Annotated in this window: 55 protein-coding genes and 1 riboswitch (2 of these 56 cut by a window edge); of the genes, 35 read left to right on the top strand and 20 right to left on the bottom strand. The window is 46.3% G+C overall.

The features are described from left to right. On the top strand, positions 1 to 394 hold the 3' portion of the coding sequence (gene folE2 / locus FCL48_RS18415) for a GTP cyclohydrolase FolE2 (RefSeq protein WP_136874347.1). Its footprint begins 344 nt before the window's first position; only the last 394 of its 738 coding nucleotides appear in the window; the start codon falls outside the window, past its left edge; the stop codon is at positions 392 to 394. A 60-nt stretch (positions 395 to 454) separates the two neighbouring features. Here folE2 and FCL48_RS18410 read toward each other — a convergent pair whose 3' ends face one another. The 4 genes from FCL48_RS18410 to gpmI form a co-directional block, all read right to left on the bottom strand. After that, positions 455 to 679 (bottom strand): hypothetical protein, encoded by a 225-nt coding sequence (locus tag FCL48_RS18410; RefSeq protein WP_136874345.1) that lies wholly within the window; start codon positions 677 to 679, stop codon positions 455 to 457. Positions 680 to 687: 8 nt separating this feature from the next. Beyond that, positions 688 to 2,625, bottom strand: a complete 1,938-nt coding sequence (locus FCL48_RS18405) for a diguanylate cyclase (RefSeq protein WP_136874343.1) — start codon at positions 2,623 to 2,625, stop codon at positions 688 to 690. A 342-nt stretch (positions 2,626 to 2,967) separates the two neighbouring features. After that, complete coding sequence (locus FCL48_RS18400) at positions 2,968 to 3,519, bottom strand: DUF615 domain-containing protein (protein ID WP_136874341.1); 552 nt, start codon at positions 3,517 to 3,519, stop codon at positions 2,968 to 2,970. Between the two features lie 11 nt (positions 3,520 to 3,530). Next, the gene (gpmI, locus tag FCL48_RS18395) at positions 3,531 to 5,165 is read right to left on the bottom strand and encodes a 2,3-bisphosphoglycerate-independent phosphoglycerate mutase (RefSeq protein WP_136874339.1); all 1,635 of its coding nucleotides are present in this window, start codon (positions 5,163 to 5,165) and stop codon (positions 3,531 to 3,533) included. A 274-nt stretch (positions 5,166 to 5,439) separates the two neighbouring features. On the opposite strand from gpmI, the gene FCL48_RS18390 reads away from it, so the two are divergent. The 13 genes from FCL48_RS18390 (at position 5,440) to FCL48_RS18335 (ending at position 18,374) form a co-directional block, all read left to right on the top strand. Then, positions 5,440 to 5,940, top strand: a complete 501-nt coding sequence (locus FCL48_RS18390) for a hypothetical protein (RefSeq protein ID WP_136874337.1) — start codon at positions 5,440 to 5,442, stop codon at positions 5,938 to 5,940. Continuing rightward, the gene (glp, locus tag FCL48_RS18385; RefSeq protein ID WP_136874335.1) at positions 5,933 to 7,204 is read left to right on the top strand and encodes a gephyrin-like molybdotransferase Glp; all 1,272 of its coding nucleotides are present in this window, start codon (positions 5,933 to 5,935) and stop codon (positions 7,202 to 7,204) included. Before FCL48_RS18390 ends, glp begins: the two co-directional genes overlap by 8 nt. Continuing rightward, positions 7,201 to 9,126 (top strand): molybdopterin biosynthesis protein, encoded by a 1,926-nt coding sequence (locus tag FCL48_RS18380; RefSeq protein WP_136874333.1) that lies wholly within the window; start codon positions 7,201 to 7,203, stop codon positions 9,124 to 9,126. Before glp ends, FCL48_RS18380 begins: the two co-directional genes overlap by 4 nt. Before the next feature lie 169 nt (positions 9,127 to 9,295). Next, positions 9,296 to 11,023: an aldehyde ferredoxin oxidoreductase C-terminal domain-containing protein gene (locus tag FCL48_RS18375; protein WP_136874331.1), complete on the top strand. Its 1,728-nt coding sequence runs from the start codon at positions 9,296 to 9,298 to the stop codon at positions 11,021 to 11,023. A gap of 15 nt (positions 11,024 to 11,038) precedes the next feature. Further along, positions 11,039 to 11,263 carry a MoaD/ThiS family protein gene (locus FCL48_RS18370; protein ID WP_136874329.1) on the top strand — a complete coding sequence of 75 codons (225 nt, stop codon included), beginning with the start codon at positions 11,039 to 11,041 and terminating at the stop codon, positions 11,261 to 11,263. A gap of 301 nt (positions 11,264 to 11,564) precedes the next feature. Continuing rightward, on the top strand, positions 11,565 to 11,987 hold the full coding sequence (locus FCL48_RS18365; RefSeq protein WP_136874327.1) for a pyridoxamine 5'-phosphate oxidase family protein: 423 nt from the start codon (positions 11,565 to 11,567) through the stop codon (positions 11,985 to 11,987). Between the two features lie 224 nt (positions 11,988 to 12,211). Continuing rightward, complete coding sequence (gene ychF, locus FCL48_RS18360; RefSeq protein ID WP_136874325.1) at positions 12,212 to 13,309, top strand: redox-regulated ATPase YchF; 1,098 nt, start codon at positions 12,212 to 12,214, stop codon at positions 13,307 to 13,309. A 205-nt stretch (positions 13,310 to 13,514) separates the two neighbouring features. Beyond that, positions 13,515 to 13,673 carry a hypothetical protein gene (locus FCL48_RS25035; RefSeq protein ID WP_169309276.1) on the top strand — a complete coding sequence of 53 codons (159 nt, stop codon included), beginning with the start codon at positions 13,515 to 13,517 and terminating at the stop codon, positions 13,671 to 13,673. 23 nt (positions 13,674 to 13,696) lie between these two features. Continuing rightward, a complete protein-coding gene (locus FCL48_RS18355) occupies positions 13,697 to 13,882 on the top strand; it encodes a hypothetical protein (protein WP_136874323.1) in 186 nt (61 codons plus the stop codon). Between the two features lie 198 nt (positions 13,883 to 14,080). After that, positions 14,081 to 15,559, top strand: a complete 1,479-nt coding sequence (locus tag FCL48_RS18350) for an ATP-dependent RecD-like DNA helicase (protein ID WP_136874321.1) — start codon at positions 14,081 to 14,083, stop codon at positions 15,557 to 15,559. A gap of 63 nt (positions 15,560 to 15,622) precedes the next feature. Beyond that, on the top strand, positions 15,623 to 15,904 hold the full coding sequence (locus FCL48_RS18345) for a hypothetical protein (protein ID WP_136874319.1): 282 nt from the start codon (positions 15,623 to 15,625) through the stop codon (positions 15,902 to 15,904). Positions 15,905 to 16,312: 408 nt separating this feature from the next. Then, a complete protein-coding gene (locus FCL48_RS18340; protein WP_136874317.1) occupies positions 16,313 to 16,672 on the top strand; it encodes a hypothetical protein in 360 nt (119 codons plus the stop codon). 193 nt (positions 16,673 to 16,865) lie between these two features. After that, the gene (locus FCL48_RS18335) at positions 16,866 to 18,374 is read left to right on the top strand and encodes a fumarate hydratase (RefSeq protein ID WP_136874315.1); all 1,509 of its coding nucleotides are present in this window, start codon (positions 16,866 to 16,868) and stop codon (positions 18,372 to 18,374) included. Positions 18,375 to 19,253: 879 nt separating this feature from the next. Here FCL48_RS18335 and FCL48_RS25945 read toward each other — a convergent pair. Together FCL48_RS25945 and FCL48_RS18325 are read right to left on the bottom strand one after the other, a co-directional pair. After that, positions 19,254 to 19,367: a hypothetical protein gene (locus tag FCL48_RS25945; protein WP_371418684.1), complete on the bottom strand. Its 114-nt coding sequence runs from the start codon at positions 19,365 to 19,367 to the stop codon at positions 19,254 to 19,256. Positions 19,368 to 19,748: 381 nt separating this feature from the next. Beyond that, positions 19,749 to 20,681: a helix-turn-helix domain-containing protein gene (locus FCL48_RS18325; RefSeq protein ID WP_136874314.1), complete on the bottom strand. Its 933-nt coding sequence runs from the start codon at positions 20,679 to 20,681 to the stop codon at positions 19,749 to 19,751. Positions 20,682 to 20,931: 250 nt separating this feature from the next. Here FCL48_RS18325 and FCL48_RS18320 point away from each other — a divergent pair, with 250 nt between their 5' ends. The 3 genes from FCL48_RS18320 to pcp are packed head-to-tail and all read left to right on the top strand — an operon-like array spanning position 20,932 to position 23,179. Further along, complete coding sequence (locus tag FCL48_RS18320; protein WP_136874312.1) at positions 20,932 to 21,621, top strand: DUF969 domain-containing protein; 690 nt, start codon at positions 20,932 to 20,934, stop codon at positions 21,619 to 21,621. Between the two features lie 3 nt (positions 21,622 to 21,624). Further along, positions 21,625 to 22,530: a DUF979 domain-containing protein gene (locus FCL48_RS18315; RefSeq protein WP_136874310.1), complete on the top strand. Its 906-nt coding sequence runs from the start codon at positions 21,625 to 21,627 to the stop codon at positions 22,528 to 22,530. A 10-nt stretch (positions 22,531 to 22,540) separates the two neighbouring features. Next, entirely contained in the window at positions 22,541 to 23,179 is a 639-nt protein-coding gene (gene pcp / locus FCL48_RS18310) for a pyroglutamyl-peptidase I (RefSeq protein WP_136874308.1), read from the top strand. Positions 23,180 to 23,261: 82 nt separating this feature from the next. Here the strand turns inward: pcp and FCL48_RS18305 are convergent, their stop codons facing one another. Further along, positions 23,262 to 23,447 (bottom strand): HAMP domain-containing histidine kinase, encoded by a 186-nt coding sequence (locus FCL48_RS18305; protein WP_136874306.1) that lies wholly within the window; start codon positions 23,445 to 23,447, stop codon positions 23,262 to 23,264. Positions 23,448 to 23,887: 440 nt separating this feature from the next. Between FCL48_RS18305 and FCL48_RS18300 the strand changes: the two genes are divergently transcribed. Further along, positions 23,888 to 24,196, top strand: a complete 309-nt coding sequence (locus FCL48_RS18300) for a hypothetical protein (protein ID WP_136874304.1) — start codon at positions 23,888 to 23,890, stop codon at positions 24,194 to 24,196. A 215-nt stretch (positions 24,197 to 24,411) separates the two neighbouring features. On the opposite strand, the gene glmS is transcribed toward FCL48_RS18300, so the two are convergent. Continuing rightward, positions 24,412 to 26,253, bottom strand: coding sequence for a glutamine--fructose-6-phosphate transaminase (isomerizing) (gene glmS / locus FCL48_RS18295; protein ID WP_136874302.1), 1,842 nt, complete (start codon positions 26,251 to 26,253; stop codon positions 24,412 to 24,414). Between the two features lie 251 nt (positions 26,254 to 26,504). On the opposite strand from glmS, the gene pyrE reads away from it, so the two are divergent. The 3 genes from pyrE (at position 26,505) to FCL48_RS18285 (ending at position 27,920) form a co-directional block, all read left to right on the top strand. Next, positions 26,505 to 27,056, top strand: coding sequence for an orotate phosphoribosyltransferase (gene pyrE / locus FCL48_RS18290; RefSeq protein WP_136874300.1), 552 nt, complete (start codon positions 26,505 to 26,507; stop codon positions 27,054 to 27,056). 4 nt (positions 27,057 to 27,060) lie between these two features. After that, positions 27,061 to 27,231 carry a dual CXXC motif small (seleno)protein gene (locus FCL48_RS25790; RefSeq protein WP_371418683.1) on the top strand — a complete coding sequence of 57 codons (171 nt, stop codon included), beginning with the start codon at positions 27,061 to 27,063 and terminating at the stop codon, positions 27,229 to 27,231. Between the two features lie 209 nt (positions 27,232 to 27,440). After that, positions 27,441 to 27,920 (top strand): PilZ domain-containing protein, encoded by a 480-nt coding sequence (locus tag FCL48_RS18285; protein WP_136874298.1) that lies wholly within the window; start codon positions 27,441 to 27,443, stop codon positions 27,918 to 27,920. Here FCL48_RS18285 and hflX read toward each other — a convergent pair. The 5 genes from hflX to lon form a co-directional block, all read right to left on the bottom strand. Beyond that, a complete protein-coding gene (hflX, locus tag FCL48_RS18280; RefSeq protein ID WP_240744884.1) occupies positions 27,912 to 29,447 on the bottom strand; it encodes a GTPase HflX in 1,536 nt (511 codons plus the stop codon). The two genes, FCL48_RS18285 and hflX, sit on opposite strands and share 9 nt — an antisense overlap. Positions 29,448 to 29,580: 133 nt before the next feature. Beyond that, complete coding sequence (locus FCL48_RS18275; RefSeq protein ID WP_136874294.1) at positions 29,581 to 31,377, bottom strand: amino acid ABC transporter substrate-binding protein; 1,797 nt, start codon at positions 31,375 to 31,377, stop codon at positions 29,581 to 29,583. A gap of 75 nt (positions 31,378 to 31,452) precedes the next feature. Further along, a complete protein-coding gene (locus FCL48_RS18270) occupies positions 31,453 to 33,099 on the bottom strand; it encodes an NAD+ synthase (RefSeq protein ID WP_136874292.1) in 1,647 nt (548 codons plus the stop codon). A 54-nt stretch (positions 33,100 to 33,153) separates the two neighbouring features. Continuing rightward, the gene (gene mltG, locus FCL48_RS18265; RefSeq protein ID WP_136874290.1) at positions 33,154 to 34,212 is read right to left on the bottom strand and encodes an endolytic transglycosylase MltG; all 1,059 of its coding nucleotides are present in this window, start codon (positions 34,210 to 34,212) and stop codon (positions 33,154 to 33,156) included. Positions 34,213 to 34,220: 8 nt separating this feature from the next. Continuing rightward, positions 34,221 to 36,632, bottom strand: coding sequence for an endopeptidase La (gene lon, locus FCL48_RS18260; protein ID WP_136874288.1), 2,412 nt, complete (start codon positions 36,630 to 36,632; stop codon positions 34,221 to 34,223). A gap of 289 nt (positions 36,633 to 36,921) precedes the next feature. Here lon and FCL48_RS18255 point away from each other — a divergent pair, with 289 nt between their 5' ends. Beyond that, a complete protein-coding gene (locus tag FCL48_RS18255; RefSeq protein ID WP_136874286.1) occupies positions 36,922 to 37,722 on the top strand; it encodes a hypothetical protein in 801 nt (266 codons plus the stop codon). 169 nt (positions 37,723 to 37,891) lie between these two features. On the opposite strand, the gene cobI is transcribed toward FCL48_RS18255, so the two are convergent. Beyond that, the gene (gene cobI / locus FCL48_RS18250) at positions 37,892 to 38,614 is read right to left on the bottom strand and encodes a precorrin-2 C(20)-methyltransferase (RefSeq protein WP_136874284.1); all 723 of its coding nucleotides are present in this window, start codon (positions 38,612 to 38,614) and stop codon (positions 37,892 to 37,894) included. 199 nt (positions 38,615 to 38,813) lie between these two features. Next, a riboswitch (cobalamin riboswitch) is annotated at positions 38,814 to 39,001 on the bottom strand. Between the two features lie 212 nt (positions 39,002 to 39,213). Here cobI and FCL48_RS18245 point away from each other — a divergent pair. Genes FCL48_RS18245 through cobJ form a run of 11 tightly spaced genes read left to right on the top strand, consistent with a single transcriptional unit; the run spans position 39,214 to position 49,746 of the window. Continuing rightward, positions 39,214 to 40,167 carry a hypothetical protein gene (locus FCL48_RS18245; protein ID WP_240744883.1) on the top strand — a complete coding sequence of 318 codons (954 nt, stop codon included), beginning with the start codon at positions 39,214 to 39,216 and terminating at the stop codon, positions 40,165 to 40,167. 17 nt (positions 40,168 to 40,184) lie between these two features. Further along, positions 40,185 to 41,225 (top strand): iron ABC transporter permease, encoded by a 1,041-nt coding sequence (locus FCL48_RS18240; protein ID WP_136874281.1) that lies wholly within the window; start codon positions 40,185 to 40,187, stop codon positions 41,223 to 41,225. Then, positions 41,218 to 42,018: an ABC transporter ATP-binding protein gene (locus FCL48_RS18235; RefSeq protein WP_136874279.1), complete on the top strand. Its 801-nt coding sequence runs from the start codon at positions 41,218 to 41,220 to the stop codon at positions 42,016 to 42,018. The genes FCL48_RS18240 and FCL48_RS18235 overlap by 8 nt, the downstream gene beginning before the upstream one ends. 2 nt (positions 42,019 to 42,020) lie before the next feature. After that, complete coding sequence (locus FCL48_RS18230) at positions 42,021 to 42,992, top strand: ABC transporter substrate-binding protein (RefSeq protein WP_136874277.1); 972 nt, start codon at positions 42,021 to 42,023, stop codon at positions 42,990 to 42,992. Continuing rightward, complete coding sequence (locus FCL48_RS18225) at positions 42,989 to 44,329, top strand: cobyrinate a,c-diamide synthase (protein ID WP_240744882.1); 1,341 nt, start codon at positions 42,989 to 42,991, stop codon at positions 44,327 to 44,329. Before FCL48_RS18230 ends, FCL48_RS18225 begins: the two co-directional genes overlap by 4 nt. Before the next feature lie 4 nt (positions 44,330 to 44,333). Beyond that, positions 44,334 to 44,963 (top strand): precorrin-8X methylmutase, encoded by a 630-nt coding sequence (locus tag FCL48_RS18220; protein ID WP_136874275.1) that lies wholly within the window; start codon positions 44,334 to 44,336, stop codon positions 44,961 to 44,963. Next, positions 44,964 to 46,040 (top strand): cobalt-precorrin-5B (C(1))-methyltransferase, encoded by a 1,077-nt coding sequence (locus FCL48_RS18215; RefSeq protein WP_136874273.1) that lies wholly within the window; start codon positions 44,964 to 44,966, stop codon positions 46,038 to 46,040. It abuts the gene before it with no gap. Then, a complete protein-coding gene (cbiE, locus tag FCL48_RS18210; protein ID WP_136874271.1) occupies positions 46,033 to 47,244 on the top strand; it encodes a precorrin-6y C5,15-methyltransferase (decarboxylating) subunit CbiE in 1,212 nt (403 codons plus the stop codon). Before FCL48_RS18215 ends, cbiE begins: the two co-directional genes overlap by 8 nt. Next, complete coding sequence (cobM, locus tag FCL48_RS18205) at positions 47,241 to 48,047, top strand: precorrin-4 C(11)-methyltransferase (protein ID WP_240744881.1); 807 nt, start codon at positions 47,241 to 47,243, stop codon at positions 48,045 to 48,047. Before cbiE ends, cobM begins: the two co-directional genes overlap by 4 nt. Further along, complete coding sequence (locus FCL48_RS18200; protein WP_136874269.1) at positions 48,044 to 49,024, top strand: cobalt-precorrin 5A hydrolase; 981 nt, start codon at positions 48,044 to 48,046, stop codon at positions 49,022 to 49,024. Before cobM ends, FCL48_RS18200 begins: the two co-directional genes overlap by 4 nt. Continuing rightward, positions 48,976 to 49,746, top strand: coding sequence for a precorrin-3B C(17)-methyltransferase (gene cobJ, locus FCL48_RS18195; RefSeq protein WP_136874267.1), 771 nt, complete (start codon positions 48,976 to 48,978; stop codon positions 49,744 to 49,746). The genes FCL48_RS18200 and cobJ overlap by 49 nt, the downstream gene beginning before the upstream one ends. 40 nt (positions 49,747 to 49,786) lie before the next feature. Here the strand turns inward: cobJ and FCL48_RS18190 are convergent, their stop codons facing one another. From FCL48_RS18190 to FCL48_RS18165, 6 genes are all read right to left on the bottom strand, one after another. Continuing rightward, a complete protein-coding gene (locus FCL48_RS18190; protein ID WP_136874352.1) occupies positions 49,787 to 50,917 on the bottom strand; it encodes an HD-GYP domain-containing protein in 1,131 nt (376 codons plus the stop codon). Positions 50,918 to 51,047: 130 nt separating this feature from the next. Continuing rightward, positions 51,048 to 51,491 carry a DUF2721 domain-containing protein gene (locus tag FCL48_RS18185; protein ID WP_136874265.1) on the bottom strand — a complete coding sequence of 148 codons (444 nt, stop codon included), beginning with the start codon at positions 51,489 to 51,491 and terminating at the stop codon, positions 51,048 to 51,050. Positions 51,492 to 51,522: 31 nt separating this feature from the next. Beyond that, positions 51,523 to 51,756, bottom strand: coding sequence for a thioredoxin family protein (locus tag FCL48_RS18180; RefSeq protein ID WP_136874263.1), 234 nt, complete (start codon positions 51,754 to 51,756; stop codon positions 51,523 to 51,525). Positions 51,757 to 51,789: 33 nt separating this feature from the next. Further along, positions 51,790 to 52,176, bottom strand: coding sequence for a putative zinc-binding protein (locus FCL48_RS18175; RefSeq protein ID WP_136874261.1), 387 nt, complete (start codon positions 52,174 to 52,176; stop codon positions 51,790 to 51,792). A 214-nt stretch (positions 52,177 to 52,390) separates the two neighbouring features. Beyond that, complete coding sequence (locus tag FCL48_RS18170; RefSeq protein WP_205747755.1) at positions 52,391 to 53,521, bottom strand: 6-phosphofructokinase; 1,131 nt, start codon at positions 53,519 to 53,521, stop codon at positions 52,391 to 52,393. A 408-nt stretch (positions 53,522 to 53,929) separates the two neighbouring features. Next, entirely contained in the window at positions 53,930 to 55,123 is a 1,194-nt protein-coding gene (locus FCL48_RS18165) for an SO_0444 family Cu/Zn efflux transporter (RefSeq protein WP_169309275.1), read from the bottom strand. A 210-nt stretch (positions 55,124 to 55,333) separates the two neighbouring features. Between FCL48_RS18165 and rsmI the strand changes: the two genes are divergently transcribed. Both rsmI and FCL48_RS18155 read left to right on the top strand, forming a co-directional pair. Next, positions 55,334 to 56,188 carry a 16S rRNA (cytidine(1402)-2'-O)-methyltransferase gene (gene rsmI, locus FCL48_RS18160; protein WP_136874258.1) on the top strand — a complete coding sequence of 285 codons (855 nt, stop codon included), beginning with the start codon at positions 55,334 to 55,336 and terminating at the stop codon, positions 56,186 to 56,188. Further along, positions 56,188 to 57,671 carry the 5' portion of a hypothetical protein gene (locus FCL48_RS18155; RefSeq protein ID WP_136874256.1) on the top strand. Its footprint extends 136 nt past the window's final position, so 1,484 of the gene's 1,620 nt are visible here — the first part of the coding sequence; it begins with the start codon at positions 56,188 to 56,190; the stop codon falls past the right edge of the window. The genes rsmI and FCL48_RS18155 overlap by 1 nt, the downstream gene beginning before the upstream one ends.

Here is a 57,671-nt window from a genome sequence, read left to right as displayed (position 1 = left end):
TGACAATGACGGTTTTATACTGTCAGTCCGTGTACCGGTAACCACTCTCTGCCCCTGCTCAAAGGAGATCAGTTCAGGCGGGGCTCACAATCAGCGGGGTGAAGTAACTCTTAATGTCACTTTCCATAATTTCATCTGGGTTGAAGACCTCATAGAACTCGTGGAACAATCGGCATCCTGCGAGGTTTACGCGCTCTTAAAACGTCCTGATGAAAAATATGTCACAGAAAAAGCCTATAATAATCCAATGTTTGTTGAAGACGTTGTACGGAAGGTCGCCGTTCTTGCCCTAGAACATCCCGATATCAATTGGTTTTCTGCAAGTGTTGAAAGTTTTGAGTCCATCCACAAACACAGTGCCTACGCCTACGTGGACAGTGATGAAGTGCGTTAAACAGGGAGCTGCAGAGCTTTCTTTCGATCACCAGAAGCAGACTCCGTCAAAAGATGTACCCTATTTTTTGGTTCGCCCAAAACCTTCAAATTTTTGACGGAATTTCCCGGATTCCTTTTCCCCATCCAACATTCTCCGAAGCATGTCCCGCTCTTTCAGGGCAAGCTTCAGTTCTCCTGAGAGCTCTAAAAGTTCAGCAGTGGAACTCTCTGCCATTTTTTTCTCTAACTGATCCACATTCTGCTGAGCTGCATAGAGGTCTTTTGCCATTAAACGGATCGACATTTCTTACCTTAACCTTCTGTTTCATTTTTATCTGACCCAAACCTGCGAAGAACAACACAGTTTCTTCCTTCATTTTTCGCGGCATAGAGTGCCTCGTCTGCACCTTTGTACACCTGATCAACCGTCACTCCCGGAAGAGGGCCAATAACAACCACCCCTATTGAGACTGTCACAACACCTGATACAGAACTCCATTTATGTTCAATGGCCACCTCCTCCACCGCCCGGCGAATAGAATCCACAAAGTCAAACGTTCTCTCGTTGTCCTTTTCGGTAAAAAGAAGACCAAACTCCTCTCCCCCGAGTCTGAAGCAGTAGTCACTGCCTCTGGTGAGTTTTGAACTGATAGCAGCCGACACCTGTTTCAGGACGACATCTCCCTGCTGATGACCATAATTATCGTTATATTGTTTAAAAAAATCCAGGTCCATCATGGCAAAGACAATGACACCTTTGTCCCGCTGTGCCTGGCTCAGTTCTTTACTGATGACCGCATTAAAAAAACGACGGTTATACAGGCCGGTCAACTCGTCCCGTACAGAAAGCTCTTCAATTCGCTTCTTATCGGTAATATCCTGATAAATTAATGAATAACCAACCAAAATTCCGTCTTCGTTTTTTTTCGGTAAAACTACGGTATCCGCCCAGTAACACTCACCATTACCCTTTGCATGCTGTAATTCCCCGGACCAGCTTCCGTCACGTTCTACGGCCTCCCAAACCCTGTCGTAATATCCTTTTGGCTGCAATGTACAGTACAATTGACTATATTGAACGCCGACAAAACTCGCCTTAGAACCGCCCAGACTCGTCGCCAGGGCACTGCTGACTTCCTGAAAATTTCTCTGCAGATCCAGACTCGCTCTGTGAATATTCTTGTCAATCAGTTCAATGGATTCGGTCAATTTTCTATTCTGGCTGGAAATTTTCTTATGGAGCCGGGCCGGTCCTCTTGAGATAAGCACCGCCAGAGGTATAGAAAGCAGAACAATGATTGCCACAATAAATACCGCTGCTTTCTGTCTTTCTTCTCGCATGATGTTTACAGTACCCTCGTCTGCAACCATCAATAAAACAGCACCATCCTTGCTCAACAGGTCACCGAAAGAGCCTGTAAAAATATTGCCGATTTTCTTCAGTCCACCGTCCCCACTATAGTGGAGAATCTTATTTGCCTGCTCTGGATAGACGTTTCCGATCTGATATCCCGTTTCACGGTATCTCGACCAGGATTTCTCCTCATCATGGCTTATGAGAAAATATCCATCTTTATCTATCAGGCTAAGATGAAAAACCCCATTATTGAGAAATCTGTTCAGAAATTCTTTCATCCGCACATTCACAATTACGATACCCCGAAACTGTTGATTGATGTAGACAGGAGAAGCGATTCTAAGAACGGGTTTTTCAGGGATTTCAATTGTGCCCCGTTCCACATTAAGGTCAAGATTTGAATACCAGTAATGAAAGGGAGGAACCTGAGACGACTCTTGAAAATAATAGCGGTTACTTTTGTCCTGCAGAAGGTCCTGCTCAATCAGATGAGCCCGTTTATCTCCCACCATCCAGTCAACCCTGACCCGTTCCAATCCATTTTCATCAAGATAACGAACCTGCATCAGAGACAGGTGGCTATTGGCTATGGTGAGTATACAGGCAGCAAGACTGTCATAATTTGCAGGTGATGGGTCTACTAAGTAGTTATAGAGAAAAGAACTGTCACGAAGCGACCCGACAATTTCCTCCAGCCCAGCATTAAAATTATCAAATTCCTTAATCTTAAGATCAAAAACCACTTCTGCATTTTGACTGAGCTTGGCGTCGAGAGAAACGAGTTCTACACGATAATTCAGAAATGCCGTACACAAGGCAATGGCCAGACCAAAGAGAGCAAAAAGGCTGACATAATACAGTCTGCTCTCACTTTTGAAACGACGTAAACCCATATTTCACCAGAAATTGTTTTGTAGATGAATACCCTCAGGCCAACTTCCATAGTTTAGCACATTTTAAGGGAAAACACCTATTTCCAATATTTAATTGAAAAAATCAATGAGCAGATGAAAAGGTGATGTGCGTTAGCGAACACCGCAATAAACAGCTTAAAAGAAAGGAGTCTCACCACTAAAAACAGGTTGTTTCTCGTTTTTCATTCACTTTCGGAACACCTCAGGAAAACCTGAAGCGCTTCAGGCAGTTTGCTCCATTACCTACAAGAGGAATGGAGCAAAAAAATTGTTACTGCATGTTACCCTCATGGCGCAACTGCAATACCTCAACCCCACAAATTATTGAAGTTCACTGTCTGAGAGCAACTGATCTTTTTCCAACGCCGCCTTTACAATACGAAATACTTCCTTGTAGAGATTATGAAATCTGGTCTTTACATACTGGTGAACAGTTCGCCGCAGATCACCACTATCGATTGAATATCTCTCAACCAATGCGTCAATCAGTTCTCCATCCCAGTCCGGCTCCCATGGCAGGTTCGCCTGCAGACAGAGTTGCTGCTGCTCAATCGCCTCTGTAATTATTGCGTCCCGTAGACGTTCTGCTTCATGATGGAGCTTATTATCTTTGAGTTTAGAGCCTTTTCTTGCGGCAAGAAAATCCAGGATATCATCTACGGATTCTTCCCGCATCAGCTTGGCCATATACTTTACCTGACGCTTCCTGGACCCGCCTTTTACCGTGCGACATTGAAGAATTTCTTTTTTCAGATCTTCACTCACTTCCAGCTTTTTCAGATCTTTATCGGAAAGAAGAGCGAGCTCCATGGCCGCCTCCTCCTCCTGCTTGAAACGTCTCTTCATTTCAGACTTACTTATTCTTTCAGACATTTATCTCCAGTTTATTTAGATTTTTGCAGTTGCAAAAGAGATGGTTCATAATCTTCAGGTGGCTCAAAGCCAAGCAGGGTACAAAGTGTTGCCGCTACATTGGCAAGTCCTGGGGTTTCCACAGTATTATTGATTGTAAAGCTGTTCGCTCCACTATAATCCTTCACTATAAAAGGCACAGGATTGAGGGTATGTGCCACCATCGGGTTTTTGGTTCCATTTTTTTCGTTCCACATACAGTCTGCATTGCCATGATCCGCCGTAACAACAAAAATACCGCCTGCTTTTTTCACTGCAGACTCAATACGTTTCAGGCAGATATCCACGGTTTCAACGGCAACCCGAACCGACGCCTCAACTCCAGTATGCCCCACCATATCACCATTGGCAAGGTTGAGGCGAATAAACTTGAAGTCACCGCCATTTATGGCATCAACGACCTTATCTGTAACCTCCCCGGCCTTCATCCATGGTTTCAGATCAAAGGCTATCCTGTCTGACAGGATCTCTTCATATTTCTCAAGTTCCTCATCGATATAGCCGCTTTTGTTACCATTCCAGAAATATGTCACATGGCCAAATTTCTGGGTCTCGGCAATCGCATAGGAGCGGACCTTGCTCGCACATAAATACTCGCCCAGTGTATTATCAATGGCCGGTGGTTGTACCAGATATTGTTTTGGAATGAGTGCGTCTCCATCATATTGCATCATCCCAGCGTAAAAAACATCTGGCTTTCTCACTCGATCAAATGCATCGAAATCATCTTCCTCAAAGGCCCTGGAGATTTCGATTGCCCGATCACCACGAAAGTTGAAAAGGACGACACCATCGCCATCTTCTACAGTGCCGACAGGCCCATTGTCACCCTCGATTACAAAACTTTCCATGTACTGGTCGGTCATCTCCGGATCTTCGCTGTAATAGGTCTGTACCGCTTCAGCCGCCGATGAAAATTTCCGACCAACCCCTAATACGTGGGCCTTCCAGCCTCTTTCCACCACACTCCAGTTGGCGTTATACCGATCCATGGTCGTTATCATTCGTCCACCACCGGAAGCAATTTTGTAATCGCATGCTGCTCCAAATCCTGCAATTTTTTCCTCAAGAGCCTTTATATAAATCAGCGCGCTTTTCTGCTCTACATCTCGGCCATCAAGGAGGACATGGAGACGGACCTTCGGTAGATTTTCTTTGGCACATTGCTCGAGCAGCAAAAATAACTGGGCAATATTGCTGTGTACATTGCCATCGGACAGCAAGCCAATGAAATGAAGCGTCCCCCCTTCCAGCCCTCGTCTTTTCAGTTCCTCCCAAACCGGTGTCTGAAAAACAGCCCCCGAAGCAAGGGCATCATTGACCAGCTGGGCACCTTGGGCAAAAACTCTACCAGCACCAAGAGCGTTGTGTCCGACTTCAGAATTCCCCATATCACCATCGGACGGTAGCCCGACTGCGGTGCCATGGGCTTTCAGTTTTACCATCAGCGGTTCTGTTAATAGTCGGTCCAGCACCGGGGTGTAGGCCATGAACACTCCATCCCGCTCATCCATTGAGCCCAAGCCCACACCATCCATCACAACAGCTACAACCGGCCCATTAAACTGTTGATATCCTATACTTACCTTCAGTGGTCCAAGTGTCATTATTTGTTCCTCTAGGGTATTTTAAGTAAAAATATTGCATTTTTTTATATCGTTAAGATGCAATTCGTTGTAGATATATTGGCATAACATTTGACTAAGAATCTGGCTTTGAGGCAATATACTCAGCAGCCAGACCGCAGAAATGACATTTACATGATAAGCTTTCAAAATGAAAGAGCAACACCCTCTAAAAAGTGTCACCTTGACTGTTCAGCCAGACTCGCTTCATCTTTTCACAACTGTATTACAAGCAGGTGTAGAGATAAAGACTCCCATGAATACAGAGATAGGCTTTTTCCTTTGTCAGCTTCCAGGTTTCAGTCCTGAATACATTCAGGCTACCATCGAAACCATTTTTCTCAACGGAACCCCTGTAGATGACCTGAACTTGCACATAACCGGAGAACATCCGGTCCTCGCTCTTTCGGCCGCTATGCCTGGCCTTGCCGGAGCAATTTTCAGAAAAAACAGTATCCACGCTGCTCTGCGTACCCGAACAGCAGTACAGCCTCAAACCGACCGTGAAGAGAACACCCTGACAGTTACCCTCAAACTTTTCAACTCCATAGCCAAAGAACGTGGAGAGGATCTTTTACAAACCGGTATAGAACTGAGCACCCCAAAGCTTTTGACTTTTCTCTCAAAGCGCTCTGGACTTTGTGAAAATATTACTGATATTGAGATAGATAAAAACACCGTTCCTCTTACAAACCTCTCTGACAGTCTTGCTGGCTGTCAGACAATAAATCTCAAAATCATCACATCAAATGACTGATATCACACAAACAAAGGATATGCTCGGTCGCAGCATTCTCTGTACCGTGGCCAAAGCTCAGCAGATACTGGAGAACCAGCTGGCAGTAATTAGCATCCAGACAGAAGATCTTCCTCTTTGCGAAGCCTTTGATCGCGTTCTCGCCGAACCCGTTTTCTCAGGCGAGGATCTTCCGGCCCATCCACGATCAACCATGGATGGCTTTGCAGTGCGGGCAGGAGACACTTTCGGAGCAAGTGAAGCCATGCCATGCTACCTCAACATTACAGGTGAGGTACTCATGGGCAAGGCACCCGCCGGCGAGGTGAAAAAGGGCTGCTGCCATAAAATACCCACAGGAGGCCTGTGTCCGGCCGGCGCAGACAGCGTGGTAATGCTGGAACATACCGTTCCCGTTGATGACACCATGCTCGAAGTCGTCAAAAGTGTTGGGGCCGGAACCAACCTTGTCCAGAAAGGTGAAGATATTGCAGCCGGTGGCCAGGCCTTGCCACGCGGCAGACGCCTGAGACCGCAGGATATCGGCATGCTTGCAGCAATTGGGGCCAAAACAGTCAAGGTGACAAAAAAGATACGGGTCGGGATACTGTCCACAGGTGATGAGATAATCGATCACAAAGATAAGCCCGCCCCTGGGCAGATTCGCAACATCAACACCTTGACGCTTTCAGGACTTGTCCGTCAGGCGGGGGGCATCTTTGTTGATTACGGTATTGTCTCCGATCAAAAGGATATTTTTCTTTCGGCAGTCAAAGCGGCCATTGCCGAAAATGATATCGTCCTCTTTTCTGGAGGCAGTTCGGTCGGCGTCCGCGATCTTGGTGAACAGATCATTGAAGAACTCGGCCCTCCCGGAATCCTTGTCCATGGGGTCAAACTCAAGCCGGGAAAACCTGTTATCATAGGGATGAGTGGCACAACTCCGATTTTTGGCCTGCCGGGGCACCCTGTCTCCGCAGTGGTCTGCTTTGATTTTTTCATAAAGCCTGCAATTGAAAGGCTTTCCGGGCTTGTCCCTGAAAATGAATTTTCCGTGCATACTATCGAAGCAAAACTGAATCGAAATATTAACTCCGCTGCCGGACGTCTTGATGTTATCCGGGTAAAACTCAAACAAAAAGATTCCGCTGTCACTGCAGACCCTGTTATGGGGAAATCCGGGTCAATCTCCACCCTTTCAAAGGCCGACGGTTTCTTTCTCATTGATGAGGACAGCCAGGGAATTTCTGAAAATTCAATCGTTAAGGTAACACTATATAAATGAGCACACGAAACGTATATGTGAGTAATAAGCCACTTAAAGAGGCAAGGCAATTATGGCTTTCCGCTCTGCAGGAACAGGGTTTTTTCACCAGCAACACCGTTGAGGAAATCGCAGTGGATGACAGTCTCGGTCGCCTGACCGCGGAACCGGTCATTGCCAGACGCTCATCGCCATCCTATAACGCCGCAGCCATGGACGGTATTGCCGTTCACTTCAAGGACCTGGCCGGAGCAAGTGAGGCAGCACCTCTTTGTCTTACTGCAGACCAATATGCTCCAGTCAACACGGGCAACGCCATACCCGACAGGTTTAATGCGGTGGTGATGATAGAAGAGGTGCATCAGGTGGCCCCGGATAAGGTAGAGATCCACGCTCCCGCAACACCCTGGCAGCACGTCAGAACCATCGGAGAAGACATCGTCTCAACGGAACTGATCATCCCTGAAGGCCATACAATTCGCCCTATTGACCAGGGAGCCATGCTTGCAACCGGGGTGACCAAAGTAAAAGTTAAAAAGCGCCCTAAAGCCCACGTTATCCCAACGGGCAGCGAGCTCATTCAGCCTGGACAGGTCCCTGCTCCCGGACAGATTATCGAGTTTAATTCTCGGATCCTCGCAGGCTACCTCAACGAATGGGGAGCAGATACATCCCGCGGTCTTCCGGTTATGGATGATCCTGAACTCTTGAAAAAACATCTCCTGCAGGCGGCAGCCGAAAATGATCTGGTCGTTCTCAACGCCGGAGCCTCCGCAGGAACCCGCGATTTTAGCGCCAAGGTACTTGCCGAAGTCGGTACAGTCATCGTCCATGGTGTGGCTATCAAGCCTGGAAAACCGGTGATACTTGCCATGATTGGAAACACCCCGGTAATTGGTCTTCCGGGCTATCCGGTTTCAGCCCTGCTCACCATGAGAATTTTTATCCGCGAAGTTCTTTCAAGGTATCTCGGCCAGGGAGAGCCTCCAAAAGAAATGGTCAGCGCCACGCTCTCCCGCCCAATCCACTCCTCCATGGGAGTTGATCAATTCGTTAGAATCACCCTTGGCCGGGTTGGCAACAACCTTATGGCAACCCCATCGGGCAAAGGTGCAGGCGCTGTCATGTCGCTCGTTCGCGCCGACGGTCTGCTCACCATTGAAGCAGGCAAGGAAGGAATCGGCGCAGGCGAACAGGTGGAAATAGAGCTACTCCGCTCACAGACTGAAGTTGATGCGACCCTCGTCTGTATCGGCAGCCACGACAACATCCTTGATTTGCTTGCCAACCAGCTCTATAAAAAACGCCCCATGGTTCGTATTTCCTCAGCCCATGTTGGTTCAATGGGTGGCATTATGGCCATAAAACGAGGTGAAGCACATGTCGCCGGCAGCCATCTTCTCGACGAAGAAACCGGGGAGTACAACATCAGTTTTATTCAGCGTTTTCTAAAAGATATTCCTTTGCAACTTATAAATCTCTGTTACAGGGAACAGGGCTTTATCGTACCAAAGGGTAACCCCAAAAACATCAAAACATTCAAAGATATTCGCGATAACAGGCTCGTTTTTATCAATAGACAAAACGGGGCAGGAACCAGACTGCTCACCGATAAGGTACTGCGTGACGAAGGAATCGACCCCCAGGACATCCCCGGATATGGTCACGAAGAGTACACCCATATGAGCATTGCCGCCGCAGTGGCCAATGGCAGCGTCGATACAGGCCTTGGCATTCGCGCGGCAGCCAATGCTCTTGACCTTGATTTTGTTCCCATAGCAGAAGAGCGTTACGATCTTATTATCCCCACGTCTTTTCTTGAAGAATACAAGATCTGCTGTCTGCTTGATCTTATCCGAAACGATGATGGCTTTAAAAATATGATCATGGCTCTCGGCGGTTACAACCTCAGAGACGCCGGCAAGGTTATGTATGAACAGTAATTTAAAATATCAGGTAGACATCCTGGTCGTTTACAACAGATGACACTTTAATTTTTCAGCCTGGTCGAAATGAACAGCATTATATCCAGCACATCATTTCAAAGTTCCAGGCAGCACTTACTTGAGCAACGAATCAGCACAAATATATAAACACAACAAGGAGAACATGATGGCTGATAAGATTTTTCGTGTAAACATGACAACCCTTACCACTTCAGTTGAAGAGGTACCCGCTGCATGGGCCGGACATGGCGGTCGAGGCCTGACCTCAACCATAGTCGCAGAAGAAGTTGAACCTACCTGCCACCCTCTGGGAAAAAGGAATAAACTGGTTATCGCTCCAGGCCTTCTATCTGGTACCGTGGCCGCAAACTCAGGCCGCCTGTCCATCGGCGCCAAAAGCCCACTCACCGGCACCATCAAGGAATCCAATGCTGGTGGAACCTCTGCACAATTTCTTGCAAAAGCCGGTTGCAAGGCCATTATCATCGAAGGCCAACCGACTGAAGACAAATGGTACAGCCTGGCTGTAACCCCTGCCGGAATTACAATCACCGAGGAAACCAAGCTTGTCGGCAAAGGAAACTTTGACGTTATCAAAAGCGTCAATGCAAAGTTTGAATCCAAGGTCGGTGTACTCAGTATTGGCCAGGCCGGTGAAATGAAAATGGCTGCAGCCAATATCTCCGTTCAGGATCCTGATGGCGGACTGCGCTCCAGCGGTCGCGGGGGTCTTGGTGCAGTCATGGGTTCCAAAAAGATCAAGTTCATCTCGATTGATCCCCAGGATGGAACAGTAGAAATAGCTCAACCTGAAGAATTCAAAGCAGCAAACAGGGCTTTTGCCAAGGCATTGGTCGGCCATCCCGTCAGTCAGGCATTGGGTGCTTACGGTACCAACGTACTTGTTAACATCATTAACGAGTCCGGTGGACTGCCAACCAAAAACTTCACCCAGGGACAATTTGCGGGTCATGAATCCATCTCGGGTGAAACCATGGCAGATATCATCACCCAGCGCGGCGGCAAGGTAAAGCACAACTGCCATCCTGGTTGCGTCATTCAATGCTCCCAGGTGTACAATGACGCCAAGGGCAACAAGCTTACTTCCGGTATCGAGTATGAATCTATCTGGGCAATGGGGGCCGATTGTTGCGTGGACAACCTTGACCAGATTGCAGAAGCTGATCAGATCATGGACGATATCGGAATCGACTCCATTGAGACTTCTGTTGCCATGGGTGTCGCCATGGAGGCTGGTGTCCTCGAATTTGGTGACGGCGCAGGTATCCTCAGGATTCTCCGTGAAGAAATTGCAAAAGGTACCGGTCTCGGCAGAATCATCGGCAATGGAACCGGTTCGGTTGGACGTTCTTTTGGCATAACAAGAGTGCCTGTCGTTAAAAACCAGGCTATTCCCGCCTATGATCCACGGTCCATCAAAGGTATGGGGATAACCTACGCTACCTCTACCCAGGGCGCAGATCACACCATGGGTTACACCATTGCCACCAACATCCTCAACGTTGGTGGACAATTAGACCCTCTTTCAAAAGAAGGACAGGTGGAGCTTTCCAGAAACCTGCAGATTGCAACCGCCGCCATCGATTCCACGGGCATGTGTCTCTTTATTGCTTTTGCAGCACTCGACGATGAAACCTGCCTGCCTGCGCTCATTGATCTGATTAACGCTCGTTTTGGTATTGCCCTGACCGGTGATGATGTCGTGAACCTTGGTCAGTACATCCTCAAAACCGAAAGAAAATTCAATATCGCTGCAGGATTCACCGAGGCAGACGACAGATTGCCTGAATTTTTCTACGATGAGCCGCTGCCACCTCATAATGTAGTCTGTGATTTTACAGGTGAAGAAATTGATACCTTCTGGAACTTTTAAGGAAAAGCTTTTTCGATGAAAATCACCGTAAAATTATTCGCTTATTTTCGCGACAACCGCTTCAACGTCGAAGAGTGGGAAATAAAAGCACAGACCACCGTAGGTGATATTGTGGATTCCCTTAACATCGACAGAGAAGAGGTGGGCGTTCTCATGATCAACTCGAGACACACCCAGTTTGAGGTAGAACCCAAGGAAGGTGACATACTTGCCATCTTCCCCGTTGTAGGCGGTGGCTGACAACAGTCCAGCCCGAGCAACCAAGCAGCCCGGATCGTGGAAACATGATCCGGGCTGTTTCATCTCCTTCTACGATGATGAGTGATACAAATACCCACCCGGAATTGCCCCCCGCAATAGTCACTCTGATGATATAAAATTCTTCCAGCCTGTAAGAGTTTTATCCACCACGATTTTCTCCAACCCGTTTAACTCCTTATTATTTTTATAGTGCCTGCCTATTTGACTGGCAGAAAATAAAATCTGCTTTACCAGTACAATGAAGCGTTAGATATATAAAAACAATTATTGGAGGACACAAATGGCTGATTTACAACAGCGTATTTTAGATATCATTCACAAACCACAACTTGCCGCACTTGCAACAGTCACCGAACAAAACAATCCCTGGGTGAGATATGTTGTCACCGTCGGAGGGGGCGATTTCTCTCTTCGCTGTGCTACTTTTGTTCACTCAAGAAAGGTAGATCAGATAAAGCATAACGATAATGTCCATCTCACCTGTGGAGTCAACAGCCTGATGGAGATGAAGCCTTATCTCCAGATCCAGGGGAAAGCACATATCACAACAGATAAAGAAGAACTTCATGCATTCTGGAATGATATGCTCTCACCAATTTTTGATGGACCGGATGATCCAAAATATTCGTTGATTGTCGTCGAACCCTATAGGATTGAATATTGCACCCCAGGTTCATACGAACCGGAGGTCTGGACGAAGTAAGCCACTCTCAGGACCGCCGCTATACCTCGCGTCCTGCTCTATTTTTATCAATGCTCTCAATACTCACCTTTTCTCTAAAGAGTTTAAGTATTGAGAGCAGTTCATCCCCTTAATTTTTCAGTAGATTTTTTTATCTGTAAATTCACCTTGTGTTATATGGGCTTTTCTTCTATAGTCTGCCTCCATTTGTACTATTTCGACCTGAATATAAGGAGTTCTCTTTCATGAAGATAGGAATTGTCGGTTTACCAAATGTAGGTAAATCAACGTTGTTTAATGCTCTCACCAAAGCAGGTGCTGAGGCGAGTAATTACCCGTTCTGTACCATTGAACCTAATATCGGTATTGTCAAAGTCCCGGACGAACGCCTTGATGTCCTTGCTAAACTTGGCACTTCCAACAAAATTATTCCCACTGCAATTGAATTTGTAGATATCGCGGGGCTTGTTAAAGGCGCTTCCCAGGGAGAAGGTCTTGGCAATCTTTTCCTCGGCCATATAAGAAGTGTTGAGGCGATCGCCCATGTGGTTCGCTGTTTTGTCGATGATAACATTACCCATGTCCATGGATCCATTGACCCGGTCAGCGACATTGAGACGATTAACCTCGAGCTTATCTTGTCTGACCTTGAACTCGTTGAAAAACGTATCATCACAGAAGAAAAGAAAGCACGTGGCCAGGACAGAGATGCAAAAATAAAACTGAGTGGTCTGCAGAAACTCAAAGCCATACTTGAGGAAGAAAAGCCAGCACGTCTCGCACAGCTTACCGATGACGAGAGAATACTCATTGCAAGAGAGAGCCAGTTTCTCACCAACAAGAAGGTAATCTACGTCGCTAACGTCAGTGAGGAGGACCTTGTTTCCGGTGAAGACAACGAATATGTTGCTAAACTGAGAGAATATGCCAGGGCGCATGGCGATGAGGTCGTCTGTGTGTCAGCAAAAATTGAAGCTGAACTCTCTGAAATGGATGATGAGGAAGCGACCATTTTTCTCGCCGATCTCGGTATTAAAGAATCTGGACTGGCCCGCCTCGCAAAAGCTGCATACTCCCTTCTTGATCTCATCTCTTTTATCACCACCGGAGAAAAAGAGACCCGGGCCTGGACAATTAAAAGAGGGACAAAGGCACCCCAGGCAGCGGCTGTGATCCATACGGATTTTGAGAAACACTTTATCCGGGCAGAAGTTGTTCCTTACAACGACCTTGTGGCGGCAGGCTCCTGGGCCGCATCGAGGGAGAAGGGTAAGCTTCGCACCGAGGGCAAAGACTATGTTTTTCAGGATGGCGAAGTCACTGTTTTTCTGACCAGCGCCTGATATTTGCCTTACAGGAACAGGATCATTTGTGCGATGCAGATGATCCTGTCCTATGACTCTCCCACCACCCCCCGTCCCTTGTCTCCCCTATACATATTCTCCCCCTCAAAAATATTGCCAGCACAAGTGACATTTCCTAGCAAAGTAAGGTATTTGTAAGATCGTTTGCCCATATTGTCTCTTATTAATACCTGAGAGGATAGAAATGACTGCACTTCAGAAAAAGCAACTGTACAGCAAGTGGAATTCCTATGATCGTGACACAAGAATACGACTTGCCTGTGAATATTTAAAAATATTACGTACCCGCAACCAGGAGATAAGCTGGTTGCAATTTCTTAACAGCCAGCCCAAACAAAAATAGCACGTACTGCGGACTGAAATTGCATGACACAGGCACAAATAGACGATCTGCTCATTGAGTGGAACCTCTATACAAAAAATCAACAGGCCCTCATTTTTCAAGAGTTTCAAGCCAATTGCGAGCAAAATTGCAGCGATGATGATTTTCTTGCGTTCCTGCGACAAAAACTGCAAATAGATGGCTACTGGAAAAAAGTTGGCATTATTTGATCAAACAACACCTTGGCAGAAAGCAAATCACACCTACAAACCTTTATAAAAGTCCGGTTTAAACCCTAAACCCATAGCCCTGAATATTGTAACCTTGACTTACCGGGCAGAATAGGAAATTATAGATAATTCAAAAGTATCTCTAATTTTTTCAGGGTTTTTTTACACCCTTCAACACTGCTTCAAACCGGTCTTTCTATGGATCCTTTCACTCTGCTCGCTGTCGCCTCAGCTGCCGGATTCGTTTTCAACAAACTTGCGGGCTCTCTTGACCGTGAAGAAAGACGAGAGTTTACCTTCAGCAGAGATATGGTTGCCAGCATACAGCCCGACAACAAATCCGAATTTGATCTCTCCACCATAGATATTCTTCCAGAGTACACCTTGGTTAAAGGTCTTATCGATTCAGGCTTCCCTTTAATTTTTATTACCGGGGGTGCCGGTACAGGAAAAAGTACTTTCGTTCGCTGGGCCATGAAAGAATTTGAAGGTTCCGTATTACTTGGAGCTCCAACCGCCATGTCTGCATTGAATATTGGCGGAAAGACCCTCCACTCCCTCTGTCAACTGCCGCCTGGCTGGATCGTCAAAAACGACATAAAACATCTCCCGAAAAGAAAAGAGATTGCAGAGGCAAAGCTCCTCATCATAGACGAGATTTCCATGGTCACCTCCAATCTTCTGGACGGAGTAAGTGCTTTTTTACGGGTCAACAGGGAAGTCAACAAACCATTTGGCGGTCTCCCGGTTATCATGGTGGGTGATATGTTTCAACTCCCGCCGGTGGTCCCGCAATCGCTGCAACCACTTTTCATTAAACATTACGGCTCTCCGAAATTTTATAACGCCAGATGCCTGCAAAATTCCACCTACTATGCCGTTGAACTCAAGCGAACATATCGACAGTCGGACCAGAGCTTTGTCAATATCTTAACCCGGCTCCGGGAGGGAATCGATGTCAAGGAAACGGTGAGAAGGCTTAATGCAGGCTGCACAATAACTGACACTCCACCAAATGGGGCTATCTGTCTTTCTCCAAGAAATAAAACTGTGGATGAAATAAACAACACGGCCCTTGCGTGTCTGAATGGAACGTCGAAGATCTATCGAGGGTTGGTTTCGGGTCAGTTCAACAGCACCAGGCTCCCCGCACCCAAAAACCTCATTTTAAAAATTGGCGCCCAGATACTTTTTACCAGAAATGACCGATCACAACGTTGGATTAATGGAACCGTTGGCATTGTCAAAAGACTCCTCAACGATAAAGTCTTCGTTCAACTGTTCGATTCTGGGAAAATTGTCGATGTTGGCCGGGTTGAATGGAAGGAGTATCACTACAGCTGGAATAAACGGGAAAGGAAAATTGATCGGACTGAGATTGGTTCGTACAGGCAATTTCCCCTCATTGCCGGCTGGGCAAGTACTATTCATAAAAGTCAGGGAAAAACCATAGAGAAAATACATCTTGATCTTGGAAAAGGATCTTTTGAAACCGGCCAGACCTATGTCGCTCTCAGCCGCTGCAGATCACTTCGTGGATTGAGTATGGCGCGGGCCCTCACTATAGATGATATCCTGGTGGACTTTGAATCAAAACATTTTTACGCCAGCCTCAGAGAAATTATCAGCAACCTGCCACCAGAAAAACTGTTGCAACAACTAAAACCTTCCAGCTAATATTTTATAGTAAAAACAAACCAGGATACAGAACCTGACAAATGATATGTAAGGAGCAGGGACATGCTACATTCCGAATGGAAAACAATACTCATTGGCTCATTTATATGTGTTGCAGTCTGTTATTCGTTTATGAGCTGTTACTCCAGCACTTTTTATAAAAAGATTCCAGCAGGCAGACTCAATCACAGCCAACTCCTTGTAAAACAGGGAAACGCCAATTTTGAGCAGCGAATCAACGTCTTTGTCGTATCTCTTCTCTTCAGCATTACCAACCATCGCATCCTCATTGCCGCCACCCTGCTTGCCATCGGTGTTAATTTCGCCCTTTTGGCTCTACAATGAAAGTTATCCAGACAGTAGCCTCCGCAGATTTACCCAGCAAAAACAACGAAAATGGTTCCCATAATTGCTTAAACCCTTTGGTACTTATACGAAGCATCAATATTTTTTACGTTGGTTTGTTATGATTTCCTGGAATTCTGTTATATATTATTAGCTATAGACAGGCGGAAATAGAGACAGCGCCTGTGAACCCTGCTAAAAGTTGTTTTGAAACTTCAATGGAAAATGTTGTTTATTCGAAGGCTTGCCTCTTTCAAGTTGAGATGATTAACCAGCCCCCCCTCCTGTAGAACTGTTATAAGACTGCTTCGAGCCAGCGTTTGCCAGCTGTACCTTCCCGCTTAATACTACGTTTTGTGCAGTCGAGGTGGATTTTTGCCTCACTGGGATTTTTCAGGAGTGAAAGCTATGATGTTTCAACCAGTCAACAACCATACAATGTTATCTCTTCCAGGTACTGTAAATGAGGTGGTTGACATACTTTTTAATGATATTTCATTGCGAGACCGCGTTGTAATGGCAGGTCTCAGCGAACAGGAATTTGATACAACCGTCTACCTGAGCATGGCAAAGATCATTCGAAAAGAATTTGGCCTCTACAGTGGTAATGATGAGTTACTCAATTCATGTTCTTCCTACCTTGGCCGGGAATATGACTCATTTGAAGACCCTGCCATGGTAATAGTGAAAGAGCTCTGGAAAAGGGTGAGAAAGGGCCATAGCCTCAGGTTGGTTGAAAAGCAAGCTGAGGAAACAAACATTACCTAAGCCGTAAAAACCGTGGTGTTTTTCATTTAACACATTACAAACACGATGCTTTTCGCTAGACCTTTTTAACTTTGGTCCGCTTTTTTTATGGCCAATTTTTTGATGCAAATGTAGAGTGGCAATATAAATATGCGCAGTCACTCAAAATGTTATCTATGGTGTGATAACACATTCATTTCACAAAGGGTTGGCCATGAACACAATCAAAAAATCGGATTTTGTAACGTCAATTGCAGACAGCCTTCAGCACATCTCCTACTATCATCCTCTCGATTTTGTCAAAGCAGTCCACAACGCATATAAGCGTGAAAAAAACCAGGCAGCTAAAGACGCGATAGGTCAAATACTGATCAATTCAAAAATGTGCGCAGTAGGTAAACGCCCCATCTGTCAGGACACAGGTATCGTCACCGCCTTTATAAAAATTGGCTCCCAATGCCGGTTTGATTGCGATGACACCCTTCAGGAAATGGTTGATGAAGGAGTCCGCCTCGCCTATAAAAATCCCACGAACCCTTTACGCCTCTCCGTGGTCGCAAGTCCTGCAACGGAGAGAAAAAACACCAAGGACAACACCCCTGCAGTCATCTACACCGAAATAGTTCCGGGAAACACGCTGGAAGTCCACATTGCCGCAAAAGGTGGAGGCTCTGAAAACAAAAGTAAATGCGTGATGCTCAACCCCAGCGATTCTATTGTTGAATGGGTGAAAAAGACCGTTCCCACCATGGGGGCTGGCTGGTGTCCTCCAGGTATCATTGGCATAGGAATTGGTGGAACTGCCGACAAGGCAATGGTATTGGCCAAAGAGTCCCTGATGCAGCCCGTGGACATAGATGAGCTGATTGAAAGAGGTCCCGCAAATAAACTCGAAGAACTGCGTCTTGAACTGTACAACGCCATTAACGGTCTTGGCATTGGTGCCCAGGGTCTTGGTGGACTGACCACCGTGGTCGACGTAAAAATCGCCCAGTTTCCAACCCATGCAGCGTCTCTGCCGGTAGCACTTATTCCAAACTGTGCAGCCACCCGCCATACCCACTTTGTCCTCGACGGTTCAGGCCCTGCAGTACTAAAAACTCCCGACATTAACGAGTGGCCAGACATTTCACTTGGCACTGGAGATGAAGTCAAAAGAGTTTTCCTCGATGGGATTACCAAAGAAGAAATCAGCACCTGGAAATCTGGCCAGACACTGCTTCTCAATGGCAAGATTCTCACCGGAAGAGATGCCGCCCATCGTCGTATCCAGATGCTCCTCGAAGAAGGCAAGCCACTTCCCGAAGGCGTCGACTTCAATGGCCGTTTTATCTATTACGTAGGACCTGTCGATCCAGTTGGAGATGAAGTCGTTGGACCTGCTGGCCCTACCACCTCCACCCGTATGGATAAATACACCAACATGATGCTTGAGCAGGCAGGACTGATCGGCATGATAGGAAAGTCAGAGCGTGGAGATGCGACCATAGAAGCCATTAAAAAACATGGTACAGTATACTGTATGGCAGTAGGTGGTGCCGCTTACCTTGTTTCAAAAGCCATCAAAAAGTCACGGGTTGTGGCCTTTGAAGACCTCGGTATGGAAGCTATTTACGAGTTTGAAGTCGAAGACATGCCGGTTACGGTTGCGGTGGATTCGAGCGGTGAAGCTGTACACAAAACTGGGCCTACATTCTGGCAAAAAGAAATTGCCGCTATGTGAGGTGGAGTCAAACCAATAACAATTCAATCAAAATCAACAGTATTGAAGGCTATTGAATTCATACTAATACAAAAATAACTCATTGATATCAAATATTTACAAAAAGTAACTATACCAATACATTCAGAATTAGTTACTAATAGTAGAACCACAATACGTTTTCTATAATCGAGTTGCCGGGCTGGCAACTCGATTTTTTTGTGCCATTCGGTTTCAGTAAATATCCTGGTATTGAGTCGCTTCTGAAAAAAGTATTTCAATCAGGCAGGTTGCCAACTTTGTATCCCAGCCTGAATTACAATCACTGCCAAAAAAAAGAAGTAAAACTCCTCTAATGAACTTCATTTGCTTTCTGAAGTTCATACCAGCAGCACTGAGGATAGCATTTATCTGATCCCCAACTCCGGTCTTCTTGTTCTTTGATATACAATGGCTGTAGACGAAGAATAAAGTATCATACTCAAATATCGATAAGCACCTGATTTTACATTCAGCGAAAAGAGACAGATAACAATAAAGTATCATATTGACTGAGTGCTCAGTGTGATCCTCATCAAAAAACTTAATAATAAAGTTTCATACTCGATTTCAATCTACCATCGCCCTTCCCTTCTCCAACCCCAAAATATTACTAATCTTGAGACTCGCAATAGATCTATTAAGTTTGAGTTATATTGCCAGCTTGGATGGTTCGACCTGGCAATTTCATCCAGTTACCCAGGAAGAGATGAAAGTACTATAAACGCCGATGATGGCCAGAAATGAAGCAATTGTTTCGGTTGGTTCTCTGTTGATCATCTTTGATTTCAGAGTCCTCTTTTCTTGCTAGGATGGCCTTGGTTTTCCGGAGGTTAAGTCACCTTTTTAATTAAAATTAATCTATTCAAAAAAGCAGTATTGACTGCGTCCAGACTGCTTAGCCTGATACATAGCGCTATCGGCATTGTTCATCAAGGTGGTCTGTTCTACACCTTCATCTGGAAATACTGCAATACCAATACTTGCCCAATGTTTGCCTCCTTTTCATTGAGCAAAGGTTCAGATAAAGTCTCTACAATGAGCTGTGCTGCCCTGATTATATCATCTTTTTTTGAAATAGAATTCACAATAAGGGGTAACCTTAATTTATAAAGACAGATAGGAGATAGAGATTTTCTTTAAAACACTCAAACAGCACTTGAAGGTCAAAACCTTTCTCGACAGAAGTGAGAATGCTCTTCGTGTTAAGATTTGGACAGCCCTCATCGCCTTGCTATTACTGAAACACCTTCAGCATTTGTCAAAATTCGGTTGGTCGATGTCGAATCTGGCAACAATGCTATGCCTGAATCCGTTTTCTGCAGGTGGGGATGAGGTGATAAAACTCCGACTACCTTAGCCAAGCAACTCTTCAAGATACTGTTCTACCGTGTTTTTCTCAGACAACTCCGGTAGGACCATCTCTTTGATAGAACTCAACTCATCTTGGAAGGTATTCAGGATAACCGGATTTTTTGTGCTGAACCCGGCGAGTCTGCCGGGACGCTCACTTGGAATGTAGTGCCCCGGTTTGGCACAAAAAGTGAGCTGCACATCTTTTTCGTTACTCGGCTGATTCAGGGAAAATAGCAGATACGAGCAAATTCCGGTAAAATTGACCGAAAAGTTATCGAACCGTTGTATATAGTCAAGCATGTTGGCAACGTGTCGTTGTCTCCACACTTCTTCTTCCGGGTTTCCATCCACGACGAGATAACTCTCTATACATTTCTTGCAGATATAAAGTGTTATCCTGTTGGTCGCAAGATTTGTTTCAAATTGGCTACGGCGTACCCTTCCTATCTCTTCCAGCAATTCAGCATAGAGTGGATGGGAATCGACTAACGACCTATCGCTAAAGATCCTATGGCCCGGTTCGCGTAAACAGACCAAGGGGCGGTCATTGACAATGACCTGATCTCCGGGAATACGCTCCATTGCATAAACAGCCAGCTCGTAGGAATAAAAATTCCTGTGGGGATAAACTGCAGTGACCGCTTTTCGTTTATGGGCAGATTCAATAAAAATATCGATATCTTCGGACGCAAGGCTAGCCCTGTCAAATACCCTGAGCATCTCATCTATTCTGCTCAGGTCCAGGTTCAAGGTAACTGCTAATCTCAGCAGCTTCCTGCGGTCAACATTAATGATGTTTCCTTGCTCAAGGTCTTTGATAAAGGTGTTGGTTAACCCTGAAGCTGCAGCAAGTTGATTGCGCGGCATCTTACTGGCTGCGATGAGTTCACAGATGAGTGTGGCTTTTTTTTCCCTCTTGCGTGATTCTGGCATCGTGGTGTTTGTCTCTATAAATTGAAATTATAATTAGATTGCTTTTACTTTACCCCCCTAGGCAACAAAATATAAGCATTATTTTTCCAATAGATTAATCATAATTATGCCAATACATTTAATTATATTAAGCTAAAAGCTTGACCAATTTTAATTTATTGGGTTAATCAATATTTATCTAATAGTAATAATTGTCGGAACTACAGCTGGATGTGGGGTGGAACATTAAATTCAATAAAAGGAGGAAATCATGATCAATTACTGGCCGTTGATTGGAGTTGGCATCATCACCATCGGATTGGCCCTAAGGCTCAATACGCTTTTGGTCATCCTGACCGCAGGTGTGGTTACAGGGTTAATTGCGGATATTGCCATTATGGATATCCTGTCGACCCTGGGAGCATCCTTTACCAAGAATAGATATATGTCCCTGTTTATCCTTGTATTACCCATGATCGGGGTACTTGAGAGGTATGGCTTGAGACAACGTGCTGAGACCCTGATAAGCACGATCAAGGGTGCTTCTGCAGGACGGGTTATTTTTCTCTATGCACTGCTGAGAACTATCACCGTTGGCCTTGGCCTGAACTTGGGCGGGCACCCGTCTATGATTCGTCCACTGGTTGCCCCGATGGCAGAAGCTGCTGCGGAAAAAGGTCGCACTCCATTAAGCAAGAAAGAAACCATGCAGATACGTGCCCTGTCGGCTGCCAGCGATAATTTCGGAAATTTCTTTGGTCAGTTGATCTTCATCGGTGCCGGAGGTCTGCTGCTCATAAAAGGGGTGTTAAGCGATAACGGTTTTGAGTTGGAACTGGGTGATATGTACGTTTGGGCTATACCAACCGGTATCGCCTCACTCATTGTCTTTTTCTTCACGGCTAAAATCGGTGACCTCCGCCTGAAGAACCCGGAACAACCACAAGCGGATAAGGAGTAAGATATGCTAGAATATATATATCAGGCTACAGGTTTGCTACTCATCGCTTTTGCTGTACAGTCTTTTTCTGATACGGGGAACGAAAAACGTATCGGCACTGGGTTATTCTGGCTTATTTATGGACTATCGTTCTGCCTTGGCGAGTTTATACCGGACTGGATTACCGGTATAATGGTTCTTGCTTTGACTATAATTGCATCAGCAGGTTTCATGGGAATAGGTACATATAATGGAACTGGAGACGATTTTGCCAACAAACAGGCCAAGACCTTTGGCAACAGGCTTTTCCTGCCAGCTTTGATTGTGCCAATAGGAACAATACTCTGGAACACATTAACCGGCACAAGTGCTCTGATCGGCCTTGGTGTCAGTTCAGTTGTTGCCCTTATCGCAGCAATGTGGCTTACCAAATGTTCCCCGAAACAGAGTTCCCAAGAAGGGCGCAGGCTACTCGACACCATCGGCTGGGCAGCCATACTTTCTCAGTTTCTGGCCGCCCTTGGTTATCTGTTCAATCAGGCAGGGATAGGTGAAACTGTCTCCCATATCGTGCAACTGATCATCCCTGATGGAAGCCTCCTAATCTATGTAATGGCCTACACCTGCGGCATGGCGCTTTTTACAATCATCATGGGCAACGCGTTTGCGGCATTTGCTGTTATTACCACTGGTATAGGCCTACCTTTGCTTATCATTGGTCAAAACGGTAACCCCGCTATCGTAGGTGTGATCGGTATGTTATCCGGGTATTGCGGCACACTAATGACACCAATGGCGGCAAACTTCAATATTGTTCCGGCAGCGCTATTGGAACTTGAGAACAAGAATCATGTCATTATCGTTCAATTTTTTCCGGGCCTGGTGATGTTGGCCATTAATACTTCTCTTATGTATTTTCTCGCATTTTAGGGTGCTCGTTATGAAAAAAATATTATTGACAGGGTTTCAGCCGTTCGGGGGAGAAACAGTTAATCCCTCGCTGGAAGCAGTAAAGTTACTTGAGGGTAAACAGCTGAAGGGCGGAGTTGTAACTATCTGTGAAGTACCTGTAGTACGGCATAAAAGCATAGAAACGGTTATCAGGGCAATTGAAACCCAAAAACCTGACATTGTCATCACTGTTGGCCAAGCAGGTGGCCGCACCGACATCACACCCGAACGTGTCGCCATTAATATTGATGACTACCGTATTCCAGACAATGAGGCAAACCGACCTATCGATGAGCCGGTTGTTGCCGGAGGACCAGCTGCATATTTTTCAACCTTGCCAGTAAAATCCATGGTAGAGGCAATGCATAATGCTGGAATACCCGCATCACTGTCAAACAGCGCAGGAACATTTGTCTGCAATCACCTGTTCTATGGAGTACACCATTACCTTGCAAAAAGTACTATCAGGCATGGGTTCGTTCATATTCCGTTTCTCCCTGAACAGGTTACAGATGTGTCCCAACCATCCATGACGCTAGAGTTGATTGTTAAGGGGCTGGAGGTTGCAGCCCAAGCGGTACTCGACAATGACACTGACAGTCAGCAAAGCCATGGGACGATATGCTGATCTTCCTTTTTCACTTCCTACTTCTTCCCGCCCCCCTGTTCTTTCACAGGGGGCGGGTTTAACAGACTGCAAACAAGAACGTTCAAGATTCCACGTTATGGGATGGTAAATGGATTTCTATGGTAATGCCTTCTCCATCAATTGAACTGCAGTCAATCTTTCTACCATGTTTGTAGACGACGATGTCATAGGCTATCGGCAACACTTGTCCTGTTCCACTTCCAACCTTCCAGCTCCAGCTGTCAAAAACCACTTTCAGAAGCCCCAAAAATCTCACTGGACAATATTTAATAAAGACACAATCGTTGAAGCTATTTTCAGGCCATTGAATAAACAGAGAAGACCATGAGTGACACCATTCTGGCAGTTTCTAGATGATCATTTTGAAGAGTTTGAGGCGCGGTATGCGAACTCTTTTCCGGGCATTATGGTTTCTACAAGCCGGTGATCTCACATATAGTACAGAATTTTCTGGAATGTCTGGATCTCCAACAGGGATTCGTCAGAGTCCGTTGCCCGACTGTCATCACGAATATCTTTTATCTTTCAGCTGAGGGTACTGTCCAGATTCGTACGATAATATACGCTAAGCACCCCATAGGAAGTAGATCACGGGAGTGTGATCTACTTCCTATAAGGGATTTTACCTATTGCCAGATTCTTCGAAAAACCTTCACCGATAGAAAGGCTATTTTGGGCTTGATCCGAATGGTTGAACTGAAAGTACTCAACCATCCGGCAGGTCTGAAATGGAGTAATTTTTTATCAAAAGTACTGCCTGAAATGACGAACTCTACTGTAGCGACCCGCAATGATAAACGCAACATTCCGTTCAAATGCGCTAGCTGGTCTAGTTTGCATAGTGCCCGCATTCTTCATAACAGCTATGAAATGTGTTTAGTGAAGTTTGGGTATCCAATTAACATTTTCTTTTCTGCCTCCATGGGAAAACCATCAGAAAAGATAAAATATACAATGCAACCGGCCATTGAATTTCTTGACGGCTTTTCTGGCTGATTATAACAGAGCAATAGATTTTCCGACTAGTGCCAGGAAAACGTACGTTTTTCTTGTAACGGAGAAGTACTACAGATGTCGAAAAGTGCTAGAAAACTTCAAAAAGAGAAAATAAAGGTCATACTGAACGAGATCTTTCAGACAAGATCCTGATCGCCCGTTCAGTATGAAACTTTATTACTTACCCACAACAACTTCAAAACCCTTTTGTTTATCTATTCCACAGTAACACTTTTTGCCAGATTTCTTGGCTGGTCTACATCACAACCTCGTCTGGTGGCTATAGCGTAGGCCAGCAGCTGCGCCGGGATAGTATACAAAATCGGATTCATATCATCTGCCACCCGTGGAAGATAAATAACATCGTCTGTTATGGTCTTGAGATGGGTGTCACCCTCTGTTCCAATGAGTATGATACGCCCTTGCCTGGCTTTTATCTCTTCTAAATTCGAGATGGATTTCTGATAAACATCATCCTGAGGCACCAGTCCAAGGATAGGCATTTCCTTATCGATAAGGGCGATAGGTCCGTGTTTCAGTTCGCCAGAGGCATAGCCCTCTGCATGGATATAGGAAATTTCTTTTAATTTTAATGCTCCTTCAAGTGCTATGGGGTAATTCGCGCCACGGCCGATAAAAAGGAAGTCACGACTGTCGTAGTATGTTTCAATCAGTTGTTCCATGTCCTCTTTAATGCGTTCCAGTTCACTGTCTATAACGCCTGCAATACCGATGAGATCTTTACCGAACTGCTTGCCCTGTTCAGCAGACAAAGTCCCTTTTTTCTGCCCCAGATAGAGGGTTAAAAGAAATATTGCCGCCAGTTGAGAGGTAAATGCCTTGGTTGAAGCAACACCTATCTCGGGACCGGCATGGGTGTAGATTGTACCATGGGCTTCTCGAGTCATCGTTGAGCCAACTACATTACATATGGTGACAACCTTTGAGCCAAGATTTTTTGCGATCCTGAGACCTGCAAGGGTATCTGCGGTTTCACCGGACTGAGACAAAGTGATGGTGAGAACCCTTTCATTTATCAGCAGATGTCTGTAGCGAAATTCTGAAGCGATGTCTACCTCAACTGGTATGTGTGCGTATTTTTCAATCCAGTATTTGGCAACAAGAGCAGAGTGCCATGAGGTTCCGCAGGCGACAAATACTATACGGTCAATTTGAGCAATGTCTGCCTCAGAAAGTTTGATTTCAGGTAAATCAACTATCCCTGTTTCTGGATTAACACGGCCACTGACGGTGTTGGTAATTGCCTGGGGTTGCTCAAATATTTCTTTGAGCATGAAATGTTTGTAGCCTGCTTTTTCGGCCATAGCCGAGTTCCAGGTGATGGTCTGGATTTCTTTTTCAACAGCTTTTCCCGTTTCAAGAGAAAAAATCTTCTGCTCTTTTTCTGTAAGAACAGCAATTTCCATATCTTCGAGAAAAATCACCCGATTTGTGTATGGTAGCAAGGCAGGAATATCTGATGCCAGAAACGTCCCATCCTCAGCACTTACGCCAAGTACCAGAGGGCTCTGGTTTCTTACAGCGATAAGAGTATTGGGTTCTTTAGCCCAGAGCACACCGATTGCATAGGAACCTTCAATAAGAGAAATGGCTTTCTTTACAGCTTTAAAAAGATCACCATCAAGGTTCTCTTCTATAAGATGTGCCAGCACCTCGGTATCGGTTTCGGAGGTAAATTTATGTCCCTTAGCGATTAATTCCGTTCGAAGAGAGTGGTAATTTTCAATGATTCCATTGTGAACGACAACGAGCTCTCCGGTACAATCGCTGTGAGGGTGTGCATTTTCCGTCGTGGGCGCACCGTGGGTTGCCCAGCGCGTATGTCCTAAACCGATATTTGCAGGTGCAATAATTGCGTCACCTATTATCGACTCCAGCGCAGCAAGTTTGCCTTTTGCGCGATGCTTTACCAGTTTGCCCTCTTCAAGATAGACAATTCCAGCTGAATCATAACCTCTGTACTCCAGGCGTCTCAGGCCTTCGAGAATGACGGGGACTACACGCTTTGGTCCACAATAACCTACAATGCCACACATATATTTTCCTCTCTGTTCGATATTTTAATGTGGAGACAACCCACAGTGATCACAAATTATTTTTTTATTGAAGCAATATCTGTTCCTGAAATAAATAGAAAAAAATAACACAATCAGCCATAGCCTAACTACCCTTTTTCTGCAATACGTAAATTTTACTTTAAACAATACCTAAAAAAAGGTAGTATCGCCTGCAATTTTCAGAAAAGATCGATTTTCCCACTATTTCAGCGAGAGTTTTAAATAACATTATGGACGACAAACAACGCTTAAAAGAGATTTTACTCGAAAAATCCTACAGAAAAGGCACCTTTACCCTCACCTCTGGCAAAACTTCAGACTTTTATATTGATGGTAAACAAACCACTCTTTCAGCAGAAGGTGCATACCTTTGTGGCAAGTTGCTCTTTGAACTGTTGCAAAAATCACCCACCCCCATACATGCTGTAGGAGGAATGACACTTGGTGCCGATCCTCTTGTCACAGCAGTTTCCATTGCAAGCTTTATTGCCGAAAAACCAATCCCAGCTTTTATCGTGCGCAAAGAAGCCAAAGGTCACGGCACCGGCAACTATATTGAAGGTTTAAAAAATATGCCGGAAGGCTGCACCGTCGCTCTTCTTGAGGACGTTGTCACGACCGGAGGAACCTTGATTAAAGTGATCGATCGAGTTGAAGCGGCAGGTTTTAAAGTTGGCCTCGTAGCAACGGTGGTCGAGCGCCAGGAAGGCGGCACCGAGGAACTGGCAAAGGCCGGATATACCCTTGAATCCGTTTTCACCCGCGAAGAGTTACTCAGCTAAGATTATGAAATGCAGGAATTGTTCAGGAAAACTTGAGGTTCATCGCATGTGTAGAAGAGTGCGCATGAGATGTACCTCCTGTGGCAAGGAATACCAGATACACGAAGTTGCAGCAGATCTGGATCCCGAAACCGAAAAGATTCTAGAACGTTACACGGCAATTATCTATGATTGAATTCTGCCGTTCAGCCGTAAGAATTTCATTGCTCCAGGAAATATTTTAGCTTTTCTCACTAACCAAAATTACTGTAGTTCCGTTATCTTTTAAAGATTCATCCGCTCACTGCAAAAGTTCATCACAAATACTTGTAGTTTTTTCCAGATTTTAATTTATTATTTTGCATGAAAATTTGAAATATTAACATCTGGTTTATATAATAGAGCATGACAAATCAAACACCTAAAAATAAAACCTTTGTAAAAGAAGACAGTCAGGCAACCATCGTGTGCCCTGCCTGCAGTTCGGCCAAGACGATCTCCGTTGAAGAGTTTCGCCATCGCCAACATGTACTCAAGGTGAAGTGCAAGTGCGGACACTCTTTTAGTCTTCAATTGGAATTTCGGCAATTTTTCCGCAAAGAAACCGAATTACAAGGGGTCTACGACACCAAACCACCAGCCAGAGGCGGGGGGATTGCAACCATTGTCAATCTCTCCCTGATCGGTGCCTGTTTTGAAGTTCGTGGTGTCCATGACCTGAAAATCGGTCATAAAGGTTCCCTTGTCTTTACCTTGGATAACCGCAAGGAAACCGTCCTCTACAGACAGGTGATAATACGCTCGGTAGATGGCAATAGAATTGGCTGCGAATTTGTCGAAGACCGGGCATTTGAAAAAGAGCTGGGATTTTATCTGCTACCCTAGCCCGGTTTCCAGAGCCTTACCGATTAATTTCTCTGCTTCTGCAAGAAAATCAGTAAGGCTCTCTGGTTTCACTGCGGAGACGACCAAACCTTCCTGACCTATAATTTCCCTCACCATTTGAGGATCTTCAACAAGATCTATCTTGTTAAACAGTTTGAGGATTGGAATGTCCCCAAGTGATAGCTCCGCTAGTATCTTATCGACGACAGCCATCTGCTGCCGGAATGCCGGATTGGAAAGATCAATAACATGCACAAGTAGATCAGCCTCTTCCAGCTCCTCAAGGGTTGCCATAAAGGCCTGAACTAGCTCTTCTGGAAGATGCCTGATAAATCCCACAGTATCGGTAATAATCACTTCCATATCCGTTGGAAAACGAAGACGCCTGCTGGTAGGGTCGAGCGTTGCAAAGAGTTTATTCTCTGCAATGATATCACTGTTTGTCAGGGTATTGAGAAGGGTTGACTTGCCTGCATTGGTGTAACCAACCAGGGAAAGCACCGGGAGCTCTTTTTTCCTTCTCTTTGCCCGTCGCCGATATCTTTCCTCACTTACTTTTTTCAGCTCTTTTCCAAGTCGGGCCAGACGATCATTAATGCGTCTACGGTCGATCTCAAGCTTTGTCTCCCCCGGTCCACGGGCACCAATACCTCCTGTCAGTCGGGACAGTGCATCATCCCTTGAAGACAGACGGGGAAGCATATATTTCAGCTGGGCCATCTCCACCTGCAGCTTCCCTTCACGACTGAGGGCTCTGCTGGCAAATATATCAAGAATAAGCTGGGTTCGATCAATAACCCGCAGATCAGTAAAGTCCGTTATGGAACGAATCTGGGAAGGATTAAGTTCTTCATTGAATATCAGAAGATTTGCGTCCACCTGCAAGGCCCTGATCATGATGTCAGCAAGCTTACCTTTACCAAGAATTAGTCGCGGATTTACATGGTTTTTACGCTGTAAAACCGTATCAAGAACCACAACATCAGCTGATCTGGCTAATTCCTCCAGTTCACGCAGGGATTCTTCTGCCGCGAGTTTTTTTTCGGTGGACACGGAAACCAGAATAGCCCTGTCTTTTTTCTTGTCTACCAGACTAGTCTGATGTCGGCTGCCAAGCTCCCCTTCGATGGCTGCGATAAGTTCTTCTACGGATTCTGTCTGATTGGCTGGATGAACAGGATTCAAAAAACTCCAGTTATTGCCGTCCGTCGCTCCAGGCAACAGATGTGCCGTGTACAACCTTTCAGGCAGCCCATCTTCTGCCACTTTTAAAACGGAAATAAAATCCAGACGTAGAAAGAGAAGATCCATGAGATCTTCATCACTGATATCTTCTCCTGCCAGGTGTGTATGGATAAGGCGTAAGCCACTCAGCCTGCCTCCGGATGCGCGTGAGGATTCCAGATGCGGAATCATAACCTGGGTATGGGTCCCGACGATCACCGCCTCAACCTTGCCCGAGCGTTGAACCAAAAGGCCCAGTTGCCGGTTCAGTTCAGAGGAAATCTGACACAGCGTTCGTGCCATTTCCGGGTTGATGATCAAATCCCGCTGTACCCGTTTTTGACCAATGCGCTCCAGTGCTTTAATCTGATTGGTTTTAAGGCCCGCTATATTTCCTGTTACCAGTCCGATGGTACCTACCTCTTATCTACGTGTTTTATAATCCCGTCGGGCCATCATTCTGCCCTGGTCTTGCACATACTGTTTTTTCACTGTAATCCTTCCAGATCGGGTCCTCATAGGTATTGTGACAACCAACGCACAATCCCAAGCGCAAGACTGAACGGAGTTCCGCTTTGTTAAACGGTCGAAGTTCAGGCCGTGAACTATGCTGCCGTGCAATACCATTAAGGTCGACATAGGCATCAAAGGGTACGGTATGTCCGGCGCTCGTCTCAACACCCTGATCAAGGGGTTCAAAAACCAATTCCCCGTCTTCCTGCTTAAGCCGTCCCTCACCAAGTCCCACGGTTTTTGTTGAGGCATGGCAGTCTATACACTCACGTCCTTTTGCCTGGGTGGTGTGCGGATTAATAGCGGCCATGGTAAACCGGTCAAAGCTTTCTTCAATTTCGCCTTTGTCATTGACCACCGTCACAACATCCTGGCAGCCCGGAGTGACCACAACAAACTCATCGTCCCAGACACCCAGCATCGGCCGTTCATAGCGGATATACGAGCGCCCTTCTTCCCACAACCCTTCCGTTTCTGCAAGAGACAACTTATCCAGATGTTTGCCCGAGGCATCTCTTTTAGCATGACATCCATAACATTGGGCAACCCAGGTAGAATGGCAGGCCTCGCAGGTGACCCTTTTATGCCCTGCAAAATTACAGACGCCCTCTTTAGGCACCTTAAGCGTATGTCTTTTTTCGTCGACCTTTCCCAGAAGATAATTGCCTTCCTTTGTGATCTCTATATTGGTTAAAAATTGATCTTTTCTGGTCTTTCCTGGATTTTTATCGTGACATGCCTTACAGGAAATCTCCAATTGGTCTTCATAATGGGCATAACTCGTACCGTCACCCATAATTTCATTGCGGGTGTGGCAATCTATACACTCCATTCCCTTTGCATGGTGTATATCATCGGCAATCTCAAGGTAAAATCTTCGCCCAGGTAACTGGTTCTCAGTAACAGCACCATCTTTAAAAGGTGTGCCGTAACCTTCAGATTCAAAAATCCCCATATATGAGATGCCTATTCTTCCCGAACGATTATGGCAGCGGACACAGTTACTGCTACCAACTTTTTTGGTAATATAAGGATGGGGTTTTTTCTTGGTTTCATCCTCATCATCGGACGCAGTATCATCTGCGACAAGGACAAATTCTTTACTGTGGGTGCCCGGAAGAGCAAAATGGCAGGCAGAACACCCACCCCCCTTGTCGTTAAAAAATTCCGGTAATCCAGGCAGATCGTTTTTCTGTTTCCAGAGATGGCAGGTGGCACAAAGTTTACGGAAGTAATCCAGAGCGAGTGAACTCTCTCCGGATTCGAGTAATTGCTCAACCGTCAAATCAGTATCCTGACTGTTCGTCTCCCCCCAATAATAGAGAAGGGTTCCGAGGATGCCCCTGTTGGTGGCCATGAGAGAGTTTTTCACCTTGTGCAAATCGGTGGGGTGGCACCCTTCAACAGAACAACTTTTATCTGCAACCCGCAGATCGCCAGGGTTTATAACGATTCCCTTATGTCCTGCTTCTTCCGTCACAGCAAGGGGGTCGCCGAGGTGACACGGCGAACAGCCAATGACCTGAGCATCATGGGCAGCGTCAAGCTTAACATCCCCATGACAGCTCAGACACATCTCCACATTACCGGAACTGGTAATGAACAACTTTTGAGGACGCTCTGTCCGCGACTCATTGAAAACGAGATACACAAAGGCTGCAAGTAGAATTGCACCTAAGAAATAGCCTGCTATTGTTTTTGTTCTGCTTTTGTTTTCCAATTATTCAGTTGTTCCAGGGTAAAGAGAGTGTGAATTCTTTAAAGTTGATGCAAAAACTGTCTGGCAACCGATAGCCTAACCTCGATAATTCTGAACATTAGGATATCTTCGGCCAAAGCCGAAGGCTTTTGAGGTAACCTTGAGACCTATGGGTGCCTGTTTACGTTTGTACTCATTGATCCTGATTCTTCGCAAAAGGTCTTCTACCACATCCCGCGCGTAACCCCTTTCAATGAGCTCACGGGCCCCCTCGCCTTTTTCAAGATGAAGTTCCACGATCTCGTCAAGGATCTCATAGGGAGGAAGGTCGTCCTGATCGGTCTGATCCGGTTTGAGTTCAGCCGATGGAGCCTTCGTTATAATACGCCTTGGAATAATTTCACCATTCCTGTTGCAGTACTCAGAAAGCTGGTAAACCAGCTGTTTGGGAACATCTGAAATAACTGCAAGTCCCCCGCTCATATCTCCATAGAGGGTACAATACCCCACCGCCATTTCACTTTTATTGCCGGTGGTCAAAAGAAGATTACCAAATTTATTCGATAGAGCCATCAAAAGGTTACCGCGAATCCTTGCCTGTAAATTCTGTTCAGTAAGATCTTCTGCGCGTCCCTCAAAAAGATGGGCCAGATTTTTATTAAAGGTTGAAAAGAGTTCGCCAATTGGAATAACCTCGAACCTGCAACCAAGGTTTTCGGCAAGCTGCTGCGCATCTTCAAGGGATTCTTTTGAACTGTAGGGAGATGGGAGTGCGACCCCTAAAACATTTTCAGCGCCAAGTGCATCGACTGCAATAGCCGCGGTAAGTGCAGAATCAATCCCCCCGGAAAGACCAAGAACAGCAGAGGAAAACCGACACTTGGAGACATAATCCTTCACCCCCATAACAAGTGCGTTATAAACAGATTCTTCCTGGCTCATATCAGGTACATCGGTAATCTCGCCAGTCCAGTTTTCGGTTTCCACTGTAATACAGTCTTCAACAAAACCATGGGCCTGGGCACACAGCGTGCCTGAGTTGTCGAGAACAAAACTCCGGCCATCAAAGAGGAGTGAATCCTGTCCTCCCACCTGATTACAGTACAAAAAAGGAACTTTATACTGATTGCAAAATGATCTGAAGATTTCTTTTCGAACCCTCTCTTTACTTCTTTGAAATGGCGAGGCGGAAATATTTATAATGCCGTCAAGTTTGATACCATCCGCCTCCGCCTTGTCAATCAGTGACGCCACAGGCCGTACCGTATAATCATGAACCGTTTCACTCCAGACATCTTCACAGACAGTGACCCCAAAATGGTGCATCCCGGTTGTGAAAATACCACTGCTCTTTCCCGGCTCGAAATATCTGGTTTCATCAAAGACGTCATAACTGGGCAGCAGTTGTTTGCGGGCAGTGAAAACAATCTGTCCACCTCTCACCACAATGGCAGAATTGTACAGTTTTTTACCGTGATCAAGAAAAGTCTTTTCAAAGCAGCCCAGCATCACATCGAGATCTGGCAGCTGACCGATCAGCGTTTTCAATGCGGCGTCATGATCCTCAAGAAACGACTGCCTTTCCAGTAAATCCTGCGGTGGATAACCCGATATAACCAGTTCCGGAAAAATGACAAGCTCACAGCCCAGGTCTTTGGCCTGCAAAGACCATTTGAGGATCTTGTCGCAGTTATATTTAAAATCCCCAATTACAGGGTTTATCTGCACCATGCCAATTTTCACAATCTTCTCCTGTAAAACGGGTCAATTCAACTTCCAACGTGATAAGTGATACTACTATTTACCTTTAATCACTTTTTTTTTCCGCTGATATTTTTGTACGGCACGATTATGGTCTTCAAGGTTTGTGGAAAACTGATGGGTCCCATCATTTTTAGACACAAAATAAAGGTTGGATGACTCCTCGGGATGGAGAACAGCAGCAATCGCCTCCCGGCCCGGATTACAAATAGGCCCCACGGGAAGACCCGCAATAACATAGGTATTATATTCCGTGGGCGTTGTGAGATGTGTTTTGGTAATGACCCCGTCATAGTCAGTAGCACCATAGACCACAGTGGGATCTGACTGCAACTTCATACCTTGTGCAAGCCTGTTTATAAAAACGCCAGCAATAAGACCCCTTTCTGCAGGGTCTGCCGTTTCTTTTTCAACGATTGAGGCCATGATCACTGTTTGATCCACATCGGGCGGAGGAACTATCCCCGCAGACTCTTGCCCCCAGACCGTTTTAAAGCGCTCGAGCATAAGAGCAATGATTTTCTCTGCTCCATACATCTCTTTTGTAAAAATGTAGGTATCCGGGAAAAGGTAGCCCTCAAGAGAAGTTCCGGAAGTAAGGCCAAATCGAGTTATCTGTTCTTTATCTTGGACAAGTGCGAGAAATGCTTGTTCATCACACCACTTGCCTTCTGCAAAGATGGCGGCAATCTGGGCGGCGGTCAACCCTTCAGGAATTGTGATGGAATAGGTAACAGGTTTGGCTGTAGCGAGAAACTCAAGAATCTCCCGGGGCGTTTTGCCAATAGGCATCAAAAATTCACCAGCCTGAAGACGAGTGGAATAACCGGAAATTTTGGCGAGAATCAGAAAACGGAAATCATTTTTTATGACATTATTACGTCCGAGAATTTCTGCAATCGTTTTAACGGAACTACCCTTGGGTATTTCTACGACGACACTATCCTGCTGGGTTCCTGAGACGGATGCAACCGGCCTGTTCACATAGCTGAAGTAATAGCCAAGCCCCCACACAAACAGGAAAAAAATCAGGAGGATTGAGATAAGCCCAACCCCCCTCCAGAACCTCTTTGGAACATTTGCAAAATTTAACACGTTCTAACTTACGCTTTTTTCTTTTCCTTAGAGGAGATGGTTCCCTCCTCTGGAAAAGCGATCTTCACAACTTCATCCATATCCTTCACAGGGAAAAACTCCATTTTATCTCTGATATCCTGTGGAATTTCCATGAGATCTTTCTCATTTTGCCAGGGAATAATAACTCTGCTAATTCCTGCTCGAAGAGCGGCAAGTGCCTTTTCTTTCAAACCGCCTATCGGCAGAACCCTGCCCCGAAGCGTTACCTCCCCGGTCATTGCAGTATGTCTTGCAATAGTTTTCTCGGTGATGGCTGAGTACAATGCTGTGGCCATTGTTATTCCAGCCGAAGGACCATCTTTTGGAATTGCCCCTGCAGGGACATGGATATGAAAATCGACCTTATCAAAAAACTCTTCGTCAACACCAAGGTCTGCGGTTCTACTTCTGCAATAGGTGAGTGCTGCCTGGGCAGACTCTTTCATAACATCGCCAAGCTGGCCGGTAAGGGTCAGCTTCCCCTTGCCGGGCATTACATTTACCTCAATCTGCAGGATCTCACCGCCGACCTCTGTCCAGGCAAGACCTGTTACAAGCCCTGGCTGTTCCAGTTTTTCCATCTCATATTCAGGAATAATTTTAGGCGGTCCGAGATAGAGATGAAGATTTTTCATGGAAACCGAGTACGGTCCTTTACCACCCTCAGCAACTTTTCTGGCGACCTTTCTGCAAACCTTACCGATTTCCCGTTCAAGGTTTCTCAGCCCCGCCTCCAGGGTGTAATGGGTGATGATATTTTTCAAGGTTTCATCGTCCATCTTTATGTTGCGAGGCTTCAGACCATTTTGCTCGAGCTGCCGAGGATAAAGGTACTTTCTTGCAATGACGATCTTTTCTTCCAGGGTGTAGCCCGAAAGACGAATAACCTCCATACGGTCCAACAGTGGACCTGGGATAGTATCACTCATATTGGCCGTTGTGATAAACATCACCTTCGACAGATCAATCGGCAGATTCATGTAGTGATCAGAGAACTCAAAGTTCTGCTCAGGATCAAGTACTTCGAGCAGGGCAGAAGATGGATCGCCCCGATAATCTGAGCCAACCTTGTCAATCTCATCCATCATGAAGATGGGGTTGTTAGTTCCAACGGTCTTCAAACCCTGAACAATACGCCCGGGCATTGCCCCGATGTAGGTTCTTCTGTGTCCGCGAATCTCCGCCTCATCGCGCATACCGCCAAGAGAAATCCTGTGAAATTTTCTCCCCATGGCGCGGGCAACTGATTTGCCCAAGGAAGTCTTTCCAACACCTGGAGGCCCTACGAAACAAAGAATTGGCCCCTTGGTTGAGTTGTTGAGCTTGCGTACGGCAAGGTATTCAAGAATCCGTTCCTTGATCTTCTCCAAACCAAAATGATCTTCATCAAGGACCTGTTTTGCATGGGCGAGATCAAGCATATCTTTGCTGCTTTTTTTCCAGGGGACATCAAGAATCCAGTCAATATAAGTTCTGATAATCGTCGCCTCGGAAGAATCAGGATGCATCATATCCATCCTGCTCAGCTGCTTAAATGCCTCTTTTTTAATCTTCTTGGGCATTTTAGTTTTCTTGATCTTCTTCTCAAGTTCCTCCACCTCCTGCATACGATCATCCGTATCCCCTAACTCTTTTTGCAGGGCATGGAGTTGCTCTCGCAGAAAATATTCCCGCTGAGACTTGCTCATCTCTTCCTTGGCATCGTTTTGTATCTTTGCCTGAACTGTGGAGACTTCAAGTTCCTTGGTCAACAGTTCACTCACGAGCTTTAATCTGTCAACAGGGTCGGTTTCTTCGAGAATCTTTTGTGATTCTGATATTTTAAGTCTAAGGTTTGAACCGACAAGATCGGCAAGACGGCCCGGCTCCTCGATGTTATTGATGATCATCATCAGATCAGCTGAGAGAATTCCACGAAGCGACATGATTTTCTCTGTCTGCTCACGTACAGTGCGCATGGTGGCCTCAACCTCTACGCTCACCTCTTTTACTTCCACGTCTTCAATCACATCGACGGCGACCTGATAAAAAGGCTCGGTCTGCTCAAATTTTTTAATCCGGGCCTTAGACATTGCCTGCACCAGTACCTTCAGGCGGCCATCCGGAAGTTTGAGCGTTCTCATCACCATGCAGACCATACCAACCTTGTAGAGATCTTCTTCTGCAGGATTGTCTTTGGTAGCATCCTTCTGGGTAACAAGCATCAGCAATTTATTACGACCAAGCGCCTCATTAACGGCTTCCACAGAACCTGGACGGCCAACAAAAAGTGGGATTATCATATAGTTAAAGACAACCACATCCCGTACCGCCATCATGGGCAGAACTTCAGGTATCTCCATCTCTTCATTATTTGAGAAATCGTCCATACCTATACTTAAAGAATCATTAAATTCCACTCAACCCTCCATCAAACCCTTAAAAACAATGCACTCCGGAAAAGAGCTCATCACCACTATATTTATCAACCTAATTTCTCGTAATAACATATATATTCAACCAGATAGCCCACATGACAGCGCCACTCCGGAAAATCCCACGAAATACTAAACATGCAGGGAACTTAAGTCAAGCAAGCTTTATTAAGCGAACCGTGCGCTAATATTTTAACTTGAACTCTCCATGTAATTCTTTCATACTAATACGTTCTGTTAATATGACTTTATATTCATTTCTATGAGGATATCCATGATTTCTGTACTCTCTTTTTTTGATTTGGCCGATTTTCCTGATGCTCAGCTGTTTCAACCTGCACGTCCTGTATGGCAGCCGCTCAATGATTTGAAATCATACATGGACAGCTATATCTATCCTCAATACGATCATGGCTTTGTCAAAGACGGTGTACCTCTCCCCGATCATGTCATCATCCACGAAGGGAAAATGCTCAACTCCACTGGTTATGATATCGAATTCGGCGACACAACAAAGATGGGTCTGAAGGTCAAACAGGGATCGACGATTCTCGAAGGAGCCTCAGTTATCATGGCCGGGGCCGTCATCACAGGCAAAAAGATTGCCATTGGCAAAGGCGTTCTTATTGAAACCGGTGCTATGGTTAAGTCGCCTGCAATACTTGGGGACTGCACCGAAGTGCGCCAGGGGGCCTACCTGCGAGGGTATTGCCTTGCCGGAAAAAGATGTGTGCTGGGCCATACCACAGAGATTAAACATTCCATCTTTCTCAACGATGCCAAGGCTGGCCATTTTGCCTATGTGGGGGATTCCATCCTTGGTCGCGACAGCAATCTTGGTGCCGGGACAAAATTTGCAAATTTAAGGTTTCTTCCCGGTAACATATATGTTTTTTACGAAGGCGAGCGCGTAGATACAGGAAGAAGAAAACTGGGAGCAATCCTTGGGGACGGCTGTCAAACCGGCTGCAATTCCGTCACCAGTCCGGGCACAATCATGGGCAAAGAGGCTGTTCTTATGCCCAATACAACAGCCAAAAGTGGCCTGCATCAGGCTAAAGCCGTGATCCGTTAATGTTTAGAATACAATAAAATCGTAACTGTTGTTATCTTGTCTCGCTCGTCTTTGACCATCGCTTACCGCGAGAGGTTTACCTGCATTTATTTGATCATGTGGCTGCCCTGCTCCCTTCTGGAACCACGATTCTAATCGGGAGCAGTGTACACATGAATCGTGTTATCTATTACTTACGGACAACCATGGTTGAAAAATAGTGAATATCCTGACCAACAGCCTTGCGAATGTCAGTCCAGACTCTCTGGTCCCCCAGACTGCACTTTTCAACGAGTACCGCCTTATCCACAAGGCCTAACTCATCGAGCAAGGCAACCAGCTTGGCCATTACCTTGTAAACTTTCATAAAGACGATCACATCGCTGAGTGCGAGTAACTCTCTTATTTTATCATCTTCAAAAGATGCGGGAATAACAACAAGCCTTTCATCGCCCAGACAAAGGGGCATGGCTGAGGTGGCAGAGGTGGCACCAATGGCTGAAACTCCGGGAATAATCTCAAGATTAAAAGGAGCCCCATACTCCTGAAGGGTCTCACAGACATAAAAACCGGTGGAATAGATTGCAGGATCGCCAAGGGTGGGAAAGACTACATCCTTGCCGCTCTCCAGATATCCCATAATCGTCTTGGCCGCGACATCCCATGCATCCTGTACTTCGACATCGGGAGTCTTGCCACGTTGCACCTGCTTCATGGGGAAGCGATGACTGAGTATTGTCTTTCCGGCAGAATCAACGGCTCCTGAAACAATTTTAAGAGCCATGCTACCGCCATTCTCAAAAGCTGACGGCACAAACCAGGTATCGCATTTTCGAAGAACATCGGCAGCTTTTAAGGTGAGAAGCTGTGGATCGCCTGGCCCTACTCCAACAACATAAAACGTACCTTGCATTATCTATCCACCTTTAAAATATTCGACATTTTCCCGAGGAGATCCTTTTGCCCTTTCCGCCTATCCTGTGTCGGTACCCTTACTACCAGGGCGAACAGAAAGAGTGGAAGTAACGCAAAAAAAAATCCCCGAATCAAATAAATGATCCGGGGATTCCCTGTCTCCTCGTCTCGATTGTGGTATCCTTGTCCACGGGATAACCAACAACAACGTTTCAGACAGGTCTTCTGACTCCCGGATCAACCATTGTCCACACCTTCCCAGGATCTCTCCCAGTGGTATTCTAAGGTGAACGTTGTCCCCGGTTACAGCGGCGGGCCCGTTTCCGATTTACACGGAATTCCCTCATAGGCTGAATACTTCAGCACCTGAATCGTATGCAGAGACTTAACAAAGGTAAATACTGAAAGTCAACAATTATTATCCCTCCATCGACCTGCCAGAGCCACCCGTATTTATTAAGCAATGATGGAATAACGCAGCCAGCTCAAAGGAAAAAATACATTTTCTTTATGAGTTGATAAGTGTACTATCGGCTCTTGAAAAACTGACTTCATTTTAATTCATTCTCTGCAATTGTCTTTATGGTACAGGAAATTTTGTCAACAATCTGGCCCCAGATTATTTTACCAATAGCCAGAATTACCGGATTCATAATTCTAGGACTCTTTATTGCCAGTTTTATAGAAAGTCTCAACTGGACACACAAACTTGCGGCTTTTGCCCGTCCCCTTATAAAGAGAGGACATCTCTCGGCACTTACCGGTGCAAGTTTCTCGGTGGCCTTTTTTTCAGGGGTCTCCGCCAATACTATCCTGGCAGAAGCCTACGACAAAGGGCAGATATCAAAAAGAGAGCTGGTTCTTGCAAATCTCTTCAACTCGCTTCCCCGCTTTTTCCTTCATCTCCCGACAGTCTTTTTCCTCACTGCGCCTCTTATTAAATTCGGAGCTATAATCTACGTCGGCCTCACATTTACTGGAGCCATACTTCAAACCATTCTCGTCGTTGCACTCGGCGCCTTTCTCCTGCCCCCAAACAACGAAGCTCCAAGAGAGCAGCAGCCGGCAAAAAACAAAACGAGCGTCAAAGAGGCCTTTGACAAGAGCTTGAAGAGACTGAATAAACGAATCTTTAAGATACTGAAATTTCTGATTCCAGTCTATCTGGGTTTCTTTTTTCTGAATAAGTTCGGAATCTTTTCCTCTATGGAGCACTATCTCGCAGAAAGCGGTTTTTTTCTCAGCTGGCTCAATCCAAAAGCCCTCGGTATTGTTCTTCTCCATGTTACAACCGAATTTTCTGCAGGCCTTGCAGCAGCCAGTGCCCTGCTCGCAGACAATAGTCTGACCTATAACGAGGTGGTCGTGGCGCTTCTGGTGGGAAACATTCTCTCAACCCCCATACGGGCTATACGCCATCAACTGCCCTATTACACAGGTATTTACACACCTCGTCTTGCGGTGTTGCTCGTTGCAGCCAGCCAATTGACCAGAGCCTTTTGCCTTATTTTCGTTTCTGTGGTTTATTTTGGCCTGAGGGCAATGTTGTAATTTATTGACGGATATTTATGGGACCTGGACTGGATAGAAAAAATATATTGTTCACCTGTTGTCTTGCAGCACTGCTGCTGTGTTCAATTATTGCCTCTACCGGGATGGGATATATGCAGATACAGTGGCAGGACATCCTTAAAGTCATTGGAGGGCAGCTGTTTGGAGCACCTGAAATGAGCCAGTCAGTGGAAGCCTCTATTCCCTACATCGTTATGGATGTACGACTGCCCCGCATTTTGACAGCAGTCCTTGTGGGGGCTGGCCTTGCTCTGAGCGGGGTGATCTACCAGGGTATTCTCCTTAACCCACTGGCTGATCCTTACACCCTTGGAATAAGCAGTGGTGCAGCTTTTGGCGCATCCATCGCCCTGCTCGCCAATATTACCCTGCTTGGCCATTTTTCAACGCCACTGTTTGCCTTTTTCGGTGCTATAGCCACTCTTGCCGTGGTGATGCGTCTCTCCACCTTCGGCGGACTTATATCTGCACAGACTCTTATATTATCAGGGGTCATAGTGGGGGCTATCCTGTCTGCCGGTATCAGTTTTTTAAAATATCTTGCCGATGAACAGGTAGCCATTATCATTTTCTGGCTCATGGGCAGCTTTGGATCTTCCACCTGGAGTGGAGTACTGCTGCTCGCGCTCACAGTCCTTTTTGGTCTGCTCATCACTCTCTATTTTGCACGGGATCTCAACATCATGTCCCTTGGCAAAAGGTCTTCAGATTCACTTGGGGTTGAGACGGCAACAGTGCGTCAAACACTTCTTCTCAGCGCCTCATTTGTCACAGCCATCTGTGTCGCACTCACTGGAATTATTGGCTTTATTGGCCTCATTGTTCCGCATCTCATGCGCTATCTCGTTGGCCCCGACAACCGAAAGCTCCTTCCGGCTTCAGCGCTTGCGGGTGGTATTCTCCTCCTCATTGCAGACACGATCACAAGAGCCGTGCTGCCTATGGAAGTACCGATAGGTGTACTCACGGCCCTGATTGGTGGTCCTTTTTTCTGTATTATTTTCAGACAAAAGCAAAAAGGAAGAGCCTATGAATAAGCCTGTCGCTCTTTCCACGAAAGGGCTCTCTTTTTCCTATGGAAAAGTTCCAACCCTTGAGAATATCAACGTTGAACTCAGCACCGGAAAATTTTACGGAATCATTGGTCCCAATGGCTGTGGAAAAACCACTTTTCTTGACCTTCTCACCGGTAACAAGAAACCATCGGCAGGAACCGTTCACCTTTTTGACAAACCTCTTTCCAGTTACGGCAAAAGAGATCTGGCGACCCTCCTTGCCCTGGTTCCCCAGGAATATGACACCGGTTTTGGCTTTTCCGTGGAGGAGGTTGTTCTTATGGGACGCCATCCCTATATCCCTCGATTTTCATCCCCTACTCCAACTGACTGGGAGCACGTCGACAGGGCAATGGAAGCAATCGGTATCTTGGCAATGAGAAACAGATACACCAGCACCCTCTCAGGAGGTCAAAAACAGCGGGCCGTGGTGGCACGTGCCCTTGCCCAGGACACCCCTCTGCTCCTTTTTGATGAAGCCACCTCCAGTCTTGATATAAAATACACCCTGCAGATCTTTAACCTCGCCAGGGATTTAGTGGACAGTCACCACCGAACCATTGTCGCCGTTATGCACAACCTCAACCTTGCCACAGCCTACTGTGATGAGGTCCTCATCATGGACAAAGGCAAGATAGTAAGCGCCGGCAGCACCCGTTCCACCCTGACGACAGAGGTTGTCAGAGAGGTCTTCGGGGTGGACAGTAACATTGCCTGGGATGAGTACAACCAGTCCTATCAAATCAGCTTCCGCTATGGAGGAAAAAATCAATAATTATGCGAGCGAAACTTTCTTATAAATATTGCTCATCCACCCTTCTCATTTTCATCGGTATACTGCTGCTCTTTGCTTCCAGTCTTTGGGGTCAGGAAGCTGGGGGAGAAAAATACATCTTTGACAGTCACGGCAAAAAAATATCCTTTACGAAACCCTTTACTAGAATTATTTCGCTCTATTCAGCTCATACCGAAAACCTCTGTACTCTGGGGGCGGCAAATCAACTATCAGGCATATCGACAAGTGATGACTATCCTGATATTGTACTGGACAGACCCCGTTTTTCTTACCGGGATGATCCCGAGAAATTCATCGCTGGCAGCCCCGATCTGGTACTCATTCGGCCAATGGTGGAGCGTTCCTACCCGGAATTTATAAAAAAATTACGGGATGCTGGAATAACCGTCATTTCCCTGCAGCCGACCAACATTGAAGAAATGCTTGATTACTGGAGGGCACTTGGTAGCCTGAGCGGCCATGAAGAGGAGGCTGAGACAATGTGTAAGCGATTTTCAGACAGCGTCTCCGCCATGACAGCACGTGTGGATAAAATTCCTGAATCAGAGCGCCCTAAAGTGTATTTTGAGGCGATCCATGCGAAGATGAAGACCTTTGCCGAAAACAGCATCGGCATGTTCATTCTTGAGACAGCAGGTGGAGTCAATATAGTAAGTGACGCGTCCAGAGTACGAACCACAAACATTGCCTTTGTCGGCAAGGAAAAACTCCTCAGTAGAGGCAATGATATCGATATTTTCCTCAGCCAACATGGACGCATGAACCCGGTGAACATCGAAGTTATAAAAAACGAACCGGGCTTTGAAGCAATCCGCGCGGTTCGAGATAACAATATTTACCTGATTGATGAGCAACTGGTATCAAGACCCACGATTCGGATTCTTGAAGGTATTGACAAGCTCCATACCATTTTTTACCCCCTGGCTGAGGTGAAAGCGGAGGCTCAACAATGACCCCTCAGATCCCTGCTTGTGTTATTTCCGGCACATCAAGCGGCTCAGGCAAAACAACCGTTACCCTTGGCCTGATGGCAGCCTTTAAGGAGCGGGGCCTGCGGGTGCAGCCCTATAAATGCGGGCCTGATTTCATTGACCCCGGCCTGCATCAACTGGTCACCGGAGTACATTCCCGCAATCTTGATCTGTGGATGTGCGGAAAAGAGCATACAGAACAATGTTTCTTAACGAACCTGCACAATAGTGACATTGCTATAATTGAAGGGGTTATGGGAATGTTTGACGGAGGGGAGTCCTCCAGTGGCTCTTTGTCCAAGACGCTTGGTATAGCCAATATCCTGGTTTTAGATGTCCGCTCCATGGCTGATAGTGCTGCTGCCATCGTCAAAGGTTTTGAGACCTATTCTCCAGGCGCCAGAGTAACGGGGGTTATTCTCAACAATATTGCCAGTGAGCGGCATCTTCAGCTGGTGAGTGATGCAATAACTAAAAACTGCACAGCAGAGATACTGGGTTATCTACCACGAAACCTCAATTTTTCCATTCCTTCACGGCACTTAGGGCTGCTGACCGGTGAAGAAGCACCAATTTCTACAGAGCACATCGCACTTCTTGCAAGAACCATAGAAGAACATATCGACCTTGATCGCCTGGTCCAGCTCTGCAGCTCATTTACCGCGGTAAACAGTGAGGCTACGAACCCTGTTAAGAATTTATTACCCTGCAGGATAGCGGTTGCCCGTGACAAAGCTTTTTGTTTTTACTATGAAGATAACTTTGACCTGCTGCGCAACAGAGGTGCTGAACTTGTTTTTTTCAGCCCGCTTACGGATACAACGCTTCCTGAAAACATTGATGGAATATATCTTGGTGGCGGCTATCCTGAACTTTATGCAAAAGATTTGAGCGCAAACAGCTCAATGCTGAGCGAGTTGAGACGGTGGATCGAGGGTAACGGCGCCGTCTATGCAGAATGTGGCGGCTTTATGTATCTTACCCAGGGAATTATTGACCATGACGGGCAACGCCATAATCTTGTGGGGGCCTTTCCTGTTTTTTCTGCCATGCAGACAAAGCGGGCAAGTCTTGGCTACCGGGAGGTAAAGACTGTTGACAGGTCCTGTTTCGGTCCTGCTGGAACTATCCTGCGTGGCCATGAATTCCACTACTCAAATATTGAAGAGATGGACTTTTCAATCCCCCGCCTCTACCAGGTAAATAACGGAACCCGTGAAGGATACAGGCATCGCAGGGTTCTCGGGGGCTATTTGCACCTGCATTTCGGTTACTCACCTGAGGTGGCAACCGCTTTCATCAACTATTGTCAGGAATAATATTATGGCAGTTACATTACAAGACATTGCACCTGCAGACATAGAAGCAGAGAGCTTTCGAATTATTGCAGGAGAAATTGGAGACCATTCTTTTGATCCTCTCACCTTCAAGGTTGTTCAGCGCGTAATCCATGCAACCGGTGATTTTAGCTTTGCTGAAAATATGCGCTTTTCTCCAGGCGCGATAGAAGCAGGCATTAAAGCGATCAGGGATGGAAAAAACATTCTCACCGATGTTACCATGGTAGCCGCAGGCATCAGCAAGGCCTTACTGAATAAATATGGAGGAGAAGTGATCTGCAAGGTTGCCGACCCTGTTGTGGCTGAAGCTGCAAAAAACGCAACAAAGACCAGATCTGAAATGGCCATTTCCATGAATCTCGACGACAGTATCGGGATTGTGGCCATGGGCAATGCACCCACAGCACTTGTTCAGGCAATACGTACCAGTGCAGAGATGAAGGGAGTAAAGCCGCTTCTTGTCGGCGTTCCAGTAGGCTTTGTCAACGCAGCAGAGTCAAAAGCGCTGCTCGTAGAACAGAACAGCTGTTACATCACCAGCCTTGGCCGAAAAGGTGGCAGCCCTGTTGCGGCAGCCATTGTTAACGCTCTCATCAGACTTGCAGCTGAATAAATGGGTAAACGACTGCGCAGCGGATTTACCACAGGCGCCTGTAGTGCTGCAGCGGCCAAAGCTGCCGCTTTGGCTCTTGTGACCGGCACTCCCCCTGAAACTATTGAAATTGGTTTCCCGGACGGTTCCCGCAAATCATTTATCGTTCATTCCTGTACGATAAATGAACCATCGGCAACCGCCTCCATCATAAAAGATGCAGGCGATGACCCCGATGTAACCAACAAGGCTGAAATTTGTGCAACGGTTGAACTCGGCCACCATGAAAACCCTGAGAGCCCCGCTGTAAACTTCCTGAATATACAGCTCTTTCGAGGCAAGGGCGTAGGTATCGTAACGAAACCCGGTCTTGCAATAGGTGTTGGTGAACCCGCCATTAATCCAGTGCCCCGGCAAATGATTTTTGAGGCTGTGGGTGAAGTGACCGACCAGGAACTGAGTGTTACTATCTCGGTTGTCGATGGTGAACTGCTGGCAGAAAAAACCCTGAACAAACGACTTGGCATCCTGGGCGGCCTCTCTATTCTTGGTACCACAGGTATAGTACGCCCCATATCAGCAGATGCATGGACTGCAACAATCTCTGCAAGTATGGATGTGGCAAAAGAGGCCGGTCTTAGGGAGATAGTCATCTCAACCGGACGAACCTCCGAGAAAGGTGCCCAGCATCTTCTGCAACTGCCGGAGGAGGCATACGCCGAGATGGGGGATTATCTCTTTTTCGCGCTTAATGCAGCCCGTGAAAAAGGTTTCACAACCATCCATTATGCCGGGATGTGGGCCAAAGTAATGAAAGCAGCCCTGCAAATCCCCCAGACCCATGTAAAAAACGGGGCTCTTGAAGTCGCACAGGGTGCAGAACTCCTCGAAAGTTTAGGCGCCGTGCCACCACTCATCGACCTTTTGCGCAAATCCAACACAGCTCGTGAAATGCTCACCCATATCGAAGCGACAGGTCAGACTGATCTTATAACCAAGGTGTGCCTGAAGGCCAAGGATTATGCACAATCCGTTGCAGGAACCAGAGTTTATATTTATCTGATAGACCATCAGACCAAGGTTATCACCCATGTATAAGCTCTTCGTGATCGGGGTTGCAGATGAAATATTGAGTTCGGCCGGGCAAAAAGTTCTTACGACCTGCAAACACATCTTTGCCACTCCCCGCCTGCAGAAAATCATTTTCGATCCTACGGCTGCAATTCATAACATCAGTCCGCTTCAGGAACAACTTCAACTGATTAAAAGTTCTCTTTTACGAGGAAATGTTGGAATTCTCGCAAGCGGTGATCCACTCTTTTATGGTATTGGCAAAAAACTACTTCTGAATTTTCCTGCGGAAAAAATTTTATTTTTTCCAGCACTCACCTCCATTCAACGGGCATGTGCACTTTTTAAAACATCGTGGGATGACGCCGTGGTTGTAAGCCTCCACGGGCGCAACAGCAAACATCTTCCTGGCCTTATCCTGCAGAACCAAAAAACGCTCCTTTTAACGGATAATACCAATAACCCAGGGACAATCTGCAAATGTCTTCATGATTATTTGTCGCTTATTGACGACGCTGAGACAGCAAGAGCGATAACAGTCATGGTAGCCGAAGATATTGGCCTTGAAAGCCAGCGGCTTTTTTCAGGATCACTTCTGGAAACAGTGCAGGAAACATTTTCGCCGCTTAACGTCCTTTATATCGAGCACAGAGCCGTTCCCAAAAATCCATCAATAATCTTTGGCCTCACCGAGGATGACATTATCCACAGCCGTGGTCTCATCACCAAAAATGAGGTTCGCGCAGCCACCCTGCATCAGTTGAGCCTTCCTGATTCTGGAGTTGTGTGGGATGTGGGGGCAGGCAGCGGCTCTATTTCCATAGAAGCTGGACGCTCACACCCCGGCCTTACAATCTATGCCATTGAACATAAGAACGAAGAGCTTAGCAATATCAAGGCAAATATTCGTAAATTTGGCTGTTATAACGTTATTCCGGTTTTTGGCAGGGCTCCAGAGATTTTGAGTGAGCTGCCAGCCCCGGACCGAATATTTGTGGGCGGCAGCAGCGGCACATTACCAGCGCTCACAGAGCTTGCAGACAATCTGCTTCCCGCAGATGGGCGTATTGTTATTAACGGAGTTATTGAAAAAACCATTACAGAGGCTCCTCTGCTATTGCGCCGCCATAACTTTACCGTGCAGACAACAACTCTCAGTGTCACAAGAACAGCTTGCTCCAACAAAACCCTTACATTTAACCCGATAACCATTACAACAGGTAGTCGATGAACCAGAGCAAAAGCGAAAGTACTCACATGACATCTCCCCTTCTTGTCCATTTTATTGGTGCCGGCCCCGGTGATCCTGAACTGATCACGGTCAAAGGGCAACGGCTTCTCAAAGAGGCTGATATTGTCATCTATACAGGCAGCCTTGTGCCAAAGGCGCTTATCACTGGACTTGGTGCAACTATTTATAATTCCGCGGGTCTGAGTCTTGATGAAGTGTTCGCCATCATCCTGCAGGGCTATAACAGCGGCAAGAAAGTAGTTCGTCTCCACACGGGTGATCCTTCTATCTACGGCGCCATTAACGAACAGATCGCCCTGTTAAACGAGCATGACATTCCCTTTCAAGTCATCCCTGGAGTAAGCTCAGCGACCGCCACCGCAGCCGCCCTGCAAACAGAGTTGACCTTGCCTGAAATATCCCAGACCGTCATTTTCACCAGGCGGACAGGACGCACCCCGGTTCCTGAAAAAGAAAGCCTTGATCTACTTGCCAGCCATCAGGCTACCATGATGATTTTTCTCAGTGTCGGCATGATAAAAGAGGTCGTGGACGATCTCAGAAAAGGTGGCTACCCTGAAAATACCCCCGTGGCCGTAGTGGAAAAGGTCAGCTGGCCAGAAGAGCGAAAAATAAGAGGAACACTGGCAACGATTGCAGAGCTTGTGACAGAAGCACAGATTACCAAAACGGCGCTCATTGCCGTGGGCAGGGTCCTTACCGAAGCACCACCTCCGGTTCTCTCCAAACTCTACGACAGCACCTTCACCCATGGCTATAGAAAAGGGGTTGAGCCACAGTGAGGGTTGGGATCATCAGCATAACAGAGGCTGGCCAGCGTCTGGCCAAGCTGATTGCAGACCGGCTTGCCTCCGCTCACCCCCTCCGCCGCAACAAGGACGAGAAAGTGGCTGAACTGCTTAAACGCCACTGGCAAAGCTATGATGGGTTTGTCTGCATCATGGCCACAGGAATAGTGGTCCGCTCAATCGCCCCTCTGATCACCGACAAAAAGACAGACCCCTGCATTGTTGTCTGCGACCAGCAGGGCAGCTTTGTTATCAGCCTGCTTTCCGGTCATCTTGGCGGCGGCAATGATCTTGCCCGTGAAATTGCAGCAATAAGCGGAGGACAGGCAGTGATCACCACCGCATCAGACACCCTCGGTCTTGTTGCCCTTGATATATGGGCAAGAGACAACAACCTGACCCCACCTGGAAGGCATGAGCTTACCGAAATAACCACCCGGCTGGTGAACCGGAAAAAGCTCTCTGTCTATTGTGATGGTCTGACAGGTAGCCTGCCTAATGGGCTGGTGGGTACCAACCGACCTGAAGAGGCGGATATCATAATCTCCAACAAAAACGACAACAACGTCCATGCCGTCCAATTTTATCCACAAAACCTTGTTATCGGCATAGGCTGTAACAGGGGCACTCCACTATCAGAGTTTGAAGATGCCCTGGCCGAGCTTTTTTCCGATTTACGACTGAGCCGTAAAAGTATTAAAAATCTGGCCTCCATCGATAAAAAAAACGATGAAATTGGCCTCCTGGAGTTTGCAAAAAAAAACAGCTGGTCCATTGAGTTCTTTGACAAATCAACCATCAACTCACAAAACAATCTTGAGATTTCTTTTGCCGCCTTAAAGGCGGTAGGAGCCATTGGGGTTGCCGAACCGGCAGCTCTTCTCAGTGCAAAAAGTAATCTTCTTATCAGTAGGAAACGCAAATGGAAAAATGTAACAATGGCAGTGGCCCAGGCACCCTTTACGTTGTAGGTACAGGTCCCGGTTCGGCTGAACATATGACAGTCGCGGCAATATCTGCCCTGAAAAATGCCGATGTGATCATCGGCTACAAAACCTATCTCGAGCTGATTCCTGAATTTCTCGAGGGAAAAGAAGTTATCTCATCTGAGATGATGAAAGAGGTTGATCGCTGCAGAACCGCTCTGGACCTTGCAGAACAGGGGAAAACCACCGCCCTGGTCTCAGGTGGAGATCCGGGTATATACGCGATGGCAGGTCTTGTTTTTGAAATGGCTCAAAAGTCAGAGAACAAATGCAAAATAGCGATACTCCCAGGTCTTGCTGCAATTAACAGCTGTGCAGCACGCCTTGGAGCCCCACTCATGCACGATTTTGCAGCGGTGAGCCTGTCGGATCTTTTAACTCCATGGCCTCTCATTGAAAAACGACTCGAAGCGGTTGCCGTGGCCGATTTTGTCACCGCAATTTACAACCCGAAGTCAAAGCGTAGAACCGAACAGATCGTCCGGGCAAGGGAGATTTTCCTTGAACATAGAAGCCCTGAAACGGTTGTGGGAATAGTGACGGCCGCCACGCGGGAAAATGAAACAATCGTCATTACAACCCTTCAGGATTTACTCGAAAATGAGATAGGTATGCAATCAACAGTGATTATTGGAAACAGCCAGACCTACAGGTGGAACGATCTTATGGTCACTCCTCGTGGCTATGCTGATAAATATGCTATTTAGTGCGCGTTCGAACACAATTTAGACGGACTCCATCATTGAGTTAATCCATCCATCGTTTTTTGATGGCCATGATTTCATCAATATTCTCAAAAAAACGATCAATAATCTCGGGATCGAAGTGATTACCACTTCCTTCCCTGATTATCTGCTGACAGACTTCCTCCGAAAGGGGCTTCTTATAGGGCCGGTCACTGCTCAGGGCATCGTAGACATCAACGACGGCGACAATTCGAGCAATCAGTGGGATGTCCATGCCGGAAAGTTGACACGGATACCCTCCTCCATCCCATTTTTCGTGATGACATAGGGCTATGACCATGGCCATCTCCAGGATAGTCAACTTACCGAGATCGTCTGCCATGGAAATAATTTCCGGAAAATTCAGTTCCTCAGTATCTGGGTCGGTGGAGTAATGACGGAGAATATTGCAACCTATCTCACAGTGGGATTTCATAATTTCCCACTCCTCTGCTGTGAGCTTGCCGGGTTTCAGCAGTATGGTATCAGATATTCCTATCTTGCCAATATCATGCAGGGGGGCCGCCTCACCAAAGGTTTTACACAGAGAATCTTCCAACCCACAGGCTTTTCCCAAGAGGGCGCAAATCTCTCCTACCCGGATGACGTGTCGTCCCGTCTCATTATCCCGGTATTCGGCTGACTTTCCGAGACTGTAGAGCAATTGTCGTTTGGTTTCCTGCAGTTCATAGGTCCTTTGCTCAACCATCTTTTCAAGGTTTGCCTGATAATGGCGATTCTGCCGTACCAGTTCAGCCGCTTCAAGTGCTCTTTCTATGGTATTATTGACAAGGGAAAAATTCTCGATGGGTTTGGTTATGAAATCGTGGGCGCCAAGCCGTATAGCCTCAACGGCCTCTTCGACAGCGCCAATCCCGGAGACCACAACAATCGGCATTTCAGCCCATCTGGCAACAGCTTTTTCAATGAAATCGCGTCCGTTCATAATGGGCATATTCATATCAACAGTGACCAGATCTGCAGGCCATTGTTCAAGGATAAACAGGCCATCCAGACCGTTTTCAGCCGTTCTGGCCTCATACCCCTGCTCATTTAAATAGTTGGCAATCAGATCTCTTATCTCTTCCTGGTCTTCGATGACGAGAATCCGGTGTTTTCGAGGAGCGTTGGCTGGCGTATTCTCCGGTCTCATTACACTCACTTGTATTTCCTTCACAGAAAAATTAAATGCCTTATCTCCCTACGTTACGATCAGTATACCTGAGAATACTATTTTTTCAAAAATGTTCTACACTATTTGCTAGGTTACAAGATTTCTGCCTCTATAAATTTGACTTTTTTCCCTTTTTTCCTTTTTCAAGTCGGGCGTTTTTCATACGCCTTTCGAAATCACGCAGTTCGATACTGATCGCATCAACGGAAATGAAAATTTCTACAAGAGAAAGACCAAGAGAGGCAAGAAGCAAAATCAAACTGGCCACAAAAAGCCATTTACCAAGGCTCAGCCAGCCACCAAAAAGAACAAGCATACAAAAGACACAAAAGAACAACCCGGCAACGCCACAGGCCTGCATATTACGTATCAGCACTACTCGTTTCTTAAGAGAAACTATCTGAGCAATAATAACGTCATCGGACTTTTCTTGATAACGTTCGTAAAGATTTCGAATTCTCGCATTTATTGCGAGAAATCTACTGGTATAAGCAACAAGTAAAAATGTTACAGCGGGAAACAGTAAGGCCGGGGTCGTAATTGTAAGTTCCATGGGTTGTTATATCTGAAATTTTTGAAAAAGATCAAGCCTCAATCCATGAAAATATTTCATCGGCACTGGCGCTCCTGCCCACACATTTCACCTGTCCGTCCACCACCACTGCAGGTGTTGAGAAAATTCCCAGCATTGCAATTTCCTGAAAATCTGTAACCTTGGTCACCGAGACCGCTTTTCCGGTCCTCTCCGCTGCTGCCAGAGCATTGGCATAGGCCTCGTTACATTTTCTGCATCCGGGGCCACATATTTTAATTTCCATTCTTCCCTCGATAAACTGACTTATTTTGGACTTTTAGCGGCAAGCACATCCACGTGCACACCCAGGGACCTGAGCATCAATATCAATGCAGGCGGCTTCTATCGCATCCACCACCAACATCAGATCTTCTGCACTGAAGTTACCATTTTGGGTTTTCTCAATACCCAGAGTTGAAATATCAAGCACCCATTTTGGCTTCACCTTCTTTAATGACAGAACCCTGCTGGCACAACTTTCATCACATCCATCAATCACAAGCAACGCATCCTTGTTCCAGGCCCCATCGCCATGGCTTGCAACAAATGCCAGAGCAACAACCTCAGCATCACCATCTTCTGTTACCCGTTGTGCCGCATCCACCGATAAACGGCCCAGATTACTTACACCACAACAGGGAACAATAATCCTTTTCACCTTCATAATACGCTCATTTTCAGGTTTTATTTATAATTCGTATTCTGGATTTTGTCTTACATTTACCAATAAATCAAATCGTTTTATGCTATAGCTTGGTTGTATTAATTTTTGTCGTCAACATATTTTCCCGTCTCAATAAAAAAAGGTGAGCACATCCTGCGTACTCACCCTTGCTAGGCCTCAATAAAATACTACAAGATAATAAATTACACCACTGTCAATCTCCCAGGCATGTACCCACATTCCTAGCGGCTCGAATCCATGGATGGTCGAGGGGCACAAGTTTTTTATTGCCAACGACTTTTTCCAAAGGAACTGTTTTAGTCCCTTCCCCGTCGACGGCAACCATCACACCGCTTTTACCTGCCATGATATAGTCAACACAGGCACTGCCAAGGCGGGTTGCAAGCATACGATCTGCAGCAGTTGGAGTCCCACCACGCTGATAATGCCCAAGAATTGTGAGCCTGGATTCTAAACCTGTCTTCTTTTCGAGCTCCTGGCTTAATCTCAGTGTATTGTTAATCCTGAGGGTCTCAAACTCTTTGAGATTTTCCGTGGCCTTTTTGGCGGCTTTATTATCACCTTTTTCTTTTGCGTCGGCTTTCGCAGCTTTTAATTTTGTATATCTTGCATGGCCTTCAACACAGAGGGCCCCTTCAGCCACTGCGACGATACTAAAGTTTGTCCCTCTCTGTTGTCGGTTACGAATAGCAGTGGCTGCCGCATCCAGATTATAAGGTATCTCCGGAATCAATATAACATCGGCCCCCCCGGCCACTCCCGCACCAAGGGCAAGCCAGCCCGCGTTATGACCCATGATTTCCACAACTATTATCCGGTGATGACTATGGGCTGTGGAATGAAGCCGATCAATAGCCTCTGTGGCGATCTCCATGGCCGTATGAAACCCAAAGGTGACATCAGTCATAGCAACATCGTTATCAATGGTTTTTGGCAAAGTGATAATATTGAGTCCTTTCTTTGCTAAACGGTAGGCATTTTTCTGCGTTCCCCCACCCCCTATACAGATGAGAGCATCCAGGTTGTGTCGCCGATAGTTATCACAGATAACCTCTGTCATATCCATCACCTCACTGCCTACAGGCATTTTATGAGGCTTATCTCTGCTTGTCCCCAGAATTGTTCCTCCACGTGTGAGTATCGAGGAAAGCGTTTCCCGGTCAAGGCGCATGATCCGGTTTTCCATAAGCCCTCGAAAGCCATCCCGAAATCCAATGATCTGGGTATCTCCAAGGGCCAGCGCTGACTTCCCTATTCCACGAATGGCCGCATTCAAACCCGGACTATCACCCCCTGCCGTAAGTATTCCTAATTGCTTACCCATTATATTCCTTTACGTTTGTATTTGTTTTGACCCCGATGAACGGGAAAAGTACCTCGAAGGTCTACCGCTATCTCACGAAATTCATTCATGAAAAATAAGAGAGAAGCGCAAACTTCAATTGAATTTCTAAGGTACTAAAGAGGACTGCCAGGCTTGCACTTGTGATTATTATGCCTCTTTCTTCGACATTATTCAAATTTGATGTGCCTCTTAGAAATGTTATCTCGCCCGTACAGACGGACTTTGACCACAGCAGACACAGGTGGGTTGTTGAGTCTTAAGTAACAAGGTAACAGAACCTATATTATAAAACAATGGTCTCCTCTGACCTTGAAAGAAGTGGATGAACCTTTTGTCCGAGGCTCTCAAATCCAACTCCAGTCCACAGAACCCCTTGCCTACATTATACTATATTTTTCCTTTGCCATTATGGATGTGGGTAGGTTTCACCGTTGATTTGCTATCATGATTTCGTTTACTCATGTTCTCACCTGCGATGGGAAAACCGCTGATAAAAGTTGTCTGTTTCTTTGTTGGACTGAGGAGCTTTTTGATATAAAATCTCAACGGTTGAACGGAAAATGCAAGCAGTAGCAAAGCGGACAGCCATCGTACACTTTCGGGGATCACTTCTGTCGCTTCTCCCAATATGGCCACAGGACTGATATCAAGCAGGCTATACAGCCAGTCTACTCCCAGACCAAAAAGTACAGCACAAAATGAGAGCGAAGCTAGATAGAGCACCGTGCTTTTTTTGCCCAAAAGTCCAAACAGCACAGAAAGGGAGGTTATATTTGTTGCAGGCCCCACCAGTAAAAACACAAGAGCCGTTCCCGGACTTACGCCTTTGAGTATCAGAGCCGCAGCCACAGGGGTCGAGGCGGTCGCGCAAATGTACAGAGGGATACCAACAACAAGCATGAGAAGCATAGATTGCACCCCACCACCCAAAAAAGTCGCCATGACTTCATCGGGCACCAGAACCGTGATGAATGCTGCAATGAACACCCCAATAAAAAACCAGACGGCAATATCGCCCCAGACATCCTGATAGCTAAAACGCAGGCCCGCCACAACCTTCTCCCTGTAACTGTGGTGATGGCGGTGTATTTCATCGGGACAATCAACACCGTCACAGCAGCCATCTACGGGACACTTGCGATCGACAACCAGTGTTTTCTGCTCATTTTTCCAGAACAGCGTATTTTCCGCAATTCCGGCTACGACTGCAGTGACAAATGCGGCAACAGGCCGTACTATCGTCATCAGCGGATCAAGCAGAGCATAGGTCACCGCAATAGAATCGACCCCAGACTCCGGTGTAGAAATCAAGAATGCAGTTGTAGCCCCCTTGTTTGCTCCCTGCTTGCGTAATGATGCTGCCGCCGGCAGCACACCACAAGATCATAAAGGCAGGGGAACACCGAAGAACGCGGCCTTAACGACCGAGACAAACCTTCCTTTTCCTAAATGCTCGAGAATAGTATTTGGATTTAGACTCACTTTCAATAAGCCGGCTATCACGATACCAAGTAGTATAAAAAAGGATGCGTCCAGAAGTATGTTCCAGACTTCGCTCATCAAGTTTATGAAAAATGTCATTGTTTACCTTTTTTTTGTTATGATATGGTTACCGTTGTATCATATTTGCATACGCATCAGCCCTGATGCCAGCAAATCATACACTATCACATAGTAGTGTTCACATTTTACAGCCAGTCAAGAAAAGCAGATGCAATTTCTACTGCAATTGACCATAATGTCATTTTTAAAAGCTAACCTCCCCGCCACCTTTCACCCGTGAACAAAAACATGGTAACAGGCACAACAAATATCCAGGGAAATCTCTATATTATCCCAACACCCATAGGCAATCTTGAGGACATCACCCTTCGTGCCCTCAGAATATTAAAAGAGGTCGACCTGATTGCTGCTGAAGACACGAGGCATAGTAAGAAACTGCTCAATCACTATGGCATTGGCACCCATTTAACCAGTTACTACAGGGAAAAAGAAGCGGAGAAAAGCAACTACCTCCTGCAACTCATCACAGAAGGTAAAAATATTGCATTGATCAGTGACGCCGGTACTCCAGGAATCTCTGACCCGGGGGCAATTCTTGTTAAAAATGCCCATCTTCAAGGGATTACAGTTATACCTCTTCCAGGAGCCTCTGCCGTTACGACAGCAATGTCGGCCTCGGGATACACCGGCGATGGTTTTTTATTTATTGGTTTTCCACCTTCAAAAAAAGGCCAGCGCCAGAAACTTCTCACCTCTCTTGCCAACAGCCAATATCCCGTTGTTTTTTACGAGTCTCCGCGCAGAATTGAAGCCTTACTGGAAGAGGCTCTGGAGGTTTATGGAGACAGACAAGCATTTTGGGCTCGGGAAATAACCAAATCTTTTGAAGACCTCGAGGCAAACAGCCTCAGCGGTCTGCTCGAAAAAGCCAAAGCTGACCCGAACCGTGGGGAATTTGTGCTCGTTATTTATCCCGGCCAAAAGGATGAGGTCCAGGGAGAAACAATCGAAGAACTCATCTGCTGGTATCGGGATAACTCTGAACTGAGCCTCAAAGACGTGAGTAATAAACTGGCAGCCGACCTCGGCATCTCAAAGTCAGTTGTGTATCAACAAGCCTTATCTCTTTGGAACAACGCATAATGAACAGAATAGAAAGCACAGTCACCCCTGAGGGTACCTTCAAATACGGCATCCATAAACCCGCCTACACCGTCACCAATCTTCGATCCAAGCCTGTAATCGACATCCTCGGTTGGGACCTTGCAGATGCGGTTATAGACAACAGAAGAAATTACCCTGAGCAGGATGTAAACGTTGAAAGCGCTGACTGGATATACGAAATCCCCAACCCACTCCCCTTTAAAGGCCGGACATTTATAGACAAGGTGTGGGCAGACGCCAGTGCAGATAACTATGAAAGGATACGGATAAGTACGCCTGAGCCGGTTTCACTCTCTTCTACCTTAACGAGTGAAAACATTGATTCATCTCTCATTGACAAGCTTCCACGACCGCTGCTCCTGGCTCTTGCAACCGGCTCAACTGACAGTGAAGATCTCATCCGCCTTGCCCACCTCAGTTGCGAGATAGTAAAAACCGGACCGGACAGCCTTGGTCTGCGCTACAAACCTCACAGCAAAGGACACCTGAGGGCGGTTATCCACGATCATCAACTCTTTGAGGCCATCGCCAATAACCCTCACCTACCCGATCGTTATAAAATTGCCATGGTGATCCGCCCGGGCGCTCAGGGCAACAGCGAAATTGTTGGAGAATGGCCTGGCGATACCAGCCACATTTACGAATATCTTCGACAAAATTCCTACATCCCTGGAGGCCACTATGCTGCAAACATGGCCGAAGACGCAGTCCGCTATGCCATTGACCACCTTGGATCTCATGATATCAAAGGCTTGAGACACCTCTACTACCAGCGTACCTTTGTACGCCTGGCAACCTTTCTTAATCTACCACTTCCAGAAAAAGGCAGACTTTTAACAGAAGAAGAGCTGGAAAAACTCAGGCAGGATATTTGGCAGCATGAAGGCCTTAGGATGGTCTCTTCTGCAACCCTCTGGGGCTGGAATTTCGGTTTCGATTACGCCCCAAGCGGTTACCGGCTCCACGCCTCCCATCAACAGATTCATCAACAATATGCCATGGTGGATGGAAGTGTTGCCGAGTACAGAGGGGGCTCGTTACACTCAACCGGCGAGATGTCTGCCTATTGTTGTGGAGATCTCGTAACAGAAGTGATCGAACAGTACCACAACCGCTACAAGAGCCACTTTTTCCCTGATTATCAGCAGGCAATTTTTACCAACAGGAGGATGGATGAAAGAACCGACCTCAGTGCAGACCTGATTGTTCATCGCGATGAAAGAGTCATTCTTTTTGTCCCGAAGGCCCAAACCTCCCAGTGGGAACTTCAGCTCATGCCCGTTATCGCTTCAGATAACAGTTGTCCCGGCAATATCCTTGAATGCGATACCGCCACGAGACAATCTCTTGATGTGGCAATTCTTAAGGCACAACAGGCGCTGGCTGGTCTCGGAGCTCAGATGGTAACCTCAATTGAATACTCTAAACGCCTCAATCAGCGCCAGAGTGAGAACCTCATCCA

The sequence above is a fragment of the Desulforhopalus sp. IMCC35007 genome, from assembly GCF_005116575.1.
In the GTDB taxonomy this organism is placed as follows: Bacteria; Desulfobacterota; Desulfobulbia; order Desulfobulbales; family Desulfocapsaceae; genus Desulforhopalus_A.
The sequence above is the reverse complement of the archived record's forward strand: the minus strand, read 5'-3'. Positions and strand labels throughout refer to the sequence as shown.

Bases quoted from the DNA above. Each gene is read 5' to 3' on its own strand.
- FCL48_RS18300 (WP_136874304.1), top strand. From the start codon at position 23,888: ATGGTTGAACTGAAAGTACTCAACCATCCGGCAGGTCTGAAATGGAGT.
- ychF (WP_136874325.1), top strand. From the start codon at position 12,212: ATGAAGATAGGAATTGTCGGTTTACCAAATGTAGGTAAATCAACGTTG.
- FCL48_RS18325 (WP_136874314.1), bottom strand. From the start codon at position 20,681: ATGCCAGAATCACGCAAGAGGGAAAAAAAAGCCACACTCATCTGTGAA.
- FCL48_RS18185 (WP_136874265.1), bottom strand. From the start codon at position 51,491: ATGGAACTTACAATTACGACCCCGGCCTTACTGTTTCCCGCTGTAACA.
- cobI (WP_136874284.1), bottom strand. From the start codon at position 38,614: ATGCAAGGTACGTTTTATGTTGTTGGAGTAGGGCCAGGCGATCCACAG.
- glp (WP_136874335.1), top strand. From the start codon at position 5,933: ATGACTGATATCACACAAACAAAGGATATGCTCGGTCGCAGCATTCTC.
- glmS (WP_136874302.1), bottom strand. From the start codon at position 26,253: ATGTGTGGCATTGTAGGTTATTGTGGACCAAAGCGTGTAGTCCCCGTC.
- FCL48_RS18355 (WP_136874323.1), top strand. From the start codon at position 13,697: ATGACACAGGCACAAATAGACGATCTGCTCATTGAGTGGAACCTCTAT.
- FCL48_RS25035 (WP_169309276.1), top strand. From the start codon at position 13,515: ATGACTGCACTTCAGAAAAAGCAACTGTACAGCAAGTGGAATTCCTAT.
- FCL48_RS18410 (WP_136874345.1), bottom strand. From the start codon at position 679: ATGTCGATCCGTTTAATGGCAAAAGACCTCTATGCAGCTCAGCAGAAT.
- cobJ (WP_136874267.1), top strand. From the start codon at position 48,976: ATGGAAAAATGTAACAATGGCAGTGGCCCAGGCACCCTTTACGTTGTA.
- gpmI (WP_136874339.1), bottom strand. From the start codon at position 5,165: ATGACACTTGGACCACTGAAGGTAAGTATAGGATATCAACAGTTTAAT.
- FCL48_RS18370 (WP_136874329.1), top strand. From the start codon at position 11,039: ATGAAAATCACCGTAAAATTATTCGCTTATTTTCGCGACAACCGCTTC.
- FCL48_RS18365 (WP_136874327.1), top strand. From the start codon at position 11,565: ATGGCTGATTTACAACAGCGTATTTTAGATATCATTCACAAACCACAA.
- FCL48_RS18235 (WP_136874279.1), top strand. From the start codon at position 41,218: ATGAATAAGCCTGTCGCTCTTTCCACGAAAGGGCTCTCTTTTTCCTAT.
- FCL48_RS18220 (WP_136874275.1), top strand. From the start codon at position 44,334: ATGGCAGTTACATTACAAGACATTGCACCTGCAGACATAGAAGCAGAG.
- FCL48_RS18255 (WP_136874286.1), top strand. From the start codon at position 36,922: ATGATTTCTGTACTCTCTTTTTTTGATTTGGCCGATTTTCCTGATGCT.
- FCL48_RS18400 (WP_136874341.1), bottom strand. From the start codon at position 3,519: ATGTCTGAAAGAATAAGTAAGTCTGAAATGAAGAGACGTTTCAAGCAG.
- FCL48_RS18315 (WP_136874310.1), top strand. From the start codon at position 21,625: ATGCTAGAATATATATATCAGGCTACAGGTTTGCTACTCATCGCTTTT.
- FCL48_RS18390 (WP_136874337.1), top strand. From the start codon at position 5,440: ATGAATACAGAGATAGGCTTTTTCCTTTGTCAGCTTCCAGGTTTCAGT.
- FCL48_RS18180 (WP_136874263.1), bottom strand. From the start codon at position 51,756: ATGGAAATTAAAATATGTGGCCCCGGATGCAGAAAATGTAACGAGGCC.
- FCL48_RS18350 (WP_136874321.1), top strand. From the start codon at position 14,081: ATGGATCCTTTCACTCTGCTCGCTGTCGCCTCAGCTGCCGGATTCGTT.
- FCL48_RS18225 (WP_240744882.1), top strand. From the start codon at position 42,989: ATGACCCCTCAGATCCCTGCTTGTGTTATTTCCGGCACATCAAGCGGC.
- FCL48_RS18380 (WP_136874333.1), top strand. From the start codon at position 7,201: ATGAGCACACGAAACGTATATGTGAGTAATAAGCCACTTAAAGAGGCA.
- FCL48_RS18345 (WP_136874319.1), top strand. From the start codon at position 15,623: ATGCTACATTCCGAATGGAAAACAATACTCATTGGCTCATTTATATGT.
- FCL48_RS25790 (WP_371418683.1), top strand. From the start codon at position 27,061: ATGAAATGCAGGAATTGTTCAGGAAAACTTGAGGTTCATCGCATGTGT.
- hflX (WP_240744884.1), bottom strand. From the start codon at position 29,447: ATGGCACGAACGCTGTGTCAGATTTCCTCTGAACTGAACCGGCAACTG.
- FCL48_RS18320 (WP_136874312.1), top strand. From the start codon at position 20,932: ATGATCAATTACTGGCCGTTGATTGGAGTTGGCATCATCACCATCGGA.
- FCL48_RS18340 (WP_136874317.1), top strand. From the start codon at position 16,313: ATGATGTTTCAACCAGTCAACAACCATACAATGTTATCTCTTCCAGGT.
- pcp (WP_136874308.1), top strand. From the start codon at position 22,541: ATGAAAAAAATATTATTGACAGGGTTTCAGCCGTTCGGGGGAGAAACA.
- FCL48_RS18230 (WP_136874277.1), top strand. From the start codon at position 42,021: ATGCGAGCGAAACTTTCTTATAAATATTGCTCATCCACCCTTCTCATT.
- FCL48_RS18190 (WP_136874352.1), bottom strand. From the start codon at position 50,917: ATGAGACCGGAGAATACGCCAGCCAACGCTCCTCGAAAACACCGGATT.
- cobM (WP_240744881.1), top strand. From the start codon at position 47,241: ATGAACCAGAGCAAAAGCGAAAGTACTCACATGACATCTCCCCTTCTT.
- FCL48_RS18285 (WP_136874298.1), top strand. From the start codon at position 27,441: ATGACAAATCAAACACCTAAAAATAAAACCTTTGTAAAAGAAGACAGT.
- FCL48_RS18170 (WP_205747755.1), bottom strand. From the start codon at position 53,521: ATGGGTAAGCAATTAGGAATACTTACGGCAGGGGGTGATAGTCCGGGT.
- FCL48_RS18215 (WP_136874273.1), top strand. From the start codon at position 44,964: ATGGGTAAACGACTGCGCAGCGGATTTACCACAGGCGCCTGTAGTGCT.
- FCL48_RS18335 (WP_136874315.1), top strand. From the start codon at position 16,866: ATGAACACAATCAAAAAATCGGATTTTGTAACGTCAATTGCAGACAGC.
- rsmI (WP_136874258.1), top strand. From the start codon at position 55,334: ATGGTAACAGGCACAACAAATATCCAGGGAAATCTCTATATTATCCCA.
- FCL48_RS18405 (WP_136874343.1), bottom strand. From the start codon at position 2,625: ATGGGTTTACGTCGTTTCAAAAGTGAGAGCAGACTGTATTATGTCAGC.
- FCL48_RS18175 (WP_136874261.1), bottom strand. From the start codon at position 52,176: ATGAAGGTGAAAAGGATTATTGTTCCCTGTTGTGGTGTAAGTAATCTG.
- cbiE (WP_136874271.1), top strand. From the start codon at position 46,033: ATGTATAAGCTCTTCGTGATCGGGGTTGCAGATGAAATATTGAGTTCG.
- pyrE (WP_136874300.1), top strand. From the start codon at position 26,505: ATGGACGACAAACAACGCTTAAAAGAGATTTTACTCGAAAAATCCTAC.
- FCL48_RS18240 (WP_136874281.1), top strand. From the start codon at position 40,185: ATGGGACCTGGACTGGATAGAAAAAATATATTGTTCACCTGTTGTCTT.
- FCL48_RS18375 (WP_136874331.1), top strand. From the start codon at position 9,296: ATGGCTGATAAGATTTTTCGTGTAAACATGACAACCCTTACCACTTCA.